This is a genomic window from Fictibacillus sp. FJAT-27399, from assembly GCF_001510655.1.
In the GTDB taxonomy this organism is placed as follows: Bacteria; Bacillota; Bacilli; order Bacillales; family Fictibacillaceae; genus Fictibacillus_C; species Fictibacillus_C marinisediminis.
The window spans coordinates 845,138-902,808 of the sequence record NZ_LMVC01000002.1 but is presented as its reverse complement, the minus strand read 5'-3'; the positions used below and the strand labels follow the sequence as shown (position 1 = coordinate 902,808).

Sequence of the window (57,671 nt, the reverse complement as noted above, 5' to 3'; positions counted from 1 at the left end):
CTGCCCGTTTCGCCAGGGAAGGCAAAAGAAGAACTGACGGCTGTGTTCCGGCCTTGAAATCGCGGGCTCTGCTGATTGGGCACAAGACGGACACAATAGCCAATGATGCTTTTTTGGTCATTATATAATGGCACTTGGGTTTCCTTGATCAGGCCAAATTGAATGGCCTCAGTGATTTTCATTCCAGCCAAATCCGTACATCTTCGGCGAAGGGCTTGGCCCATGGCTAAAATCTTACCGGAAGGGCTGCAGATCACCAGGTTGGGATGGGTTTCAATCATGTCCATGGACTGCTGGATGAGTTCCATCTCCATCTGGCAGGTCTGGATTCTCAGTTCCTGTTCAATGGCCTGTGAAATCGAAGCCACAACACCGAGCATATACGGATGAGCTGAATCTACCGGGCAGGAAACATCCAAAACACCGAGTATCCTGCCTTCAGGGTCACGCACAGGCACGGCAGAACAGCTCCATTGATGTGATGCGATGGAGTAGTGCTCTGTTCCGCTGACAAATACGGCCTCTTTGGTTTGAAGGGCCGTACCGATGGCATTGGTGCCCACTTCTTCTTCCGTCCATTTGACCCCTTCGATAAAATTGATTTTCGAGGCGTCAGCAATAATCTTCCGGCTGCCGGTGAGTGACAGAACATAGCCTTCGGAATCAATTAAAAGCGCCATCATTCCAAGCTCATGGATAGCCTCTTTCATTCGTGTGACATGGGGCTGGGCCGCTTCTAAAAAGAAGGAACTTTTCTTTTTATGATGGAGCAGCTCCTGCTGTGATAAAATATGGCGTCCCTTGGTCAGATAAGGATCCACTTTGACATCTTTGCACCTGTGCCAGGATTCCTGAATGCGCTTATTCAACCGGGATGGATCGAGAACTCCTTCATGTACAAACCGCTTCCAAGTGCTCAAATAACAGTTAGACGCAAGCATTTTGACCTCCTCTATCCTAATAAGAGTGCGGGAAACAAAGCTTGTCCAACAACCAAAATATTTTAGAATTTTCCGTGTGTTTTTCTTATTATATCGGAGATTTAAAACGCTTACAATCAGCATGAAAAGAGGGCACGTAAATGCCGTGCCCGTAAGCGGCGCTAATGATCTGAATTTTTCAGGAAAAAACGACACCGCCATCAATCATTATGGATTGGCCAGTCATGTAGTTAGAATCATCGGAAGCCAGATAAGAAACAAATTGTGCGACATCCTCCGGTTTTTCCGGACGGCCCAGGGCAATTCCCTCAGAAAACTGCCTGAACGCTTCCCCTCTTTTTAAATCCATATATTCTGCCATTCGTTCATCGATATGTTCCCACATTCGTGTTCCGACAATGCCGGGACAATAGGCGTTTACCGTAATCCCAAACTGTGCCAGTTCCTGGGCAGCCGCCTGTGTCAGCCCCCTGACCGCAAATTTGGTAGCTGAATACACACCAAGGAGGCTAAAGCCTTTATAACCGGCAATGCTGCAGGCACTAATAATTTTGCCGCTCTGCTGTTTTTTCATCTGCTCTGCAGCTGCCTGAATACCGTACAACACACCAAATACATTCACATTAAAAATGTGCTCCAAATCTTCTTTGGTTACCTCGAGCAGGGGCTTTACCTGGGCGATCCCTGCATTGGAAACCATTACATCCACACTGCCGAACGCTTCTTGAGCCTGTGATACGATACCGAAAACCTCGTCCCTATTGCTGACATCCGCTTGAACGGCCAGACCTTTTCTTCCAAGACGTTCGATTTCCTCTGCGACGCTTTCTGCTTTCCCCTTATCAACATCATTGATTACTACGTTAAACCCGTCACTTGCCAGCCGCAATGCAATGGCTCGCCCAATGCCCTGGCCGGATCCGGTGACGATGGCTGTTTTGGTTTCCTGCATCTATCTTCATCCCTTCCTTTTTAAATCAGGCATGGACCGCCTGACCGATTGTACTGGCAATGGCTTCTGAAATGGCTTCAGACAGAGTGGGATGGGCAGCGATGAAATCCTCAAGAGCGTCCACGGTTAACTCGCCGTGAAGCATGAGCGTTCCCTGCCCAATCAGTTCAGTCGCACGCGGACCGACAATGGAAATGCCGAGCACTTCATTGTACTCCGGATCAATCACTACTTTTACCTTTCCAAAAGGCTCATTGAGAATCAATGCTTTTCCGTTGGCTCCAAAAGAGAACTCCCCTGTTTTCACGTCCCCGTATTGTTCTTGTGCCTGCCTCTGTGTCAAGCCGACACTGGCGATTTCTGGAGATGTGTAAATACACCGGGGGACCGCTTTGTAATTCACTTGTTTGCGGGTGCCGCAGGCATTTAATGCAGCTACCGTCCCTTCATGAAAGGCCACATGGGCAAGCAGAATTCCTCCTGTCACATCGCCTGCAGCAAAAATGTGCGGCAAGTTCGTCCGCATGTACTCATTGACTTGAATTCCGCCTTTTTCAGTCACTATGCCAATATCGTCAAGGCCCAGGCCGGTTACACGAGGTATCCTTCCCACAGAAACCATAACTTTATCAGGTTTCATTTCAATCCGCTGTCCATCAGCTTCGTAAATGGCGGTCTTCGTATGTGCCTCAAGCATTTTTAATGAGGCAGACGTATGTACTTCTACACCGTCCCTTCTCAGCCTGTCCTCAAGCACAGCGGCAATGTCCCGGTCTTCGCCCGGCAGCAACTGATCTGCCATCTCAATCATCGTTACCTTCGTTCCAAACCGGCTGTAAATACTGGCAAACTCGCAGCCTATCACTCCTCCTCCAACAATGAGAAGCGTTTGCGGAATGGCTTTGAGCTCCATGGCCTGGCCGCTGTGAAAAACCCATTCTCCGTCAAACGGAGCAAACGGAAGCTCAGCTGGCTCCGACCCTGCGGCGATGATGCAAGAATCAAAATCTATGAATCGTTCAGAGCCGCTGTTTTCATCAACCCTCAACGTGTTCGCTGTAACAAACCTGGCTTTTCCATGAATCACGGTCACCTGGTTCTTTTTCATCAAATACTGAATGCCCGAGACAAGCTGATTTTTAATCGAGTTCTTGCGCTGTTGAACTTTGTCCCAGTTAATGACAGCTTCTGCAGAGGAGATCGAGACGCCAAATTCCTCTGCATGCTGAATTTTCTCCAGCACTTCCGCGGTTTCCAGAAGTGTTTTTGTGGGCATACAGCCTTTATTTAAGCAGGTGCCTCCCAAGGCTGTTTGATCCATCAGGATAACCTCTTTCCCCTGCTGTGCTGCGGTGATTGCAGCAACGTAACCAGCAGGCCCGCCTCCGATCACTGCGATTGTTTCCATCACGTCCACCTTCTTTCTATACAAGCATTGCAAACGGCTCTTCTAAATACTGTTTAATTGTCCTTAAAAAGGCGGCAGCCGGCGCTCCATCCACTATCCGGTGATCAAATGTCAGGCTCAGCGGCAGAATGCTGCAGCGTTCAAGCTGTTCTCCTTTATACACCGGCTGGTCTTCTGCTGCCCCTACGCCCAGAATTCCGCTTTCCGGAGGGTTCAGAATTGGCGTAAAATGCTCTACTCCATACGCTCCGAGGTTGGTTACCGTAAAGGTTGAGCCCTTCATCTCTTCATTGCTGAGCTTCCCTTCTCTTGCTTGATCTGCCGCGGTCCGGATGGCTGCGGACAATTGCGACAAAGAAAGTGATTCCGCATTTTTAATCACCGGAACAACGAGTCCATTTGCAAGTGCAACCGCCATGCCAAGATGGACGTTTTCACTTTCCTGAATGGAATTTTCAATGAAAGTGCTATTCATCACAGGGTGTTCTTGCAACGATAAAACAATCGCCCGGGCAATAAAATCATTCAACGTGAGTTTCGCTCCAAACCTGCGTTGTACAGATGGCGCGCTTTGAGCCTGGAGCGTTTTCAATTCGGTAATATCCACCTTCATGTTGATGGTCAGCTGGGCAGTGTTCAGAAGACTTCTTTGCATCCGTTCTGCAATGACCTTGCGTATGCCGGAAAGGGGCCTTGATGGCTGATCCGCCAAAGCTGGCGATTCGTTTTGTTTAAGAGCAGCCGGTTCTGGCTGGGACATTTGAGATTTTGTCTCCAGTGCCTTTTGCACATCTTCTTTTGTAATCCTTCCTCCCGGCCCTGTTCCCGTCAGGTTTTGGATGTCCAGATTGGCCTGGGCGGCCATTTTTCTGGCAACAGGCGAAATTCTGACCTTTTCACCAGCAGCAGGAGAATCTGTCTTTTCTTGCTCCTTTACCGTCAGGGTTTGCCTCTTTGGCTCTGCGGTGATACTGGCTGCTGCCTCTTCCCTGGCCTCGTTTTTTACGATCGTTTCATTCGGCTGCCCGATATAGGCGATCGGAGTTCCAGGCGGCACGCCCTGTCCCTCTTCTACCGCAATCTCCAGAAGGACTCCTTCTCCAGGCGACTCAATTTCCTTTTCTATTTTTTCAGAATTGATGCTGGCGATCAGTTCTCCTTTTTGTACCGAATCGCCTACTTTTTTGTTCCAGACGGAAACGGTTCCTTCTTTCATCGCCATACCGAGCTTTGGCATGATAACATTTATGGCCATGTTCGTTCCTCTCCCTTCCTTGATCGTTACACGCTGAGTGCGTTTTCTCCCAGTAATTCTGATACCACTGCCACCACTTTTTCCGCTGTCGGAAGGTAAAGGTCTTCCAGCGGAGGCGAAAATGGAACCGGTGTATGAGGAGCCGTGACACGCTTGATCGGAGCATCCAGTGAATCAAATCCTTTATCGGCAATGAGTGCCGCAATGTCTGTCGCCATGCTGCAGCGCGGATTCGCTTCATCAATGACCACCACGCGGTTTGTTTTGGCTACGGATCCGAGTATAGTGTTTTCATCAAGAGGCGATAGACTCCTTGGATCCACAACCTCAGCCTGTATTCCTTTTGATGCCAACTGATCAGCTGCTGTCAGCGCGACCTGAACCATTTTGCCGATCGCCACAATGGTAAGGTCGGTTCCTTCTCGTTTAATATCCGCCTCACCGAATGGAATGGTATAGTAATTTTCCGGCACGTCTCCTGTCATGTTATAAAGCGTCTTGTCTTCAAAAAAGATTACCGGATCATCATCTTCAATGGCCTTCAGGAGCAGTCCTTTGGCATCGTAAGGAGTGGAAGGAACCACCACTTTAATTCCGGGAATGGCCGTGAACAACGCATAGAGACTTTGGGAATGCTGGGCTGCTGCCCGAAAGCCGGCTCCGTGTGTCGTCCGTATGGTAATCGGTACTTTTGCTTTCCCACCAAACATGTAGCGAAACTTCGCCCCCTGATTGAGCACCTGATCCAGGCATGTGCCGATAAAGTCGTTAAACATCAGCTCGGCAATCGGACGAAGACCAGTGGATGCGGCAGCCATCGCTGCGCCGACATAGCCGGCCTCTGTAATCGGTGTATCCAGCACCCGCTCCCTTCCAAATTCCTGAACGAGCCCTTTGGTTACGCCAAGCACACCGCCCCAGGCCTCATCATCCTGTAGATGGTCCACTTGTGCACCGCCGGCAACGTCTTCTCCCAGAAGGAGTACATTTTCATCTTTTCTCATCGCGAGCTTCATCGCCTCATTAATTGCATCGGACATACTGATTGTTCTTCCCATTATCGTTGCCTCCTTTTTGTTTAATAGCTTACATACACATCATTCAATAAATCGGACGCATCCGGATATTCACTGTCTTCGCTGAATCTTACCGCTTCTTCAATTGCCAGATCAACGGCATTCTCCATTTCCACCAGCTCATTTTCAGCAAACAGGCCATTTTCCAGCACATGCTTTCTGAAATTAATAATCGCATCTTTTGTCTCTTTCTGTTCTTTCTTGTCCTGCTCCAGCTTGTATTTCTCTGCATCTCCTTCAAAGTGGCCATAATTGCGGTAGGTCACGCACTCAATTAATGTTGGCCCCTCGCCACGTCGCGCCCGTTCCACTGCTTCTTCTGCCGCTTTGTATACAGCCAGAACATCTTTTCCATCCACGGTAATACCAGGAATGCTGTAGCCTGCCGCACGGTCTGCGATGGTTTTGCAGCTGGAGGCATAGGAGAATGGTGTGGCTTCACCGTAGCCATTGTTTTCTGCGACAAACACGACCGGCAGTTTCCAGACAGCAGCTAAATTAATGCCCTCATGAAACGTTCCCTGGTTGTTGGCCCCGTCACCAAAAAAGCAAACGCTTACATTATTGGTCTTTTTATACTTGGCTGTCAGGGCTGCTCCGCAGGCTAATGGAAAGCCTCCGCCGACAATTCCATTGGCTCCAAGCATGCCCCTGTCAAAATCAGCAATATGCATGGATCCTCCCTTTCCTTTACAGAGCCCTGTTACTTTTCCAAAAATCTCAGCCATCATGCCGTTTAATCCGCATTCCTTGGCAATACAATGGCCGTGCCCCCGGTGCGTACTCGTAATGCTGTCACGGTCGGACAGGTGCGCACATACACCCACTGCCACCGCTTCCTCCCCGGCATAAAGGTGAACGAATCCAGGCAATTTCCCGAGCGAGAACAATTCATGCACCCTGTCTTCAAACTTGCGGATCTCCAGCATCTTCCGATAAATCCACTGCGCCTTGTCCCGTGTTAATGTTTCTTTGTTTTGACTTTGCGTCGTTTCCATACGTCAGCCTCCTGTCTTTCCTTGTTTTAAAACTGCACTTTACTAAGTAGCAAGATTCATGCCAACATAAAAAACCCCTCAGCAAAAGGCATTTGCAGATTCACAGACATAAAAAACGAGACAAAACGAGACGGTTGTCTCATTTTGTCTCGTCCTGTCCCATTGTCTTTTTAATAGGATACTCTCTTCAGGTATGAAGACACTTTTTATATCGACTCGTAAAAAAGCACTTCGAGAGCTCACGCCTTGTCAGTAAACAACGTATGACATAGTTACTACTTATGGGAACACCCTTGAATGCCATAGCCCCGCTCATTTTCAGCTTCCTTAAGCATATTAACAACTTCATCTATTTATTTTTTTAGTGTGGTATACCCCCTATTTTTTGAACATTGTCTATTAAGTTCCTAAGCTGTTGGACAATGATCAATTAAAAAATTTCGAAACGAAGCTCTAAGATGACCAAATATTTCTGGTTAATGTCCAATTCCTCCCGACCTTCGGTTTTTTAATTAAGATCTAGGTATGAAACAGGCATTCATACCTATTTCATACCTGTTTTCAGGGAATCTTAGGTAATGAGTTGAATCTTATGTTACTAATTCGGTAAAAGATAAGATGCTGCAGAACTAGCTGTTTTAAAATTTAAAACAAATCCAGGAAAGTATAATGGTGTTAACGTCCCTTTTCTAAAACGTCAACATGCAATGCCTCCCGTAAAGCTGAACGATGGACCATGAAGCTAAAACAAGCAGCCATCTCTTTTCACATTGCTCATTAAAAACACAGTGAGCGTTTTCACCTCATACAAGGGCATTCTTTTGCAGGCAGTCAGTTCTTTCGCTTAATAACAATGGGCAGGTATAGAAAGTGAATAGAAAATTCATTTTTTTTTTGATAAAATTACGGTACGTGAAATTATAGTCATTTAAAGGGGCATATTCCGAAAAACGATTTAGACCGTTTCTTCTATTCTTCCTATCATAAAAATTCCCCATTAAAAAGAATTTATGTCGAAAGATCGACACAAGTTCTAAAATGCCTATTGAATTGTCAGCACCCCTGTAATAGGAAGTCTTATTACATCCCTATTTAAGAAGTAACGATCTCATATTTCTATTTCGTTCTAATCTTTCCAATTCATCAACTAAATCATATTTTTTGAGAAGATGAAACATCTCATTTAAGGTGGGTTGTGAGTTATTCCTGTTTAAAAAATCATCAAATAACCCACAAATATCTTCTGGAAGTTCTTCCTTCCGTGCCTCGTATTTACGTTTGACATCATCTTTTGAGTGATCCATGTTACACTTGCTCATAACATCCCTCCTTTTCCTCAAAAGACTATTTCCACAACGTGAACTAAATAACCTTTTAAATGATAGAAAACAAAGATACCATCATATTAGCAGGTGCTACAACTAGCGGGAGTATTCGAGCCACTACCATTGATCGTTGTAGAAAAGCGGATACACGATGTGGTGAAAAGCTTATGTGGGAGAGATTGCATATAACCGTAATTTCTTTAATAATTCCTGATTACAACTTTCTGGCTCTGGAGTGGTTAAACGTTCCCCATACGTGAGTGGAAGAAAACAAATATCGTCGCAAGCAAGTTTGGTTAACATAGGAGGTCGATGTCTCATCAAATTAATTCAAAAAAAAGAGCATGAACCGAAACTGGGGTGATTGTTCAAAATGAACAAAAAAAAGGGAATTGTCGAAACAATAGGACAAAATAAGGGTTAATTTTTGTTAAAAACGTTACTATAATTGTACATAAAGTGTCTGATCGGTTAGAAAGGAATGGTACAGATGACTTTAGACAAGATGTCTAACAAATCTCTAATGAAGGCTTATGTTGAAGCTAAAAATCTAATGTTAGCCCCGGATTTTATTGACTTACTCGCTAAAGAATTAAAAAAAAGAAATATAAAAAGGGAATTACAAAGAATTTAACTGGATGTTTCGTCATCTCGTTCATTGGAGAGAATGTCTTTTAAGAAATCGATTTCTTTTGGGAGTAACTCCCTTTTAAGCTTTTCCTCAAAGTCCTTTATCAGTTCCCTTAAAACAATCTCTACGTTCATGATTTCCCTCTTTTCTCCTTATTTCCATAAATTTCATTTTGCTGTTGTTTTTTGGTACCACTATGTTTAACTACCGATTTTGAATCTTCTTGTACCTCTGATACCATCCAAATCGTTGTATCTATTACAACCATATTTTGTCATACATTCCACTGTGTTTATTGGCTCTTAACGATGGTATACTCTTCTTTGTATATTCTTTAGTACAAGCCAATATAAAAGCTTCTTGTGTAAAAATATAATTTTTTTGTGATACGTGGTGATTAAGTCCCTTCTTGAATATTGGGGGATACGCTTTTATTATAGATTTGTGTCTATTTAAATTTTATAAGAAGCGCTTTCATTCATCAATAACCTTCTTTAACTAGAATGGAAAATTCAGATTAAAGGGAGAAAGTTGAACATTCAACAATGTAATAAATGGCGTAAACTCTTGACATCAACTATCATCATCAAAAGCATAACCAGTCTCGTGTTGGACAGCTCAATTGTAAATGTCAAAGAAAATAGGTTAACACCGCCAATGCAAAACACTGGTTCCATCAAATTGTTTGATTGTGCTTAACGGGTAATTTGTAGATGGCACACATGCCCATTATTTGTGGGAGACAGATAATACTCTTAAAATTAGTTGATCCCATTGAAAAAGCTCCCTCTATTGGGAGCTTTGCTTTTATCTTGGTCTTTTAAATGTTGTTAGTTTAATTGCTCGTCATACATCTAATTCCCGACTGTCGTGAGCCTTACCTTACCACAGTAATTGTTTGGTCGCTCGATGCCAGTTGTGAAGAAGCTTTTCGGTATTTATAAATCCAGTTTAAAAATTTTTTGTTCAAAACAACGATTGTTATGTAGTAAATTTACATTTATTTAACACAAAAAATGGATATTTATTTATCCTTTTGTTGATGTTAATGATTATTGGGATAACATTCAGTCTGCTTCGCCATTGTAGACCTCCTCTTGTTATCCCTTTGCTCTTTTAAAAAAGGAGATCTAGTTTTGAATCGAAAATACGGAAAGGCTACCTATTTTTTTAGCAGCCTGATCTATTTATGTTTTGTTTAAGAGAAGTAAAACTTATACATTATTACCTACAATTAACGAGATGCTCCACCAAAACCTCCGGAAAGTTGCGATTGTGCTTGAGCAACAAGACGTTTTGTAATCTCACCACCTACTGAACCGTTAGCACGAGAAACTGTGTCAGCTCCAAGTTGCACACCAAATTCAGTTGCGATTTCATATTTCATTTGATCAAGTGCTTGTTGTGCACCTTGTACTAATACTTGATTACGATTACCACCACTACGATTTGCCATTATGTACTCACCTCCTTTTTTACATAACATCTCAATTTAAACTATTTTTTATGCAATAATTTCTAAAATGTTTCCTATTTTTATATTAAATGGTGCGGTAAGGGTTTACCTACAATTGCACTTTTCCCTGTTTTCTTTGTTTTTCGCAAAGTTTTGTAAACCGGTATCAGCTGCATACCAGGCAGGAAAAAGCAGGCGGCTCTGTGTCCAAGAAAATACCTACTGATTTTTAATTCCTAGTAAAATACGGCTTGACAAGCTTTGAATACTCTTATTCAAAATGGATATTATAAAAAAATGGAACAGGCCAAGGTGAATCTAAGGAAGTAATAAAGGATGGACTTTGAATTTAAAACAAGCATTTTTTAAGAGAGGAATATAAATGATGGCAAACAACTTATATCAAAGGGAAAACTTACGTCATCTTGCTAAGCTGGGCGAATTAGCCCCTGCACAACAGCAAGCGTACGAAAATTTTAGTAGAACCGTAATGCAAGAAGGCGTTCTTACAAAAAAGGATAAAGAAATTATTGCTGTCGCTGTGGCGCACGCAACTGAGTGTCCTTATTGTATTGATGTGCATACCCGTAATGCCAAAACATCGGGTGCATCCCTCGAAGAATTGGTAGAAGCAGTGTTTGTAACAGCTGCACTTGAAGCCGGAGGAGCAGTTACTCATAGCACTCATATGCAAAATGCCCTTGATCAAGATGCCAATGATACCCTCTATCGCCGATCCAATCTTAAAAAGTTAGCCAATTTGAAACAATTAATCCCTAATGGTTTTAGCGCATATTCCCGTTTCAGCACTGAAGCAACCAAAGAAGGAAAATTAAATGCAAAGTTAAAAGAATTAATAGCAGTTTCAATAGCCCATACCACAGAATGCCCGTACTGCATTGACGTTCATACAAAATCTGCCCAACGAGCAGGATCAACAAAAGAAGAGCTATCAGAAGCTATTTTAGTTGCAGCTGCTCTGTTGGCAGGTGGTGCTTATGCCCATATGGCCAACCTGATTGAAAGCTACGGGGAATAATTCGCATCACTCAATAAAAAAGAGGCATTTATAATTTTCAAAAACTGGTTATAACATAATTCTTCTTTGGGTGCTACACAGCAAAAAAATAGAAAACACCCCCAACGAATAAGAAAGGACATAGCACAAAGTGATAATGCCATGTCCCTAACTACTATAAACATTTAAACATTTGTTTAAAGTAGAAACACAAACATTTTCAAACCTTCTATAAAGGGATATATCGATCATTACAAGAACCAACTGAAGAACAAGTCTAGTATGATACCTTCGGGTAAAATTTATTAAGGTGTTTCATTCATCCTTTTATGGATCTCCATAAAAGGAAAGGAACCCTTGAATACAAGGGTTCTCCAGCTATTTTTTCTGTTAATAGACTTAAAATACCTGTACAAAACCTGAACGACTTGAGGATAATCGTTACCACTTGTTAGATAAAACGATTTTGCCTATTGCCTTCCCGGACTCCAGGTAATCGTCCGCTTTCGAGACTTCATCAAACGTAAAGCTGATGGAATCAACGAGCGGGCGAAGCTTCCCCTCCTCAACTACTTGGGCAACTCTTTTCAAAATCTCACCATGATGTTTTCGCCCTACCGCACTTAGAATGTTTAATTTCATAAAGGTGACATGCAGGGAAAGCCCCTTTGCATGCATTGGTGAAAGATTATGTGGTGAGCGGGCTGCAATGGCTGACCGTTCCATGCATCGCGGCGGCTTCAAAAGAACGATTGAGGTTTTCTCCCCCTACCGTGTCAAATACTTTTCAAACCCTTTTCCGTTTGAATAATTTGTGCTTTCATTCCAGCCGCAATGGCATCGATTGGTAATTCCACCATCCAAGGCTATTTGACTGTTCTATGGTAAATCACATTTTTCTCATGAACTTCATATCCAATTACAAATGTTATTTCAAGAATATTGCAACAAAAAAACTTGCAAGCACGGTCATATGACCGAGCCTGCAAGTCCTTTGAAAATATATCATGTTTTATTTTTTTTTGCTTTTTGAAAAGATTTCTTTTAAAATTCGGTTGTTTTCATCAAATCGTCTGGCTTTTTCCTCGATAAATCGCTTTCCAGCATTCAATGATCCGGAGGAGGAAAGCAGACGCGCGTCTGCTTTTTTTATGTCTCTTTTTGTATTTCACCCTTTTGCGTTACGAATCGTAAATTTTCAGCTGGCTATAACTCTTTCACTGTTTATACGCATCTATTTCCTTCGTCTGGTTGAAATAGTGGTTTCAAGTCGATCATGATATCCCTAACTCATCTGAATTTTGTTTAACACTCACAACTAAATCTATCTATCAGGGGTATTTTCGGAAAATTTGAATAATATATGTTGACTAATAGAGTACCGTTCTAATAAACTTAAATTAACTTTAAATTCGGAAGCGCTACCATAATAATAAGTTTATGCAGGTGTTCAAATTTTCATTACTCTCATCTATGCTTTATTGCTTTTACATACTTCCAATCGTAAAAAGTTACACAAAATTATAATAGGAGGTTTTAATTATGGGAAAGACTTATCCTAAATTCCGTGCTGCAGCTGTTCAAGCAGCCCCTGTATTTCTAGATTTAGATGCTACTGTTGAGAAAACATGTAAATTGATAGAAGAAGCTGCAAACAATGGAGCGACTCTAGTAGCTTTTCCTGAATCTTTTATTCCTGGTTACCCATGGTGGATCTGGTTAGGTGATCCCGGCGCATATGGTGCCCCATATTATGCAGAATTATATAAAAACGCAGTTGAGATTCCAGGCAAAGCGGTAAGCAAGATTAGTGAAGCTGCTAAAAATACTGGAACTTACGTTTGTGTTTCCGTAACTGAACTTGACGGAGGTTCTCTCTATCTCACCCAACTTTGGTTTGATCCGAATGGAAATTTGATGGGGAAACATCGTAAGCTGAAGCCAACAGGTGCTGAACGCTACATATGGGGCGAAGGTGATGGGAGCATGATGAAGGTTTTCGACACTGAAATTGGAAATTTAGGTGGACTCCAATGCTGGGAACATATGATTCCATTAAATATTGCTGCAATGAATTCATTAAATGAACAGGTTCATGTAGGATCATGGCCAGCCTTTAGCTGCAACATAGGTACCCTATTTACAGAAGGACCAAATGTGACGGCAAGTAAATATTACTCAGCAGCAGCGGGTTGCTTTACGTTAATGTCTACACAAATTATTACACAAGAAATGATTGATAAACTCTGTCAAAATGATTATCAAAGACAAATTATCCAGCAAGGTGGTGGATGTACACAAATCATCTCACCTGAGAGTACGGTAATCAGTAATATTGTTCCGAAAAATGAAGAGGGTTTTGCATATGCAGATATTGACCTTGAAATGATCGTTTATTGCAAATACGCAGTAGACCCGGCAGGTCATTATTCTGTTCCTGGTATACTAAGTCTTGATTTTAATCAAAACTACCAGCCAGCCGTTAGAAAATCTGGACAAAATATAGATTTAAGTATTTCGTACAATACCTTGCAGAAATCAGAAAGTACTGTATTAAATAAGTAGAAGAATATGGTTAGGAATAGTTAGATATCCGTCGACAACCCTCTCTCAATAGTTTCATTTTGAGAGGGGTTTTCTTATTTTTTATAATATAGATATTTATCATTAAAAATCAATGGATAAAATGCTAACAATCATAATGCACTGGTAATAACATTTAATACCTTCAACAAAGATATTTAGTTTGGTGAATAGGTCAAAATTAGCTAATTTGCTTTATAATCGAGTAGGAGGGGGTGACTAACCCCCGACTCCGGGTAGAAGGGCCAGCCTAAACCGGAGCCATCTTCTCACCACCTAAGAGTCTTTTATTACTGTCTATTATTAACCTTACGCTTCTAAATTCTAATTCTTCTTCCAAACGGTATGAATGTCAATGTTAGCATCTACAAAAAGATTATAAACCGGGCATCTGCGCTCCACCTCTTGTTTCAATTGTTGAACTCTCTCTTCGCTTTCCTCTGTTTGTAAATCCACTTGAAAACGAATTTTTTGAAAATGCGGTGATACTCCTTCTTCTCCCATGAGTCCGCGTGTATCTAAAATTCCGCTCGTTTTGAAGTCAATTCCAGTGAAAGTAAAGCCCATTTCTTGGGCTACTAACGGAATCATTACCCCATTGCAACCATTAAGAGCTGCAGCCACATATTCAATCGGATTTGGCGAGGTATCAGTACCTCCTAATTCTACAGGTTCGTCCATCGAAAAAGGGGAAAATTGTCGTACAGAATGATTGGTTTTAACGCCGGATTCCCACTTGCCGGTAGCGGATACTTTAACCAATGTTGAAGTTTGAGCCATTGTTTTTTCCTCCCTTAAACACCGCAATTTTATATGAATAATGCAAATTATATAAAAACAGCGACCTAGTGTAAAGGAATAGTTTGAATATTACTGAAATTAACTTAATTTTTGTACAGTAAGCGGAAGTGCAAATTGGAGTTTGCAATGTGGAACTAGGTTAATGGTGGCGCTTTGCGGAATTTCTTAAAACCATGGTATCGACTGGAATTTGAGGAACAATATAAAAGTCACTTTTTTGCCCGTTTGGGAGGTAATTGAAATCACTCAAGTCGCTCTAGTCTGGTAAGGCGGTATAGGCGTAACCAACATGTTCTACAAAAAAAACAGATTCAGGGCAAACTGAATAAGACCTATTGGCTAGGGGTAATTAATAAAGCCGACTTGTTTTATAACCGTTAGCATAGGCGCCGCTGTTGTGTCTTTAAAGAACGACTTAATGCTAGTTTTCTATACATCGCGAGTAAATAACTGTTAGTCCTAATCGCTTGTTTAATCCTCCATATCCTTCAAAACAGGAGCTGTTTCATCTTTAATCAAAACAGCTCCTCTGGTTTGCTATTCGATACGGTTTTTAGGAACTAGCCCTTTCGGAATATTAACCCTATTGATTTTTTTATTCTTAACAAACCTTTCTATCCTATTTAATCCTTCTTCTAATTGTTGAAGAGAATTAGCAAAAGAGATTCGGATGAAACCTTCTCCGAAAGGTGTAAATGCATCACCAGGCACCACCCCCACTCCCTCAGATCGAAGCAACTGCATGGCGAAATCAAACGATTTCATGTTCCACTTTTTAATAGAAGGAAAGAGGTAAAAGGCACCGTCTGGTTTAACGACATCAAACCCCATATTGAACAGCCGCTCATACATGTAATCTCTCCGCTTTTTGTATTCCTTTCTCATTTCCAATGGATCATTCGTTCCATTAGTTAACGCTTCAATGGCAGCGTATTGACTGATAGAACTAGCACAAACGGAATTATACATATGAACTTTCAACATTTCCTCCGCCAGGTACGAGGGTGCACAGACGTAGCCGATTCGCCAACCGGTCATGGAATGAGATTTGGATATACCGTTCACTACAATGGTTTTGGCACGTAAACTAGAATACGAAGCAATGGAATGATGGCTTCCGTCATAAACCAGTTCGCTGTAGATTTCATCTGAAATGACAAAAATTTCTTTATCGATAAGAAGCCGCGCGATCTTTTCGAGCTCTCCCTCACCTATTACTTTCCCTGTGGGGTTTGACGGATAGGTTAATACGATACAACGGGTTTTCTTTGTCACATGTTTTTCTATCATCTCTGCAGTCAGTAAAAATCCGTTTCTACTCGTATCTAGATAAACGGGTACGGCCCCACAAAGTTCGATTAACGGCTCATATCCTGGATAAGTCGGCGCTGGCAAGATAACTTCACAGCCTTCTTCTAGTATGGTACGGAAAGCCGTATCGATCGCCTCACTCGCTCCATTCGTTATAATGATCTCGTTTTCAGGGTTGTAGGCTAGCCTGTACTTATCATACATAATATTACTTACGGCTGTTCTCAGCTCAAGCAATCCGGCGTTCATTGTATAATCTGTTTTATTTTCGATAATGGCGGATATTCCTATGTTCTTAATATGGTCTGGTGTATGAAAGTCTGGCTGTCCAAGCGTTAAATTAATGGCTTCGGGGTAATCCACTAACATGTTCGAAAATTTTCGTATACCTGTGACCTCTAACTTTTTTACCCTTTTATTCACCAGATGTTTCATGCCGAACCTCCAACTTAACTCAGTGTAAAGAGGAAGCTTGATACCCTCTTATCCTGTTTTCAACGTTCTGGATATGTGTTTTCATCGCTCTACCCGCTTCCTCTGGATTTCCTTTTTGAAGGGCCTTTAAAATGGATACATGTTCTTCGTATGCCGTTTTGGAACCATACTCCAATGTCTTTGACAGTATTAGATACCGGCGATGGAGGTTATTGTTCAGTTGTTCAATAAATTGCTGGAGTTTTTGATTTGGATTCAGCTTCGCTAATGAAAGGTGAAATTCGGCATCCAGCTGAATAAATTGGTACAAATCGTTATCTTCAATGGCTTTTTTCTGTTCTTCCACCAATTCAACAAGCTCGCTCATCTTCTCCTCCGAGATTGGTATTCTAACAATCTGTTCAACATTGAAGGGCTCCAACAGCACACGCAGCTGCAGAAAGTTTTCGATATCATTGGGGGTGTACTCCGCCACTCGAGCGATCTTTCCGGAGCGCAAATCTACTAAACCTTCATATGATAGTTTTTCAATGGCTTTTTTTAGAGGAGTCCTGCTAATACCTAACATCGAAGCGATCGCTTCCTCGGGTAAATGTTCACCTGGAGAAAACCTCCCTTCGATGATGGCCTGCTTGATTTCACGATATGCCTTTTCTGCCAATGTTTCTGATTGAGTTAATTTTTTCAGCATATTGTCTCACTCCTGTCCTTCCCTGCTTATCGTCAGTCGACTTCAACACTTGTAATTACCCTGCACCTAGATAAACCTCTTTGATTTTCTCTAATTCGTTATCATTCATTTCTTGGGATTCATAAACCATTCTTCCCATATCCATGACATAAAGCCGATCAATTACATTTAAAGCTGCCACAGCATTTTGCTCCACCAATAATATCGTAGTCCCGTCTTGTGCAATTTTCTTTACCGCGTTAAATACGGATCTGACAATGATAGGAGCTAAGCCCATCGATGGTTCATCTAGGATCAACAAGGTGGGTTTTGTCACGAGTGCTCGCGCGATCGCCAGCATCTGCTGCTCTCCCCCGCTTAACGTTCCACCGAGTTGATTCCATCTTTCCTTAAGCTTAGGAAATAACTCTAAGGCATAATCCAGCTGTTCTTGTGGGTTGACTCTTTTTTTTACATTGTCTAACCCGACGTAAAGATTCTCAGCCACTGTCATCTTAGAGAAAATGTTCCTGCCCTGAGGAACATGGGCGATCCCAAGATTGAGGAGTTTAGATGGCGGGACTTGCGTTAAGTTTTTCCCCTGATAGTTTATCGTTCCGGCACGTGTTTTTATTAAATTGGAAATGGTTTTTAATAAGGTGGTTTTACCCACCCCATTAGCTCCTAAAATCCCCACGATTTCCCCTGAGTTTACATTCAAGCTAACACCCTGTAACACAGTAATGTCGCCATAACCGCTCCGTAATCCTTGGATCTCAAGCATGGTCTTCCCCTCCTAAATAAGCCCGAATGACCAACTCATCTTCAGAAATCTCCTTCGGTGTGCCATCTGCAATTTTTTGTCCGTGGTCGAGCACGATGATTCGATCAGCTAATGACATAATGACCTTCATATTGTGTTCAACGAGAACAACAGAGACCCCACGATTTCGAATGGAGAGAATAAGTTCGCATAATTGATCGGATTCTTGCGGACTAAATCCTGCGCCCGGTTCATCGAGCAAAAGAACCTTCGGGCGAGTCATAAGAGCCCTCGCAATCTCAACCCTTCTTCTCTCCTCCAAGGAAAGGGCACTTATTTCTTCCTGCGCTTTATGCCCAATCCCCAGCAGCTGCAGAAGTTCCATTGCTTTATTGGTGATTTGCTGTTCCGTTTTTCTCCATCGAACGGTCCTACCCAAAACGTCAAGTAATCCCCGTTTCGTATATAAATGTCCTCCGATTAATAAATTTTCGATCACTGTCAATTCGTTGAGAAGACGAATGGTTTGAAAACTGCGGCCGATCCCCATTTTCACCATTTGCCAGGCGTCCTTCTTGGAAACATATCCGTTATCTATTTGGATCTGCCCCGCAGATGGCCGCTGTAGGCCAGTCAATACATTCAACAATGTGGACTTTCCTGCTCCGTTGGGACCGATAATTCCTAGAATCTCACCCGCTTTTACGTCCACATCCACTTCTTTAACCGCCCAGAGTCCACCAAATTTTACAGATACCTGTTCAGCTTTGACTAAAATCTTGCTCATCCAATTCCCTCCTACGGTCCTTTAACTTTAGTTGGGACGCAATACCCCTTTTTCTCAATTTCTTACTGATAAAGGGATAGATTCCTTCTGGAAGGAAAACGATAACAGTTACAAGAATCGCTCCGTATATGATGAGGCGAAGTTCGTTTAAAGCCCTCAGAGATTCACTAAGAACGGTCAATACCCCTGCTCCCACTAATGGACCAAACAACGTACCTGGCCCCCCGAGAATGGCCGTCGTGATAATGGTAATGGATTGGTTTAAATCAAACGTTTCCGGACTGATAAACGTCATGAATCCCGCATAAAGACCGCCTGCTATCCCAGCAATCCCCCCACTTAAGGAAAACGCCATGAGTTTATAACCGTAAACATTGATCCCGCTCACTTGTGCAGATATTTCATCATGCCGAATACATTTCCACGCTCTCCCGATGGCTGAATTAACCACGAGATGAACCATTAACACAACCACCATTAAACAAAAAAGGGAAAACCCTAAAAAGTAGTTCTCATACTGTAATGAAATACCGAACAACTCCGGTGGAGCTATTCCTCTTATTCCGTTGGGTCCACCCGTTAACGATGTCCAGTTGTTAAAAATCACATTGACAATAATCCCAAAACCAAGTGTTGCTATCCCCAGGAAGTGCCCTTTAAGCTGCGTGGTAGGCAATCCTAGAATTAACCCGGTAAGACTTGTCAAAATGAAAGCAGCTAACAAGGCCAGCCAAAAGGACCAGTGCCATTGTGTGGTCAAAAGGCCGACCGTGTATGCACCTATGCCATAAAACCCAGCTTGTCCGAGTGAGACCTGACCTGTATAACCCACCAGAAGGTTCACACTTACCGCTAGCATGGCCGCAATGACTGCAAAAACCGCTACGCGCAAAATATAAAGGTTTTGCAAATACAGGCTAGATAGGATACAGATCATTCCTACAAGAATACACGTCCAAAACAGGATCCGGTTCCGATTCATACCTTCTCCCCCTGCACTTTGGTAAGAATCCCTTGAGGTTTTAAAATTAGGACTACAAATAAAACCGTAAACACGATGGCATCCTGAAAACCGGTCGAAATGTAGCCCCCGGCAAAGCTCTCAATCAGCCCTACAATAACTCCTCCGGCGATCGCACCTGATACATTTCCCATCCCTCCAAGAACCACTACCACGAATGCCTTTAAAGTAAGGGAAATTCCCATGGTGGGATACACATTATAAACAGGAGCAAGCAATGCGCCGGCGATACCCGTCAACGCCACTCCCAATATGAAGGTCATGAAGGATATTCGTTTCGTTGGGACCCCATAAAGTGTCGCTGTATCAGGATCAAGAGAAGCGGCTTGAACGGAACGCCCAAATTTTGTATGTTTTAACAATAGGAACGTGGCCAAACACAGAATAAAGCTAATAACCACAATTAACACCCGCTGCTGCGAAATAAAGATGCCTCCCAGGTTAAAACTTTCTCCAGATAAAGGGCTTTTTACGACCTGAGGGTTAGGAGAGAATAAATATTGAGCAAGATTGACCAGGAAAAGAGAAACCCCTAATGAACTAAGCATCATATTAATATGATTGCTTTGCCGCAGTGGATAAAACGCTAAAAGATGTACGAGCAGTCCTATGATTCCTGCCACTGCAAAACCGATGATTACGGCCAGCGGATAGGACACACCTTCTTGAACAAGGAAAAAAGCGCTGAATCCTCCAATCATCGCAAATTCCCCTTGTGCAAAATTGGCCAAGCCCATCACTCCATAAATCAATGTTAATCCCAAAGCAACCAGTGAATACAAGGCTCCTAAAACGAGCCCATTAACAAGAGTCTGCGCAAATTCAACCATCCTTGCCTCCTGTAAAAGTAATTTATTCTGGACGGAAAATAACCGTTTGTGCACCATCTTTGATTTGTGCCATCCAAACTTTTGTGGTGGCTTGTCCGTCTTCCTGGAACGAAATGCTTCCCATGACACCCTGATAATTACTGATGGAGTGAAGTGCGTCATTCACTTTTTTGTTATCTAATGTCTTTGCCTTTTTAACTCCTTCTGCATACAGGTTTACCGCATCATAAGTTGCCGCGGAATAATAAGCATCGGGTTTGTCACCAAATTTGGTTTTATAAGCATTTACAAACGTCTCAATCTTTTTGTCCCCTTTAATGGGCGTGAAATACTCGGTATGAATCATACCGTCTGCCGCTTTTCCGGCTAACTTAATAGGCGCCGCTCCACTAAAACCGCCAAAGCTATACCATTGTGTTTTCATACCCAAATCCTGGGCCTGTTTTAAAACAAGAGCACCTTCGGCGACAAGTCCACTGATGACAATCCCGTCTGGTTTCTTGCCCTTAATTTTTGTCAATTGGTCGTTAAATTCCTTTTGTCCAACGTTGTAATATTCAACGTTAACAATTTCCCCGCCACCTTTTTCAAAGAATCTTTTAAAATCTTCAGACAGCCCTCTTCCGTAATCTGTATTTTCAGCAATGATTGCAAGCTTCTTATGCGGCTGTTTCTTCAATATGTAGTCTACGAACATCTTGGCCTGCATGGAGTTGTTGGCTACGTTTCGGTAGACATTGGTATAGTCAGATTCTGTTATGGAGTTTGCAACCGCCACAGGGACAAAACTAGGAATGTCTTGTTTGGAGGTAATTCCGATATCCGTTAAGGTATCCGAACTCTTCAGGGTTCCAATCCATGCATTGATGCGATCCTCTGTCACTAACCGTTGGGTCACCTTTACGGATTCACTTGGATTGGCCTGATCATCCTGGATAATGAGCTTTATTTTTTTCCCAAAAATGCCGCCCTTCTTATTAATCTCATCCACTGCTAACTTGGCCCCATTTTCCATTTGTTTCCCGTACAATGCTCCGCCGCCAGAAAGCTGTGAAACGAAGCCAATTTTAATCTCCTCTTTTGAACCGGATGATTTACTCGATGATGCTTGATCCGCGCCTTTTGGTGGAGCACAGGCATTGAGTAAACTCAATACTAAGATTGCTGTTCCACACATTCCAACCTTTTTCAATCGCCATTTTTTCAAGTTCATTCCTCCTCATCCATTTTACGTTCTGTATACCAAATCCTGTATACAGAAAATTATATAGTGTGCTACTATGGGTGTAAACAGAATTTTCAGTATATTCACAAATTTACTTTTGCGTATCAATCCACTAAAGGAGGGCTGGGAATGATTCTTGCTGAGGAGCTAACCAAGATCCTTTCTTCTGATCAAGTCACACAGAACCTGACGATTCTTCAACAACATAGCCAAGATGAGTCCTTCCATGAACCTCATCTTCCGGATGTTGTCGTTTTCCCCAAAAGCTCTAACGACGTTAGCCGAATTCTATCGTTTGCAAATGAACACAGAATTCCTGTTGTTCCATTTGGAGCAGGGTCTGGACTGGAAGGGCACGCCATTCCCGTTCAGGGAGGAATCACCCTGGATTTTGCTTTAATGAATCGAATCTTAAAGATTTATCCTTCTGATTTTTGTGTGAAAGTACAACCGGGAGTGACCCGGTTGCAGTTAAATAAAGAACTGAAAAAATATGGCTTATTCTTTTCTGTAGACCCTGGAGCTGATGCAACCTTAGGAGGAATGGCTGCCACGAACGCGAGCGGTACAACGGCCGTACGCTATGGGATCATGCGTGACCAGGTACGAGATCTAGAGGTTGTTTTAGCGGATGGGCGTACAATTCATACTGGAGGCCAAGCTGCAAAATCATCGTCTGGTTACAATTTGAATGGGCTGTTTACGGGATCAGAGGGAACGTTAGGCGTATTTACGGAACTAACATTGAAAGTTTATGGTATTCCAGAATGTGTGATGGCGGCCAGAGCCGCCTTTCCTACTGTAAAACAAGCCCTAAATACTGCAACCTCCATATTAACTGCCGGCATTCCCATTGCTAAAATGGAATTGGTCGATTCACGCTCCATCTTACAGATGAATCGATTTCAAGAGACAGACTATCCAGTCATGCCCACTCTTTTCTTAGAATTTCATGGTAACGACAACGGATTAGAGCAGGAAACAGCGTTTACCAGACTTATAGCGGAAGAACAAGCATGTGTGGATTTTATTTACGAGTCAGACTCTAAAGAAAGAAAAAAACTGTGGGAGGCACGACATCACCTATCCTATGCATTTCGGCATGGATCTCCAGGGAAGCATATTGAAGGAACGGATGTCTGTGTGCCTCTCTCATGCCTTGCAGATTCCATTGAACATGCCAGAAAGAAAATGGAAGAGGCCGATATAGATGGTGCAGTTATTGGCCACATTGGCGATGGAAATTACCATACGCTTCTAGTCATCGATCCTGATGACCCCAATGATAGGAAGCAAGCACATGAGATCAACAAGGCTATCGTAGAATTTGCCTTACAACATGGAGGCACATGTACAGGGGAACACGGTGTAGGTCTAGGAAAAATAAGGTATCAGCGGGCAGAGCATGGAAATGCTCTTGATGTAATGATGGACCTAAAGAGATTACTAGATCCAAACCATATCTTAAATCCAGGAAAACTCTTTCCAATGAAATCCCCTTCTTCCATAAATATTAATTGAACAGAAGAGAGAGGTCATTGAGTTATTTTCTTGCTAAAACGAAATTTCATTACTCACAAAGCAGCTAGTACAACGTATCTTCCATATCATGCAATTGTTGATTTGCTTTTTTCATTATAAAACACATCTCTTTACTTAATGTGTAAAGAGATGTGTTTACCAGTACATTGCTTTTCATACATTTAAGATTCATTCATGAAGACAATTGAGACCTTATATATTAAGGAAAAAACACATGTGTATTTGCGCATGTGTTTTCACTTCCGTATTCGATTGTGCATATATTTATACCTGTTAAAGCGCATGTATTTACACAGTTAAAAACTAAAACGAATACCTTTGTAAAACATAAACACAATTTCAACCTGCCCTGATTTATCTCTTGTAACAATGAAAAAACAGATTTTTGATGATCAATAAACGCACCCGACCGTTGAAGAAAAACAGACACCATTCTTAAACTAACCTGCCCTTTAGCTCAATAAGAAAAGCTGCCTGAGATGGAAGCTAAGATCTTAAAGGAATTCACCAGTTATCTTAATAAAAATTAGAGCCTAATTTTAGGATTCTTATGTATTTAGGATATAAACACAGCTTTAGTAATGACATTAGAATCTCATTTTCGATACATCGCGCAGCGTACGTCGCAAGCTTCGTTCCCTTCCCTCTCGAATAGCTTTCTATTGCCTTGATCAGTCCGATGGTTCCGATTGAAATCAGATCTTCGGTATCTTCACCTGTATTTTCAAATTTCTTTACAATATGTGCAACCAAACGCAAGTTGTGTTCGATCAGTTTGCTTCTGGCCTCCTGATCTCCCTCGGCCATCAGCTTTAAGTATTCTTTCTCCTCATTTTCGGAGAGGGGTTGCGGAAACGCATTGTTTTTTACATACGAAACAAACAGCATTACCTCTTTGAAAAAGTACGCTAACACGGCTAGCAACCCGGACATACAGACACCTCCCGGCTTTTTTCGTTACTCTTATCTGTATGCCGGGTTGGGCTTGTTAGGTGTCTGTACCAAAGAGGAATGATTGCCACACTTAAAATATATAAAAGCTCAGTACCATATTAATCTGTACCCCTTGTAAAGGACATTGTAAAAAAAGCTAGGCTACTTTAAGAAGATGATCTCTGTATTGAACAGGGGTCATCTTTTTCATATTCCATTGGTATCTGTCGTAATTGTAATAGCGAATGGCATCTTTTACTTCTTGTTGGAGCTCTTTTAAGGTTTCACAGACCCCTTTCGGCAAAGCGAATCTTTTTTAATAGTTCGTTCTCTGCTTTCAACAAATTATTTTCGGCCTCTAGTCGAGCAAACTTATCTTCGACGGATAACTCTCCGTCCTTTGATCGGCCTGAATTGCCTGCCCTTGTATCACGGAGTCCCATAACACCTTGATTACGATAAGCCAATCGCCACCTGTTGGCCGCAGCCTTAATCCGTTCCATTCCAACAATCTCTATATCAAATCCACAATCTTCGAAGGTCTCTCTCGGAAACTTTCCCTGATTATTTTGAGTGATAAAGATCTCTTTAAATTCGTCTGTATAGGTAATTCCTTTGGTGCTTACTGACTTTACATAAGGCATCTTTTAGAATCAGACCTGATCAAGTCAGCTAAATCGATTGAAGATGGGATTCTTACTTATGTTGATGAAAAAGCCGTGGGTTCTCGCAATGCCGGCTTTTGTTTTGAAATGGTTGGCTTTAAACGAATCGGTCGTACAAAGAAAAAGAACCTTCTTATTTACCAACTAACTGAAGAATCTTTGACTACATATTTTGAATTACTGCACCAAGACCAGGAGCAAAAACAAAAGTTCTCTGCCCTTCTGGAGCATGCTGCTCAAACAGCGAAAGCCGGTGAGGTTTATGAGGCAATCGATATCTATGCTAATGCGCTAGCAATTGAAGAGCGTCCNCTCTGCCCTTCTGGAGCATGCTGCTCAAACAGCGAAAGCCGGTGAGGTTTATGAGGCAATCGATATCTATGCTAATGCGCTAGCAATTGAAGAGCGGCTGAAAGAAATGTATCGCAAATTCCCCTTGGTTAACGTACCTAAATTAGGAAATCTTCAATAGCTATGCTATACTGAGTTAAACCATTTAAACGAGCCTCACTTTACTTGTACCATTTACCTGCTCTTGCGTTGAGCGGGTTTTTTAATGTACTTTTTTAAACAAAAAAACAGATCCTTTTAAAAAGGACCTGTTTTTATATAATTTATTATGCTTTTTGAACGTTTGCAGCTTGAGGTCCACGAGCACCTTGCTCAACGTCAAAAGTAACTTTTTGACCTTCGTCTAATGATTTGAAACCTTCAGATTGGATAGCAGAGAAATGAACGAATACGTCCTCTCCACCTTCGCGTTCGATAAATCCGAAACCTTTTTCTGCATTAAACCATTTAACTGTACCTTGTTCCANGGATAGCAGAGAAATGAACGAATACGTCCTCTCCACCTTCGCGTTCGATAAATCCGAAACCTTTTTCTGCATTAAACCATTTAACTGTACCTTGTTCCATAATTATTTCCTCCTAATGCGTTAAACACACAAAATGTTACTATCCTTGCCCAAAGTGATCATCAAGATGAAAAATCGAATACTTAAACTTCTTTTACACCGAACAAAAATAATCCTTTTTTATTCTAACAGAAAATAGAAGTGAAAGCAAAATTTTAAGAAAATAAATAATATTTAAAACCAACGTGAAGTATGTCCTTTGTTTAACCTCTTCTCTAATTGAGACAGCAAAAGAAGAGAAGAGCCCTGGTATCTAAAACAGATGGAGCTTTCTTGATGTTTTAAATAAAAAAAATTGTTCCTTTACATCTGAGAGGGTTCTTCCTGTCCAACGCAAAAATTATATTCCCCTTCTTTTTCCTTTTTCATACATGAAGGTAGAGTAATTTACATACGTATTCATCAACTCCCTCAGTTTAATACGATTTTCTTGCGAATACTCGCTTATTCACAGGATTTCATCAGGCTTAGAAGCTGCACGAGCAAGAGGAAGAAAAGGAGGAAGACCACCAAAAGAAGTAAAAAGGGTGGAACTAGCTATCAGTTTGTATGATAGTAAGCGATATTCTATCAACCAAATTAAAGAAATGACAGGAGTTAGTCGAAGTACATTATATCGATACTTAGAAAAAAGATGACTTTTATAGAAGCTATATATAATAGATGAAACAGATCTTACCTGCCCTTTGAAGCATTATTACGTACCTGAAGTCTTAATTGTAGGCAAGGTCGTCCCTTGCCTACATTCTTCACATTATCCCCGTATCCAAAATATTATTTTAACTAGTTTGAATAGCTTTTTATTATGATTACTTGTTGTTTTTTTTATACATATTGTAACTCATGTTCGAGGATCCCCAATAATTCTTTATCTACATGGTCTATGAATAAATTAAATTCATGGGAAGTATTCTCTTGAAACCAACATATAAGGGCGCCATGCAGAATTATTAATTGACCAATTAATTTTCTTTAAATTAGCAATTTCTTCTTCCCAATTAACAATCCATGTGAAGGTTTTGGTACTCTCAGAGATAATTCTTTTATTTAAATATAATGCACTAGCATTTTGTAAAGCTCATGACCTACTACATATTTTAAAACATTACCTGGATTAGATGGCATCACTTCCATAAATACAAAGAAAAACCTTTCTAAAAAGCTAAGTATGTCATCATAATTATCCATGACGAGTTGGTTTCGTTAGGTTGCTGTCCAGTGTCAGATACTTTCCGTAAGGCGCTATCTGTAAGCGGGACTCCTGAAGATGCCTTCATTTGTAGATATCGTTTAATGGAAATTGTTCTATAACTAAATGTCTTTATTCTATTTGGTATTACACTTTAATGGATTAACCAAAATGGGAAAGAACTTCTCTTTGTACTCGTCAATAAGAGTAATGGTACTCATCTTATCAATGGCGTTTATTACATCTTTTACTAGTGTATTCATTCTGATATAGTTTCCCTCATCAGATATTGTAGGATGGTCAAAATGTTCTCTTAATATTATGCTGTTTAAGATGCACATACTATAGGAAATTGCCGCCTTTACTTCATGCAGTTCACCAGAAATAAAAACACCCGTATTGGCTAAATGAGCTTGATCTCCGCAATGTTCAAAGGTCTTCCCAGCTTGTTTAAACGCAAATCGAATAAAGGTTTCGTATTTTAATTTTTCTGTTGCTCCCATAGCGCAACCTCCTTTCATAGTCTATAAACTAAGTTAATAATTAAATAACTGATCTATACGATCTATACAGAGGCATTAATAATGCTTAATAAGACGATTTACAGCTTCCCAGAAAGATGTGAGTTAAATTTCGAATAGTTTTTTTTGAATCGATTTTCTTTGAACATTTTTACGTAACACCAGCAAGCTTAACAAAGGTCCTAAAGCTAAAATACTAAAAGCGAGGCCCCAACCAACTTTTTCATTAGGAGAGATATTTAATATATATCCAAATATACTGGGTGAGATTATAGTGACGCTATAGCCCAATACCTGTTGTATTCCCAATGCCAGTCCAACTGAGTTGGTTGCACTTAGCTCACTAATAGCTACTGAATAAATAGGCGAATCACCGACTACCGTTATACCGTAAATGATTCCTATCAGAATGGTTATTGGTAATAAGCTGCTCGAAAGCCAGCCAAAGCCCAATGAACAGAATAGACCAATGAAAAGCAAGGGTTTCAAAGCTGGTATTCTTCCTTTAATATCGGAAATTTGCCCCCCTAGCCATGTTCCAATAGCCCCTATCACAACGAAGATACCTGCCCAAAAATTCCCTAATTGCTGGGCTTGGATTATATCATATCCTCGGGATAAAGAGACATACACCATGAAGGGTCCTACCCAACCCCAAAAAGCATAAAGTTCCCACATATGTCCTGCATAAGCTAGATTCATTCTAACTAATTTCTTGTTCAAAAAAATAGGTTTAAATGATTTCCATTTCAACGATGTTACTGAAGTAGGTGGAGAAATAGGCGGATCGACACGGTACCTTAACATCATTGCCGCAGCCAAAAATGCACCGATAGAGGTAATTATGACAACAATCCTCCAGCCAAAAAACGAAATTAGAGGAGAAGAAATCAATAAGGAACCTCCCGATCCTACTACAAGGGCCCCCACATAGATGCCGAAAATTTTACCTCTCGTATGGGGGGGATAAAGGCCGGATAAATATTTCAAACCTGGAACATATATCCCACCTAGACCAATTCCGGCTATGAAACGGTAGAGCAAACCGCTCCAGAAACCATTTGCAAAAAGTCCAAACATTACTCCCCCTATTCCGGAAACGATTGCAGAAAGGATGAAGATTATACGGGGATTGTAGCGGTCTGATAAATGACCTAGAATAAGCACAGAAACCAAATAGCCACATTGAAACGAGGACAAAATAATCCCTGCATTTCCAGAAGTCAATCCCCACTCTTCTTTTACCGACGGCAGAATTGCTGAGTAATTGAACCAGATCAACATGGTCAACAATTGTGAAAAAGAAACCAACCATAATGGATATAACGATCTCTCTTGCACTAAGCTTCTCACCCCTTGTTCATCAATTAATATTCAAGAAGAAAAAAAGAGGGTATACCCCCTCTTTACTTCTGATTATGTGGTCCTTGTCCAAAAGCAAGCTAAAACAGCGCTAGAGATATGATAATCTCATCAAATAGACATGAACGGAATCGCTTTTTATTAATGGTACAAAGGACTTAACGCTTGCTCTGCTATATGGAGTTCTTAAATATCTCTTTCAGAAATACCCCTTACTCCTCCGATATAATGATAATAAACACATACATTCCTCTCTCTACTCACCCAACTAAATGAGAGGAGGAGACAGTAATATCAGATATACTTTTATTTAACTCTTACTCTTCAATTACTAAATTCGGAATTATTTCAATAGAATTCGCTATCGTTGCACGGTTTGGTGAGCTTCGAATGACCGTATCATGAATTTTCTCGAATTGTTCTTTTGTGCCGTTTCCTTTGACGATAATGCTATATTTTACATTCTTAAACCCAATCGGGGAGTCCGGATTGACTTCCAGAAAACCACGTAAATCAAGGCCCGCATCCAGGTGGATTTCAAGTTTTTCTAGGGTAATCCCCATGAAGGAAGCACCAACAGAATAGCCTACCATCATACATGCGCCCATTCCACCTAGTAGGTATTCTTGCGGTGTAGGCTGAGTATTCTCACCTAATAATTGTTGAGGTTCATCGATAATAAATGAGAAGTTGCGATCGAGTTTTTGATTGCCCAACTGGATTCCTTCAGTTGTTACCTTTGATTTGGTCCCTCCCTGCCATTCAAGTTTCACTTTATAATCAATCATTGCACTTTCAGGGAATTGTTTGACCTCTTCGATGAATCCTTTTAAAGCAGGGACATTAATACCATTTGGATATGTTTCAACACTTTTTGTCATTAAACTATTCCTCCTTATTTTTATCATTAAATCCTTCATTTGCCTTATCCACGAATGCTCGTAAACCATTTTCCCTAATTGTTTTTCCTACTTCGGCCACATTCTTTTCGGGATTGAGAAAGAACATAGAAATAGCTGCCTCCAAGTTGAAGTCGAGCGCATCTTTTATGTTCATCATTTCATAAATTTTATTGATTGTGACTTTAGTAATTTTCAAGGCGGATGTAGGAATTTTTGCCATTCGCTCACCAAGGTCAATCGCTTCATTTAGTAGCTTTTCTTGGGAAACGACTCGATTATAAATACCGATACGGTATCCCTCCTGTGCATCTACAGAATCACCTGTAAAAAGTAGCTCTTTTGCTTTTCTCATACCGACAATCCACGGCATCATCAAAGTAGGAGGGGCAGCCCCAAATCGGATTTCTGGCTCCCCTATTATCGCGTCGTTGGAGGCAATCGCCAAATCAGCAGCAAAGACCCAATCCGCCGCACCACCGAGTGCATAACCATCTACAGCCGCGATGACCGGTTTTTTTAAATCCCACATTTTAAGCGACACTCTAAGTAGGGACTCTAGATGTTCTCGCCACACTTCAGATGGTTCTTGGCCAATAGGTGAAGGCATACCAAATGCTTCTTTCAAATCAACACCCGCTGAAAAGTTGTTGTTTGAGCCCGTCAGTACAACTGCCTTTACATCCTTATCCCTTTCTGCATGGTCCAGGGCATCACATACATCATAAGTGAGCTGCTCATTAATAGCATTGAGCTGTTTAGGGCGATTTAGCGTAATTACAGCAACATTCCCTTTCACATCATACAAAACTGTTTCAAATCTTTTTCCAACCTCTGTTTGCATAAAAAATCCACCTTTCATATTAAAGTATTATTAAATCTTTCATATTTTAAATATTTGCAATATTCATGCCAAATTTATTTTTCACTTTTTCCACTGATTTTGCTTGATAATACGGTGCTGACTGAGTCACTTTTTGAGTCATAAGTCAATTGTTATTTGACTTACTTGACTTATTTTAAAAAAGGTTCAATAGCTAACTTTTTTATCGGGATGCCATATGGACAAGGGATATCACCAGCACCCCGGTATTTTTCTACCCCAAGTTTTTTCGCTTTTGCTGTGAAATCTTTTCGATTATGGGGATGATTTTGGAGTAGAGCCAGTTTAACAAAAAATAAGGGACCTTCACATTCATCCCTTTGATCATAGTCATAAATACCACACGATGATAGACAGGATAGGCAATCAGTGCATTTACTCAATATTTTAAACTCTTCTTTGATTTCCTCATTTGTTGCCAAATCAAAGTCAATTGGATAGATTTCGTTTTTTTTCATCGTCTCGGTAATAAACGCTCGCTCTACAATCAAATCTCTTACCACAGGAATCTTAAGTAGTGGCTCAATCCTCATTTGGTCTTTAACTTTAGTTAGACAGGCCATTCTTGAATTTCCATTAATGGTTACCGCACATAGCCCACAGCTTTTAAAACGGCACCCATAGCGGATAGCCAAGGTGCCGTCTTGTTCCTCACGAATACTTTCTAAAACTTCTAGTACTGTTGATTTTCCAGATACTGAATTCACTGAATAGGGAACAAAATCTTTCATCCCGTCTGAATCCCTTTTAATAAAAATTGTTATACCATCCATGTGTCATCCCTCCAGAACCTCAACCTGCCAATCATCTCTATTAAATCGGACTGTTATGTTTTTTCGTTCCCAGTGGGTTTGACTCACTGGATAATCGATACGATAATGACTTCCTCTAGACTCTTGTCGGTGTAGAGCGCTAAGGGTCACTGCCCTTGAGGCTAGAAGCAAAAATTGCAGCTCGATACTTTCTAGCAGAAGGAAATCTTCCCTCTTATGATATGGTTGCTTAGTCTTTTGAATGTTTTCTCCTATATCCTCAAGTTGTTGATAGGCGCGCTCTAGGCCTTCACGGTCACGTAAAATGCCAACATCACGCCACATAATTTTACCTATCTTCCGCTTTATCCTCGCAGGGGAGAGATCCTCATGATATGCTGGAAACAAATTATACATTTGCTGTTTTTGTTCTACTAAATCCGCATGGGAAAGTTTTTCGATTGAATATGCCTTCCTAGCTGCCTCTCTTCCAACCAATCTACCAAATACCAAGCCTTCGAATAGGGACAATGAACCCATCCGACCAGCTCCATGCAGCCCTCCTGCGTTCTCCCCTACGGCCATAAGTCCGGGAACCTTGGTACTTCCCGTTTTATCAATGGCAATCCCCCCCATCATATAATGTTGCGTAGGGGTTACTTCAAACGGCTCCAACCACTGAAATGATTTAGGTCCATATGCCATACGTAAAGGCTCTAGGGAACCAATTGACTTCCAGTTTTCCCAGGCCTGTTGTCCCTCTAAATGCTTCCGGTTTTCTGTTGGATCCAGCCATACACCACCATGGGAAGTTCCTCGACCCTGTTTTACTTCCAAAGCAATGATCCGGCTAACATGTTCCCTTGTTTTGTTGGGCAAGTCTGTAACAATCACTTCCCCCTTGTTATTTTTTAATACCCCATAAGGTCCGGCTGCCGAAGTATCTCCTAATTCTAAACCAACCATTCCGTTTGGATGGGACACACCAAATGGCATGAACTGCACTTGTTCCATATCGATCAGCTTAGCACCAGCTAATAAACCGAGCGCATATCCGTCACCTGTTGCACTGCGCATATTATCGGTATAGGGATTGTACATGATCCCAGCTCCCCCGCACGCTAATATGGTTTGTCCCGCGATGACGCCAATCCATTCCTTGCAACCCCAGTTATAGGCGATGAGGCCGCAGATTTTTTTATTAACCTTAATCCAATCACAAGCGATTGCCTCTTCAACAACATCAATTTTTTTTTCTAGTAGTTTATTTCTTAAAATATTGGCCAAAGAAAGACCACGGTGGTGGGAAATATACGTCCGTGGCATTGAATGTCCCCCAGGTTTTATTGTAATCTTTTCTCTGGGGTTTTCTTTCGATCGTAAGTAGAGGTGTCCCCAGCCCTCCATCAAAAAATGTATGTTCTCACTGTTCTCCAGTAATGCCTCAACCAAGGAGTCTTGATTAAGATATGCCCCCGCTTCTAGCATATCGCGATACAAATCGTCTCCATCCGATCCCCGATCAGCGATGATTCCTCCGGAGATACGAGTGTTTCCCCAACTCAATGGCTCCTTCGTAATGATACAGACCCGGGCTCCCTCATGGGCTGCGGCAATACTAGCCATCATTCCCGCAACACCACTCCCAATACATACCACATCATAATTTAAAATGCGCATGTCGATTATATTCCTAAGTAGCCTTGTCTGATCTCGTCACTGTTTAGTAACTTCTCAGACTGTCCAGAAGTCAAGATTTTCCCGTTACTCAACATGTATACTCTGTCGGCAATTTGCAAGGACTGCCTAACATTCTGTTCCACAAGTAGTACTGTCATTCCCATCTGCCGAAGATCCTGAATGGTTACAAAGATTTGCTTTACAAGGAGCGGCGCCAGGCCCAGAGTGGGCTCATCCAACATAATAAGCTTTGGCATAGTCATTAAACCTCTCGCGATGGCGCACATCTGCTGCTCTCCCCCAGACATAGTACCTGCAAGCTGTTTTTCTCTTTCCTTTAGCTTGGGAAATAATGTAAACACTTTCTCTAAATTTTCCTTTACATGGAGCCGGGCTTTCTTTGTATATGCACCCATTTCTAAATTTTCCCTAACTGAAAGAAAAGGAAATAGCTTCCGGCCTTCAGGCACTTGCACGAGCCCCATTTCCACACGTTCAAAGGCAGGAATATTACTGATCTTTTCCTCTTGAAAATAGATCTCCCCTTTCATTTTCTCAATGATCCCGGATATTGATTTAACTGTTGTCGATTTCCCAGCTGCATTAGCTCCCAATAGGGCAACGATTTCTCCAGACTTAACTTCTAGATTAACGTTTCTAACAGCTTGTAGATCCCCATAGAAGGCGTTAAGACTATCAACACGAAGCATGCTATTCCCTCCCTAGATAAGCGTCTATCACATCTTTATTTGTTGAAATTTCTTCCGGATTTCCTTCTGCCAACTTTTGCCCATAACACAGGACAACCACCCGTTCCGATAAGGACATAAGGGCATGCATGTTGTGCTCAATAATGACAATTGTCAATCCCTCTTTATGTAGGCCCTTTATTATTTGGATCATTTCTTCAGTTTCCTCATCGTTTAAGCCGCCCATTACTTCATCGAGCAAAACCAATTCTGGTTTTGTTGCAAGTGCCCGAGCCAATTCCAAGCGTTTTCGGTTGCCAATCGATAAAGAATTAGCAGGCATATCCAAAAACCTAGACAGCCCGGCTAAATCGACATAATACTTAGCCTTTTCCCGAGCCTTGATTACGTTATTTTCATAGGTTAGAAGACCCACCATTACATTTTCTAGTACTGACAGATGGCCGAATGGCTTGACAATCTGGAATGTCCTAGCAATGCCTCTCTGGCAGATAGCTGGCGGCTTGTGATTGGTAACTTGTTGATCCTTAAAGTAAACGTCACCCTCCGTGGGATTAAGAAAGCCAGTAATCATATTAAAAAGAGTAGTTTTCCCTGCGCCATTCGGTCCGATAATCCCAATCATTTCTCCTTGTTTAACGTCTAAATCTACATCTTTGATTGCCCAGTTCCCACCAAATCGCTTACCAATGCCTTTCAGTTGTAGATACGTTTTTGTTGTACTCACCCTTTCTCCTCCATTTCAATTTCAAATGTAATTTTTTCTTAAACAAATTATTCAAACTGTGGGCTATTCCGTTTGGCATATACAAAACTACTAGCACCAGGATCAACCCGTAAATGAACAAATGCAGACCAGAGATTTCTGTTGCGTACCCCCTTAGTAAAATGCCAATTGGCGTCAGAAGGATAGAACCAATAATCGGACCGGCAGCAGAGCCCATTCCTCCGACAATCGCAATCATAGCAATTTGAATGGATATTGAAAGTGATAGAACGTTTTCTGGTTCGATAAATAAAATATATTGCGCTAAAAAGGTTCCACAAACTCCCGTCAAAAAAGCGCTCAAGCATGTAGATGACATTTTCACCAATGTAATTTTAACCCCCAACGAACTGGCCGCATCTGAATCTTCCCGCATGGCAGTTAGGAAGTATCCCCATTTTGAGTTTTGAATATATGAGGAGATGGAATAAATGATCAGCAACAGAAGGAGGAAAAGATATGCATACGTCTTGGGATCATCAAAAATCATGCTAGTCCATCCGGATTCGAATGGAATTTGGAGACCCATAGATCCCTTGGTAACATCTCTGAGTTGAGTTGTAGAAATATGAATCAGTTCGGCAAACGAGATGGTAGCTAATGTATAAAAGGGACCTTTCAAACGAAAGCATAAGACACCGATAATAAATGCAAAAAGAGCAGAGGCTAATCCACCTATAAGAATACTAATCCATGGGGAAATTTGAAAATTCAGAAAAAGAAGTGTAGATGTATAGGCTCCAATTCCCAAGTATCCTGCATGACCCAATGAAAACATCCCTGCAAATCCCCCTGAAATATTCCAAGCACTAGCTATTGCCCCCCATATCAAAGTCATGATCACGATATCAATGTAATATGGATCATGCAAAAAAGGCAACGTCAGGAATATCGTAAACAGGAAAAAGTAAAATTTTGGGATCTTAGATATTAATAGCATATCTACAACTCCTCCGCTCCAATTTGTCCGAAAAACCCTTGCGGTCTAACAACCAATAATATGATAAATACACCGAAGTAAATAGCCTGTTTCCATCCAGGATCAAATACATAAGCACTCATCGTTTCAATAATACCAATCGACAACCCTCCCAATAAAGCGCCGGGAATGCTTCCTAATCCACCCATAACAACAACAACAAATGTCATTAAAACAAAGTTAAGACCAATTGTCGGAAATACTGGGTACATCGGCATTAATAAGGCCGCACATAAACCAGTTAGTGCTGTCCCAATAGCAAAGGTCAGCATATAAATTTTGTTAATGTTAACTCCCATTAAGGTTGCAGATTCTCGATTTTGTGCCGTAGAACGAATTGCTTTTCCGGTATAAGAGTGATGAAGAAAGTAATACAAAAGGGTATAGACTCCCATAGAGATAACAAATGCAATGATTTGAGGAACCCCGATCAGCAGTGAGCCCATGTGAAGCGATTTAGTTGAATAACTAGTGGGTACCTGCAAAAAATCCGCATTAAACAGCATTAGTGCAGAGCTCATTAGCATCTGACTCAATCCCACCGTGACAAAAATCTGGACTACTGCCGGTTTACCCACTACCTTTTTAATTAGAAAGAAATTTATAAGCCATCCAATCAGAAACATACACGGGGTAACTATGAATATAGCGACATAAGGATTCATGTTGAAAAAGGAATAGAGAAAAAACGTCATATACATTCCAACCATTACAAAATCGCCATGAGCAAAATTGACGATACGAATCACACCAAAAATTAATGTTAACCCGACTGCCATTAAAGCGTAAACGCCACCAAGAAGAACGCCATTAATCAACAACTGTACGAACAAGTAAAGCACCTCCTGTTTTAAAAGATGGAGGGCTTATGCCCCCCTAAAAAACTATTGGTGTAACGGAATCTTAATGGGCTGCGAATTTGAGAATTTATCTGGCCATACCAATTTAAATGATCCTTTTTGCCATTGCATTATGACAATTTTTGCCCGACTGTTCTGCCCTGGGTTTTTGGAATCCGGTCTATTGAACTTCACGCCGATTCCATTCGGAAGTTCACCTTCCGCAATGTCTACGTTCAGCAAGGCTTGGCGGATTCCTTCCGAATCGAGGGTTTTAGCTTTGGGCAGCGCCTCATGAAATAATACCCAAGCTGCGTTGAACGCACGCCAGGTCAATCCAGTGGGATCTGAGCCTTTTTGATTTTTCCATCGTTTTATAAACTCTTGCTGAAGTTTTTGAGCATTTTTTGAAAGCGATTTCGGATTAGGGTTAGATGGAGCTTCTGCTACAAAAATGCCATCTGAATCCTGTCCTAATTTTTGCGCAAAATCTGCTAATGCAAAACCAGCCGCTGTACCGATGATCGCCTTTGGCTTGAACTCCATTTGTTTGGATTGCTTGATGAACAGAATGGCATCATTGATGTAAGACGTTGCGATCACGATATCTGGATTCAGTTTCTTATATTTCAAAATGGTAGATGAAAGATCATTAGTTGTACTTTTGTAGCTATCTTTGGAAATAATTTGCATTCCATTCGCCTTCACCTTTTTTTCCACCACTTCGGCTACTGAGCTGCCAAAAGACGAGTCTTCATGCATAATAGCAACTTTTAGTTTTTTAGGATTTATTCCTAGTTTAACTGACAGAACCTGTTGGGCGAAATCCGCAGCGCCCTTTCCCATCATTGAAGCATTATCAGTGACACGCATAGTATATTTATAGCCCCGGGAGGTGATGCTATCTGCAACTGCATTTGCCTCCACATAAACCACTCTATTGCGTTCAGCAACCTGAGTAGAAGCCATTGACAGGCCACTTGCATACGTACCTAGAATGGCTTGTACTTTTTCCTTTTTGATTAAGCGGTTTGCCTCATTACTGGCTGCTGTAGCATCGGGAGCATCCACTTTAACCAATTTAATTTTCTTACCATTCACTCCGCCTTTGTCATTTACCATTTCTGCAACGATTTTTACCGCATCGTATGAATCATTGCCTAAAAGTGCCAACGATCCTGTTAGTGGAAACAATGCCCCAACACGAATGGAATCACCTTTAACCGTTGCACTGCTTTCATTAGAGCACCCACTTATCAAGGAAATTAGGAGCAATAAAATTACGAATACAATGAGCATTCTTTTCTTCAATTTAAATCCCCCTTATCCATTTTCATAGCATCACGATTGCTTACCCACGACTCCTTCCTTTCTGGTTCATACATGACCCTGTCAAGTAAAGATTCTACATTGCTTTCTTAAACAGTTTCCGTTAGCGTACCCCTCTTTTTAGTCGACAATGTGCTTCATCCGCAACTCTTCAATACTACCAATCTGTCGACAGCACAGCATCCTTTGTCTTATGCAGTACGAGTCCAGAGTCGATTTCAACCTCTGTATGGGTTCCTTGTTGATCACTTTCCTGCGATTCATTAATCTACCTCCTTCTTAATTAGGTAACAGCCTGTTCCATTTCCACTTGCTTTAATACCACCAGTCCGTCCACTGCGCGGCACCCTTTACCTTTAGGCAATACGAGTAAAGGGTTGATTTCAACCTCCTGAATCGTTTCTCTATGGTCAGATGCTAGGTGCGACAACTTTATTAATACGTCAATCAATGCATCAATATCTGCTTGTGGCTTTCCTCTGTATCCTGACAGAAGTTTGAATGCTTTGGTCTCCCTGATCATCTGCTCAGCCTCTATTTCGTTAATCGTCTCTAATCGCAGGCTGATATCCTTCAAAACTTCTACGAGTATGCCGCCGGATCCAACCATGACTATGGGACCAAACATCGGATCGATTTTTGCTCCTACTATCATTTCGATTCCTTCCGAAACCATTTCTTCCACCACGATACCGTTAACGTAGGCATCTGGATATTTTTCGTAAACTGAAACCATGATGTCTTTAAATGACTGTTCTACTTCTGCAGCTGATTTCAGATTTAGCTTGACACCACCGGCATCAGACTTATGAGGAATTTCAGCAGATTCTATTTTCATCACCACTGGATAACCAATTGACTCGGCGGCTTGTACAGCTTCCAGAGGCGAAGAAACAAGGATCTTCTCTGGGACGTCGATTCCATAATTCTTTAAAAACATTTGACTCTCCCGTTCCGTTAAAACTCCTTTGGTGCTATAAGGTAAGTCCTTTTTATCCATTTTAATTACTGGAATATTTTTCAGCTTTTCCGTTTGTTGTATCGTAGATGAATACCAAATTAAATTTCGGATGGCTTTAAACGCAGATCGAGCACCGACTAGAAGAGGAATACCTTTTTTAATCAGTTCCAATCCGACCTTTTCATCCGCTCCTCCTGCGTTCGGAGTAAAAAGCACGACCGGCTTGTTATAGGTTTTAGAGCATTCCTCAATACTCTTTACAATTACCTGTGTCGCTTTGTTATGGTTTAAGGCGTTTTCAGTTATATCCATTTGCGAGACCGCTATCACATCAACGTTTGGGTCCTCAGCCAGGGCATTTAGGCAAGCGTTGTACAGATTTAAGTCGAGCGCTGCATTACCTGTTGTATCAAGCGGATTCCCGATGCTTCCAAATTCCGGCATAATCGATTCTAACTTTTGATTAGTTTCCGGTTGGAAGTTAGGAAAATGTACACCAATTTCCTCACCTATATCAGCATATATACCCGCTTCCCCTCCTGAGGTAGTCGTAATGGCTACTCCCTTACCATTAGGAAACCTATTGTTGGAAAATAAAATAACGGTTTCAATTAATTCATCGACATCGCTTACACGTATGATCCCTTTTTGTTTAAAAAGTGTATCGATCACTTTGTCGCTACCCGTCATGCTTCCCGTGTGCGCAATGGCCGCGTGGGCTGCTTTTTCTGACTTCCCAACCTTAATAAGGATAATGGGCTTTTTGTTTTTAAAAGCAATATCTGCAGCTTTCACAAAATGGTTGGGGTCTTTGATCCCTTCAACAAAAGCCATAATTACATCTGTATTCGGATCATTCGCAAGATACTCAATGTAGTGACTTGTATTCACAACCGTTTCATTTCCGCTGGAAACAATGGTGCTGATGCCCACACCGCGTCGGCCCAATTCTCCTACTATTGCATGCATTAAACCACCGCTCTGGAAGATACCACCAACCCGTCCCCTCTTTAATCCATCCGGGAAGAAAAATCCATATGAAGAAAAATTATTGGCCGAACTGATTAAGCCAAGGCAATTGGGTCCACATACGGCAAAATTGTTTTCCTTAGAAAACTGGATCATTTCCCTCGTTTTTTCTATACCAGCGCCTTCCCCTTCTCCAAAGCCACTAGAGATAACAACAGCTCCTCTGGCTCCTTTTTCTTTAGCTTCCCGTAAAGTTCGCAAAACGTGTTCCCCTGGAATACTGACATATAGGGCATCAATGGTATCAGGTATTTCCTTGATGCTGGAATAACACTTTTCCCCATGAACCCTTTCATATTTGGCATTCACAAAATAAATCTTTCCCTTATAGCCAATATGCAACAAATTTTGATAAGCTAATGTGGCCCTATTGCTCTTCGGTGAAATTCCAATAATCGCCACCGATTCCGGTTTAAAAAGGGCGTCAAGATCCATCCCTATGCTCCTCCCTTTATCCCATAATTGACTTCCTTGATAACTCTTCCTTTTCAAGACTAGGTATTTTCACGCACCTTTCCATTTAGTTTCAATTTTCTATCTATTATTAATATTTGCAATATTCATGCCAAAATTTAATCTTCACATTTCACTATAATTTTGTGCATTGTTTTGATTTCTATTAAGTCAATTATGATTTACAAGTCATCCCGGGAATGACTTAATGTGACTTATCTCCTATTGAATGATTTCCTTTAAAAGCCTTTTTAATAGCTTGCCAGATTTATTCCTAGGTAGCTTGTCTACGAGTTCAAACACGGTTGGGCATTTAAACTTAGCCAAATATTTTCTCGTGTATGCTGCCAATTCATTCTGGCTAAGAAAGGATCCAGGCTTTATTACAAGATAAGCCTTAATAATTTCTCCTCGCTCCGAATCAGGCATCCCTACGACCGCTGAATCAATAATTAACGGATGGCGAGAGAGAACTTCTTCAACTTCATGAGGCACCACAACAAACCCTGCAGTTTGAATGATATCCTTCCGGCGGTCCACAATAAAAAAATTGCCGTTTATATCCTGATACGCCATATCTCCTGTATGAAACCATCCATTCTTCAGGCTCTCATTTTGCTTTAACTCATTTTTAAAATATCCCTGCATCACACTTTTGGAACGAATCGCAATTTCACCAATTTGACCTGGGGGCAATTCCAATCCAAATTCATCTAGAATTTGTACATCATTATTGGCAATCGGCTTACCGATAGAGCCAGGCTTTCGCACATCTCCGGGCTGTTCTATAATTACGCATGCTGTTGTTTCGGTTAGACCATAGGAATCAAGGAGTTTAATTCCGTACTTCGCTTCAAACTCTTTTTTTAAATGAATGGAAATATTCGATCCTCCGGTAATTGCATAGCGCAGCTGGCTTATATGTTTTTCTTTCGAGGGCCTATCAATTTGTTTCAAACGGTAATATGTGGTCGGAATGCTCATCATCACCGTGGGATTATGATTCTCCATCATCTCCAAAACGTTATTTACGGATTCTTCGTCGAGTAAAATAAGAGTGGATTGCCGCCAGATACTAAGGTGCATCGACATTACTTGACCATACACATAGACGATTGGGAGACCACACAAGATGCGATCCTCAGAGGTGAGATCCATCGCGTCATTTAACGGATGCATTTTCTGCACGATATTGCGATGGGAGATCATGACCCCTTTTGGCATGCCCATGGTACCTGAGGTATAAAAAATCACAGCGATATCATATTCGGTCACTTTTATGCAATCGTCGTCTGCTGGTTTATTTGGGCAATTACTAAGGAAATCGTCCATATTCAAAAAAGATCGACCAAGACCATCTAATGGTTTGTCCATATTATTAACAATGCAGTGTTCGATATGAGACTCCCTTTTCGTCAGGACCATTTCCACTTCGTCCAAATAAGAGCTGTCCGTGATTAAAATACTAGCTTCCGAGTCTTCAAAGATATACATCATTTCATGGCATTTTAACGAGCCATGTATCGGTACAACAATGGCGCCAATTTTTAAGATCCCGTAGTAAGCTACTATATGACGTACATTGTTGGGAAGCATTAAAGCGATTCGATCTCCCGGTTTAGCCTGACATCGTTGGATCAGTTGCTCAGCAAAACGATTCGACATGTCATGTAGCCATTGATAGGAAAACTGGCCTTCCTTTGTAATTAATGCAATTTTCTCGGGACATTGGATAGTGGCTTTTTCTAGCCAAGAATGAATGATATGCAATGATTACACCACCTTTATTAGATATACATTTTATTAATTGCAAGATTTATGCCAATTCCTTTGATTTTCCTTGGGAAGCGTTTTCGTAAGTTTAGCAGTTTTTCTCTTTATACCTACGCAACTTTCTGGAAAACGTGGATTGACTCATTCCTAAAGCTTTAGCAGCCTTATATGTGCTCATATATTTTTTATATGCTGTAAATATTTTTTCAGCCTCAACCTCTTCGACGTATTCTGTTAATGTATTTTCATTGGTGGACAACAAGGAAGAAACTTTTTGAATGTATTCCGGTAAATCTAACACTGTGATTGTTTCATTCGCAGAGGTAATTACTATACGTTCGATAATATTTTGCAATTCTCTAACATTTCCTGGCCATGAATATTTGACAAGTTTATCCAATGCGTCGGGTGCTAATGTTTTTTCTATACCGTATTGTTTTTGATTCAATTGTAAAAAGTGTTTGATTAAAGACAGAATATCTTCTTTTCTATTGCGTAGTGGAGGAAGTTTGATGGGGATAACATTTAATCGGTAATACAAATCTTCTCTGAAGGTTCCGATGTGGATCATCTCTTCTAGGTTCTTATTGGTTGCAGCAATTACTCTCGCATTAACATGAATAGGTTTAGAGCTTCCAACTCTAGTAATGTATTTTCCTTGTAAAAAGTGTAACAACTTAACTTGCAAAATTTTTGGTAATTCTCCAATTTCATCTAAAAAGATTGTTCCCTTGTCAGCATTTTCAATAAGACCTTTTCTTCCTTCCTTCTTTGCCCCTGTAAAAGCCCCAGGCTCATATCCGAACAATTCAGATTCCAGCAGTGTTTCAGAGATAGCTCCGCAATTCACTTCAATATAAGGACCATGTGCCCGCGAACAATTTTCATGAATGTATCTGGCCAATATATTTTTCCCAACACCGGATTCTCCCAAGATCAAGACCGTTGAATCAAACTTGGCAACCCTTAATCCCATGTCAAAAGAACTACGAATACTTGAACTTCTTAAAACAATCGAACTACCACTTACATGAATTACTTCCTGTAACTTAGTTTCATATTCATGCTTCATTTTCTCCGCTTCTTCGATCTTCAATTTAAGAGTCATCAATTCAGTCATATCACGTAAGTTACAGACTACTCTAACAATTTTGTTTTCTTCATTCATAACTGGTGTTGCCGTAACCAAAATCTCCCTCTTAAATTGGAATACTTCCGTCATCGATATTCTCATTCCTGTCCTTAATGCTCGCCTTGCTGCATCTGGAGATAAAACATTCAAATCTTCTAGTTCCTCGATATTTTTTCCTAACATCTGCTCTTGTGGAAAACCATAGAATCGAGAACAGGCCGGGTTTACACGAAGAACAATGCCATTACCGTCAATAACATACATAGGGTCATAAGAAAACTCAAAAACAGTTTCAAGCTCTTTATTTATGACATCTTCCATTGAATTGTGCAAAGTATTGCAAAGTCTTTCACTCATCATCTTCACCTCTCCCATGTGTTATGTTGTTTTAAAATGGTTAACCGCTAAAACCACTGAGTTTTTCCAAACTTAAACTTTTTATAATAGAATCGAATCTGTATCCCCGCTAGTTTTTGTTAAAATGTCAATTAATTACACCTGTTTACACTTTTCAACAAACTTTTCCTTAAAATTCTGTTAATAAGTTGTAACTCCTTCTAGATAAAGATGGGTGTTAGCTTAAAAACCTATTTTATTTTTTATGAAAATTCAAAATAATTTCTCTAACGCTGATAAAATAAACAAGAATATTATTGAAAATTCCCCACTAAAAATGGACAAATATCTCCCGAATTTGAGATGTTTGTCCATTTTTAGATTTTTGTTTTCTGTTATTTTGTAATATATGGAGTTTGGGATAAATACCAAATAAGATTAAGTGAGAAGGATAATGAAAAATTAAATAAAATTTTCATCATTCATCCCGAAAAATACTTTTATTTTATGGGAGATGCAGTAGACAATCTCTCCATTTTGTCTATCGCTTTTAAATTTACCAAGGGATGTCGGTCTCTCCATTCATAATGAAAAAAGGAATCAACATGCTCTTCAGTTATGTCTTCCAATGCTGAAGGATTCCATTTCGGAGCGCGATCTTTATCGATAAGTACCGAACGAACCCCCTCATAGAAGTCGTTAGATTTAATAAAATTCATCGCTAAACTCATTTCCATTTCAAAACATTCAAGAAGGTTTTTTTCTTTTCCTTCTTGAATTTGGCACAGCGTTACTTTTAATGATGTCGGTGATATAGAAAGTATTGTTTTCAGTGTCTTTTCCGCCCATTGGTCCCCCTTCTCTGCTTCTTTTTTAAGAGACGATACAATTTCTTCGATCGTATCAAACTGGAAATGAGCATCAATCTTTTCCTGCTGTAATAACAAAGATGATGGAGGAGTTGAGGATGTACAATGTTGTTTAAGAAGGTGATCGAGCTCCTGCTTTGCTGAATCGAGTGTCCAAGCACGATTTTCCATTTCCTGTTTTATCGTCTGCCACTTTACGCTTTCTAAATAATAATCAGCTGCATCAATATAGATAACATCCCCAGCATTTAAAATTGCAGAAGTTAAGGAAAGATAACACCCGGTATATCCTGGCATTTTATTCAAAAAAAAGCTTGCCCCAACATCAGGGAAAAAGCCAATATTCATTTCAGGCATTGCCCATTTTGTCGTTTCCGTTACGATACGATGTGATGCTCCGATGGAAATCCCGACACCTCCACCCATGACTATGTTGTCCATATAGATAACGATAGGCTTAGGATAATGATGAATTTCATAGTCCATTATATACTCGGTGGAAAAGAACTGTTCGGCATATGGTTCAACTTCATTTTCTTTTAAATTGAAAAATGCTCGCATATCTCCACCCGCACATAAACCTTTTTTTCCTTCTCCATAAATACAAATCAAAGCAATTTGGTTGTCATTCTTCCACTCTTTTAGTTTGCTATAAATAGCATCTACCATTTCTACATTTAACGAGTTTAATGCACTTGGACGATTAAGTTTTATCCACCCGATACCATTTATAGTTTCGGTTACAACGCTAGGTTGGTTCAATGTAATCACCGCCTAAACTCTGTTCTAAGGGATTCTCATTTTTGATTAATAACGTGCTGTTAACATTTTCTTCCTTGTGTAAAATTCAACTCCATCCTTTCCGTTTGCATGAAGGTCGCCATAAAAAGAGTTTTTATAGCCTGAGAATGGAAAAAAGGCCATTGGTGCGGGTACACCAAGGTTTACCCCTAACATGCCAGCATCGATTTCTTCTCGGAATTGTCGAATTGCTTTTGCACTATCCGTATAAATACATGCACCATTTGCAAACTCAGAACTATTGGTAATCTCAATTGCTTCATCAAGGTCTTTGGCACGGACAATCGATAACACTGGTGCAAAGATTTCATCCTTCCAAATTTTCATACCTGGTTTAACATGGTCAAAAAGCGTCGGTCCAACAAAATAGCCTTTTTGATCCACGAAATCTTGTCGTCCGTCTCGAACTAGACAAGCTCCATCTTCTTCACCAATTCTAATGTAGTTTTCCGTACGCTCTTTATGCGTATCACGAATGACTGGACCAAGGAAAACGTCTTTTTCCATGCCGTTCCCGATTATAATTTCATCTGCTGCTTTTTTAAGGCGATCCACTAGTTCGTTTGCAACGTCGCCAACGGTAACTACAACTGAACAAGCCATGCAGCGTTCACCAGCTGAACCGAACGCTGCACCAATAATATTTTGTACCGAATTGTCTAGATCTGCATCGGGCATAACTATCGAATGGTTTTTAGCGCCGGCGAGCGCCTGCACCCGTTTTCCGTTTGCTGCAGCTGTTTTATAAATGTATTCCGCAACAGGTTGCGAACCTACAAACGATACGGCTTTTACATCTTTGTTTTCCAGTATACCGTTTACAACATCATGCGCCCCATGAACGATATTTAATACTCCATCAGGAAGGCCGGCTTCTTTAAACAATTCTGCAAGACGATTCGCAAGGATTGGTGTACGCTCCGAAGGCTTTAATACAAATGTATTGCCACAGGCAATTGCAAGTGGAAACATCCAGCATGGCACCATCATCGGAAAGTTAAACGGTGTAATTCCTCCGATAACACCTAAAGGATACCGATACATGCCTGATTCAACACCTGTTGCGATATCGGGTAACTGATTACCCATCATAAGAGTCGGAGCTCCCGCAGCAAATTCTACACATTCAATTCCACGTTGTACTTCCCCGTATGCTTCTTCATAGCTTTTTCCATTTTCCATTGTTATTATCTCAGCTAGCTCTTCCCAATGTTCTACAAGCTGCTGCTGATAGGAGAACAATATCCTTGCTCGTCGCGGAACCGCTGTTTTGCTCCATTTTATGTAGGATTCATTTGCAACGGTAACTGCATAGTCAAGATCTTCACGTGAAGAAATTGGTACAATGGCAATATTTTCACCTGTTGCTGGATTTGGAACTGATTCAAATTTGTCAGTTTTGGCATCCTCCCACTTGCCACCGATAAAGTTTTTTAAAGTCATCAAACCTGTTGTCATTACCATTATTTAAAAACTCCTTTCTATAGTAGATTTATTGTGTACTCATATTTAGTTCAACGTTAAAGTTATAGTCATAACACATTTCATAAAGATTGATAATTTCTTCATGAGTTGGTACCACTGGATTATTGGCAGGGCTGCCACTTGAAATCGCATCGTGCGCCATTTTTGAAAGCACTCTTTTAAACCTTTTTTGATCAAGTCCGTATGTTTTCATGTTTGGAATATTTAATTCAAGGCAAAGTTTTTTTATCTCATGAATAACACAATCTGCAAGCTCTTTAGTTGTTTTGTCTTTGGATTCTGGTATAATTTGTCGCCCAATAACGGCAAGCCGTTCTAACGTATGATCCTTTGTAAATTCAAGCACTACTGGAAGAAGCATTGCATTTGAAATACCGTGAGGCACATGAAAGAGCGCTCCGATTGGACGTGACATACCATGCACGAGTGCCACCGATGCATTAGAGAATGCCGCACCTGCAAGCATTGAACCCAGCGCCAATTTATCTCTTGCTTCCATATCTTGACCATCATTGTATGCGCGGCGAAGATACAGCATAATTTTTTCAATTGCCGAAAGTGCAAGCGTATCGGTGACAGGGTGTGCTTTTTTCGAAATAAACGCTTCAATTGCATGGCTAAGTGCATCAATACCTGTTGCTGCAGTTACATTTCTCGGACAAGTAAGCGTAAGGTTTGGATCAACAATCGCAACTTCCGGTAAAAGTTCAGAACTAGCGATCATCATTTTCACATCTGTTTTTGTATCAGTAATTACAGTCACCTTCGTCACTTCTGAGCCGGTACCGGCCGTAGTGGGTGCGGCAATTAACGGAAGAGGCTTTTTTTCAAACTTCTTTTGAGTCCCGAAATAATCGGCGACCGTTCCCCCGTTTGTCATTAATACAGCAACAGCTTTTGCGGTATCGATGCAACTTCCCCCACCGATTGCGACAATCACGTCACATCCTTCATCTGAACACACCTTCATGGCGTCTTTCACATGAATATCGGTCGGTTCTGTATCGACCCCTAAGTATTTCGAATATAAAATGTTTGCTGTTTGGAAAAGACATTCACAATCCTCGACAATTCCGACTTTTTCCATAATTGGATCACTAATTATTAATGCCTTTTTACCAAGTATTTTTGTTTGTTTTCCAACTTCTTGAAAAGCCCCTTTTCCATATATTACTCTACTTGGCATTAAAAGCTCGTAAACAGAATCTTCCACATGCACATCTCCCTTGAATTTGTCGTGTGTGGCATCAACCTTAATGTAACTACTCACCCATGTGATTTATTTATCTTGAAACCGTGCCTTCCGCTTTTCCATGAATGCATTTACCCCTTCTTTCATATCTTCTGTACTAAAAAGATTTGCCCAGAGGTCTGATTCAATTTCTAACCCTTCTTCAAGCGTTACTTCTAAGCCTTTGTTCACTGACTCAATTGTGGCTGAAATAGACAGTTGGCTTTTGTTAAGAGCAATTGCTTCAGCAAGCCGTTTGGCTTCATACATTAACTCAGAAAGCGGTACGGATTTGTTTACAAGTCCAATACGTTCTGCTTCTTTCCCATCAATAAATTGACCGGTCAGAATTAATTCAAGTGCTTTAGCCTTATTCGTCAGACGCGGCAGACGCTGTGTTCCACCAAAGCCAGGAATTAATCCTAAGTTTAGTTCAGGTTGTCCAAGTTTCGCTTCATCTGCTGCGATACGTAAGTGGCAGCTCATCGCAAGCTCTAATCCACCACCAAGGCATGCACCGTTGATTACTGCTATCACAGGTTTTGAAAGCTGTTCTATTTTATTTAATACAGTCTGTGCTTTAACGGATAAAGTCCTGCCTTTTTCTTTATCGTCAAAAGCGGTTGTAAATTCTTTAATATCAGCCCCCGCTACAAAGAACTTTCCTTCACCTGTAACCACGATTGCCTTTACTTCCGGTTCCATGACTAAGTAATCGAAGCATTGCGATAAGCCCATAACCGTTGCTGAACTTATTGTATTTGCGGGCGGATTGTTGATTGCAATATAAGCGACTCTGTTCTCTATATTTACACTAACATTCGTAAATTCTTTTAAATTTACCATTTCCATCATATTCACTCCATTTCTATTTTCATCAACAAAATCTGCTATTTAATACAACGTTTACAGATTTAGATTTTTCAATTACAAAATTCATTCCTCCAATCAAAATATTTTATGAATAATTTGAAAATTTAATTAAATTATATTTCAGATTTTCTGTCCGGTCAATATAATTTTGACCGGACATTATATTTTTTTTATAATAGTGATAATGATTAATTCCCCGAGGATTATTCTAACTGGTCATTTTTTGTTGTATAACAATCATACGAAGAAGGAATGGTGATTTTCTATGAGTAGAAGAGCTGAGGAGCGACGAAAACAAATATTACGAGCTGCATTTACAGCTGTTTCCGATAAAGGCTTCGACAGCGTAACACTGCAGGATATCGCAGATTATGCTGATGTTAGCAAGGGAGTGACAAGCTACTATTTCGACAATAAAAAAGATGTATTTTGTCACCTACTTGAATGGGTAACCGCAAAAATCTTTCAAAATGAATACTCAGCGATTAGCAAAGAACAAACAGCACTTGAAAAGCTACGCGCGTATATCGATGCAGTCTTTGTAAATCCAAATGATAACCGAAAATTTTACCGGGTCTACTTAGAATTTCTAGCCCAAGCAAATCACAATGCAGAATTCAGAAAAATTAATGACCAGTTTTATGAAAACTGCTGGTCAATTGGACGCGAAATTATTGAAATTGGACAAAAAGAAGGTATCTTTGCAAAAGTGGATATTAATACAGCATCCTACATGATTCGAGCATTAATCGACGGCTCACTTATTCAATGGTTAATGCGAAATAATGATGATCTGCACGAATTCTACCGTGAAAATTGTTTTCAAACAGTTACTAGTTACTTAACGAATAAAAGTTTTGAAAGTGATCAGCCACTTCAAATAAATATCTAATGCAAAAATGACTCATCTACAAAACCACGCGCATATTTGTTGTTTATAGGTGCTTTGGTTTCCCTAATTAATGATTATGAGCATTTAAATATTGTTCGGATGACATTACTACAATAAAGTAGTAGTGTTTTTCTTCGTTTAGCAGAATACATATAGTTAAAAAATCTTTAAGTGCCCCTAAGTCGGGCAGCCCGAACTTCAGATTCTCTATTTGAGGGAACTTGGAACAACTAATTAACAGTAAACATAGCTACCCGGATGATAATTAACTAGTGCCTTTAAGTGATTGCGTCGGTAGCAAACAGAAAGACATGGGCAACTCACTTGCCATTTATTGCTTAGCTGCTGGTCTATCCACATTTATCGGCCCCGTTGCATTTTAATTACTACTATCTATCAATTTTTTTTATGTTTGTCAGCTATAAATAGCCTAACCATGGCCACCACGTTAATGCTAACACGTAAGTTAAAACGGTGGTAATGATTGTTAAACATATTCCTGGTTTAATGAAATCTCGTTGAGTAACCCACCCGGTTTGTTGGACCATTACATTAGGAATCGTTTCTACTACAAACAGAAAACCGAATAAGCATGTTATTCCGGCGGTAAATCCTAATAAGAGAGGTGATGATGATTGTCCTGCATGCTGCGCTAAAGAAATCACCACAGGGACGGTAGCAATCACAGCCGTTGAAACATTTGAGGTTACTTTATGTATCAATTGTGTTAGGATGGCCACAGTTAATACAGATAAAGCCGGTTGTGAAAAAAGATACAGGGTATAGTCATTTTCTAACCACTGGGAAATATGTTTAATCGCACCCGTTTCAAAAAGGGCACGTCCCAAAGAAAGGGTTACCGCTAGCAGGATTAACGGACCAAATTTAATGTCAAGAAGTTTTTCCCAGTTCGCGATTTTGATACCTGGCGTAGCCATTAGTATCACCCCGATAAAAGTGGGGATCACTGGGGGCCAACCGGTGATATCTTCCATAGCCCACATCACAAAAACAAGCGTTAAAATCAATAAAGTTCTTTTTTCTTGAGCTGTAATTGGTCCGAGTTCAACTATCAACCTTTTCATCTCTTTCTTGAGCCCCTTCGGGACTTTCTCCTCCTTTGGGAAAGTACGATTAAGCACCCACCAAGAGACCGGTATTAAAATCAACCACAGGGGAAGGCTCAGGATCAGCCAATCCATATAAGTGATATGTTGTTTCAAATAGTAATTAATAAGATCTACGGTGACTACGTTTCCTATGGCAGCAGGAAGAATCCCCGTTCCGCTAACATTGCACCCTATTGCTGCGCCCAACATAAACTTTTTTCCTTGTACATCACCTTTTTCTATGCCCAAAATTGAAAAAACTGAGAATACGATTGGCAATAGCATAGTCGTTCTTACAGCTGCAGCAGGAATAAAAATAGCCATGATTTGTGGAATTAAGATAATTCCAGCTAATATACCTCCACGTTTTTCACCAAACCAGTATAAAAGTTGAAAAGCCATTCGCTTGCCAAGTGAAGTTTGTTCTAACCCACAGGCCAGCATCATTCCAGCTAAAATTAGAAAAATGGCTGGGGAAGCAAATCCCGACAAAACCAGGTCCATGGAAACCGCGCCAGATACAGGAAGCAAGATCAAAATTAAAATGGCTGTCATTGAAAAAGGTATGGGTTCTAGAACCCAAAGAGCGATAGCCCCTGTACTTATAGCCAGAGTCGCCCTAGGTTCATAGTCTACATTTGCAGGCAATTGTGTGTAGACTAGGATCGATAACAAAATGGGCACAACCATAAAAATCGGACTTTTTAGTACAACCAGCCATCGGCCTCTTTTAAGTGGAACTTCCAAATCTTCTTGTCGAATATCGACGTTTGCCATAGCTCTCTCCCCACTTCAGATAAATAATTCATTAACAATACCTATTAACTCGAAGCATGCCGTTATACTCCATGCCGTTGATCGACGCACTCATGGTGAAAAACAATGCCGACAATCCCTCTCGCCCAAAATTAAGCAAGAGTCCATGTCGGCAGATGTGAATGTTATAATGAATTCGTTTTTTTCATTAGTTGATGATCTCCATCAACTTCATCAGGTTGATTATCTTCTGTTTCCATAGCTGGATTGAATTCATTTTCAGATTTGGAAATGACCAGCGATGCCACCCCGTTACCAATCAAATTGGTTACACCACGAGCTTCGGCTAAGAAACGGTCTACACCAAGAAGGATGGCAAGACCTTCTATGGGTACCATTGGAAAAGCAGTGAGTGTGGCACCAAGTGTGATGAAGCCTCCACCTGTTACGGCAGCTGCCCCCTTGGATGTTAGCATCATCACACCCAATAAAGTTAATTGTTGCCATAAACTTAAATCTATTCCGTATGCTTGTCCGATAAAAAGAGCTGCTAAAGTTAAGTAAATAGCAGTCCCATCGAGATTAAATGCATAACCAGTAGGAGTTACAAATCCAACCACCGATTTGGAACAACCGTACTTCTCCAATTTCTTCATTAAATCAGGCAATACTGGCTCTGAAGAACAAGTACTAAACGTTAAGAAAATTTCTTCTTTTATATATGCAAGAAACTTAAAGATATTAACTCCATATAATTTTAAGATCAAACCTAATACACCAATAATAAAGAGAAACATACATGCATAGACACTTACAATGAGTTTTCCCATTGCGAATAAAGTGCCTGTACAAAATTCTCCAATGGTGTTTGCCATTGGCCCAAATGCAGCGAATGGAGAAAACTTCATGATGATATGAACGACCTTAAAAAATACATGCATTAATTTGTCAAATAAAGTGATGACAGGTTTAGCTGTATCTTTCTTGGGTGCCAATGCCAGTCCAAACAAAACAGAAATGAATAGTACAGGCAACATTTCTCCGCTAGCGAACGCCCCGATCAGATTATCTGGAATAAGTCCAACTATAAAATCAATAAAACCATGTTCCGACTCTTTTGCTTCCTTGGTAAAACTTGACACATCCACTTTTCCGCCAGAATGTATATCAACGTCTGCACCGGGTTTCTCAAGATTCTTCCACTGTCTTATAGGAAGCAATTCGTCATTTTTTGTAACCGTTTTCAAAATCCGTATTGAGTAAGATATACTACACCAAAGTGCTGAGAATATGCCATGTGGACCACAAGGTTAGTCCAATCAAGAGAAGTAACAGCACGTTTTCCCACCATTTATTAGCAAACTGACCTAACAGTTCTTTACGGTTTGTTAAAACCATCAATCCTATCGCAACTGCAGGTAATAGTACAATTTGGAACGCATTGACTATAATTGTTAGATATACAAACCCTGGCATGGATGGAAGTGCCCAAATGACAGGTAAAACAACCGTCACGAGAAGTGTGAGTTTGTATATTGGATCTTTTGTATACTCACGGTTATATTTCTTTCCTCTTTCAGGGAAGGTAGTATGAATCGCGTCTACAAAAAGAGTGCCAAAACCAAGGGCATAAACGATAACCGTTTTAAAGCAAGCTCCCAAAACGCCGAGATAAAAAAGAATACCGCCAAGCATGCCTAATGTTAATGTAAGCATTTGGGCCATATCTGAGACGCTTTCAATTGTTAAACCTTTTGGATAGAGAATTTCAGCACCAAGAGTCCATACCGCTAGATCGATAATAATGATCATGACTACTCCAAACAAAAGATCATAGCGTTGCAGTTTCAGATACTGTGGACCCTGCCAACCCTTTTCCTTAAATAGATAAGGATAAATCAAGTTTGACATGGAACCGGCAACTGCACCGATTAACGAAAACACAAAAACCAAAGTATCAACGCCACCTACATTTTTAGGGACACTAAATGCAATCGTTCCTTTTGCTATAGCTGGCAGATCTGGCCCCACCCATATGGCACTTCCTACCAAACTGACAACCATTAAAACGAGAACGCCTTTAATGGTAATCTCTACGAAATTATAAATTCCATTGATAACTAAAAGGATAGCAGCTATGACAACAATGCTCGACCACATAAATGTCGTACCAATGTTGGTGAGATACAGAAGCGCTTCCCCTGCCCCTTTAACTAGATATGCTGCATAAAAGTGTGCCAGCAAAAGGCTGGCTATACCGAAAAACAGAGGCAAATATTTATACAATCGATAATACCCTTGAATAATGGTTTCCTCATGAACATTGGTTAGTGCGTATTTGGAAATGACATTTACCAGGATATATCTTAAAACCAAAGCGATAATCATACCCCACATCAGGTTATATCCATAGTGGGCACCAGAAACTGACATATCAACCAAGTCACCTGCACCCAGCCAACTTAGAACCATTACGATTCCTGGACCAAACGAAATCATGTATTCCCGGAAGCTGGATGGAATGCTTGATAAAGGTTGTTGCTCGGGCTTGCGAACCTTTTGAACTGGAATTGACATTGGAACTTACACTCCCTAAATTGAATTTTCACATATAAATCACTACTTCTTGTCGTTCCATCAAGTAATTGATCTAGATGCAAGATTTCTTTTTTAGGGTATATCACCTCCTCAGGGCAATCCTTTGAATTATGCTAAATCATTAGTTATCTTCTCTGAAGTTTTCGGAAAGGATCGAGGTTAACACTTTCTTAGCAGTTGTAAGGTGCTTATGCAACACCTGAACAGCTCCTTCTGTGTTACCTTTTTTCAAACACTGGACGATATCCCAATGCTCACTTTCCGATTTTCCCGCCCATTTGTCATTTGTTAAAGAATACATTTGATAACGGACAATTGTATCTTGAAGTGTATCAACAAACTGCTCTAAGTAACGATTGTTCAGACTTGAGATAAGTGTAGAGTGAAACTCAGAATTTCTTTGGGCGAATTCCACAGAGTCGCTATCCTGATGCTGAGCAGCATTTTCTAAGCATTTCTCCAGCTGCCGGATAATCGAATGATTTTCCGAGGTAATATTCCGTAAAGCATCTGTTTCTACCATTAATCGAATTTGATATATTTCTTCGATGTCCTGTATCCTAGGGATGGAGACAATGATCCTCCGTCCGGGCATTATCGTCACCAAATTGTCTGTTTCTAACATTCTTAGCGCCTCACGTACTGGTGTTCGGCTGACTGACAATTTAGTTGCAACTTTATTTTCGATTAATAACTGACCAGGTTTTAATGAACCATTTAAAATTGACTTTTTTAGAGTTTGGTAAACAGCTTCACGTAATGGTACATACGGCGGGAATTTTCCCGGTGAATCTATATTAAGATCATCTTCAAATATTAATGGTTCCTTACTAATCTCCATATTGTTCCTCCAGTTTTTCAAAGATGTAAAATAATTTTGTCACTGCTTAACTCGGGATCCAAGAAAGACTCCCTGTTTCTCGAGAATACCTTGGAGCTTCGCAACATCTAATTTAGGCATCGTCACATTGTCTTTTGCTCCAAGGGCTGCTGCAACGCCGGCACTTTCCCCCATAACCAAACAAGGTGCCATATTGCGCGTTGCACCGTGTGCAAAAGAAGTGGCTGAAATGCAACGTCCAGCTACGATGATATTCTCCAGACCTTTTGGAATCATAGCACGGTAGGGAATATCAAAGGCCCCGTCGTCTCCTATCTCATAGAAGTGTGCTTGGCCAGTATCAGGATCGTGAATATCAACAGGAAAACAAATTTGACCTATAGTATCTTCAAATTTTCTTCCAACTGAAACATCTTCATCAGTAATTTCATAGAGCCCTTCAATTCTTCTAGTTTCCCGTACACCTGCAAATGAGGATGGAACAAAAGATGCATTTTCGAACCCTGGCACATGGTCTTTTAGAAATTGACTAATTTTATAGATTTGTTTTGTTAATTTTACGGTGGCACTTGATAACGAAATAGGGTCCGTACCGTCAACTCCCACTACTGCGGATGTGTTTACATTGATGTTATTCGGCCAAACAGTATTAAAAAATACTTTATGATCTTCATTCGGGAAAATATTGTTCTCACGAATAATGTCATTCCACTGACTGAATGCTCCATTAAAATAGACGGGAATAGGCTCCGGATAATCACTGCGAGTGGCCATTGCTGGCGTTGAGATGGCGATCGCATCGGCTATTTGCTGATTGTTCGTACCAAAACAACGAAGCACCATGGAGACGGGCTGCATTTTTCCAGTTTTTCGATCGCCTTTCGTGTAATTTGCTCCTGCGGATACTGCAACGTCTGCATCACCACTAGCATCAATATAGGTTTTTGCTCTAAGGGTTTTTATCCCTCCCTTTACAGCTACCTGAACACCAGTAATATTTCCTCCATCAACTTCGGTTCCAACCACATTTACCCCTAATAAAACCATTACTCCTGCTTCATCCAATAATTCGGTGGATAACGTCCGAAAAAGTTCTCCGTCAACTGGAGTCACAGAATGAACAAAGCTGCCGTATGGAATATGGCCGACAGCCCCTCCCATTGTTATGAGCCGATCAACCATTTCCTGAGCTATTCCAAATACGACCTGACGTCCATTTTTTGTGATGTAATTATGAAGACAAAGACCGGTAGTGGCATTTCCCCCAATAAACGGCTTGGACTCTAGCAGAATCGTTTTTGCTCCATTTCGCGCTGCAGCTGTGGCTGCAGCTACGCCGGTCACACCCCCACCAACAACTAGAACATCGCAATCTAACATAATTTGTTTTCCTCTCCTTCTTTTAATAATGTATACCGGTATACCGGTATAATACTGAATTTTCAGTAAAATGTAAACACCTATTTTTCCATGGTATGAAAAAAGATATGAAAATTGCATTGATGAAGACATTAATAATAAGGTGGAAAGTAATTAGGTATAATTAAACTTGGTCAAATTTCTAATCGGTTCAATAAGTAACCCCGGGGTTGCCCCGGGGTTTGATATTTTCCGCTATTGGTTTCATTATTAAATCTGAACTTTAATAGAATCTACTATTTTAGCAACTGCAACAACCGAATTACGAAGTGTGCCAATATTAGTAACCGTACACTCAATGATATCTCCATCTTTTAAAAATTCCGCCCCAAGCGGTGCACCAGTTAAAATGACATCACCAGGAAAGAGTGTCATTACACTTGATAGGTATGAAACCATTTTTTGTATCGGTATAATCATTAATTCCGTGGAACTGTTTTGTTTTTCAACATCGTTCAGTTTGGATGACACTTTAACGGTAAATGGATCCAGCTCAGTTTCAATCACAGGGCCTAACGGAGTAAAGGTGTCAAAAGATTTACCAACGGTCCAGTGGCCGTCTTGATGAAAATATTGGGGGGCGGTTACATCGTTTCCGACAGTATAGCCGAATACATAATCTAACACCTCTTCTTCCCGAACATTTTTTGCCTCTTTTCCGATGACAACCGCAAGCTCTGATTCGAACTTTACTTGATCAATATTGCCAGGTATGATGATTTCTTCTTCAGGACCAATAACAGAAGAGGTTGGTTTGAAGAAAAATACCGGAATTTCAGGCAGCTCCCGGGGCAGTTCGTCAACCTTTGAAACGTAGTTGGCTCCGATTCCAATGATTTGGTTCGGCTCAAGCGGTGAAAGAAATTTTACTTCCGTATTGGAAAAAGTTTTTCCTGTATATTCCCATTCACCAAATATATCCCCCTGAATTTCCCTTATGGTATTATTGTCCGTGATAACCCCTTTGGATACTGAAGAATGAACAGTAAATCGTGTAAATTTCATCCTAATACTCCTCTCAGCTATTAATATGTTGTTCGATGTTCATTTTCCGGGCAACTCCCGTGGTAATAGCGGTATCTGCAACTGCATTTGCTACTGCTTCTACTACTCTCTTATCAAAGGCATGAGGAATCACGTAATCATATGTAAGCTCTTCAGATGTAATTAAGTTTGCAATGGCGAAAACAGCCGACAGCTTCATTTCTTCATTGATTTCAGACGCGAACACTTGTAAAGCACCTTTAAAAATACCTGGGAACGCAAGAACATTATTTACTTGGTTCGGTAGATCTGAACGGCCGGTCCCCACTACTGCCGCACCGGCTCCCTTTGCAACTTCAGGCATAATCTCTGGTATGGGGTTAGCCATAGCAAAAATAATAGCGTCTTTACCCATGGACTCTACCATTTCCGGCGAAACGGCATCAGCAACGGAAACCCCAATAAACACGTCTGCTCCTTTAATAACGTCTTTCAATGTCCCTTCTATGTTATTTCGGTTGGTGAGTACAGAAATCCACTCTTTAATAGAATTCATTCCATAACGGCGTCCTTCATAAATAGCACCCTTGGAGTCACAAAGAATGAGGTCTTTGACACCCATATTAATTAGCAGCTTCGTAACGGCAATACCGGCCGCCCCCGCACCATTTACAACA

The 57,671-nt window shown here is 40.7% G+C and carries 50 protein-coding genes and 5 pseudogenes (2 of these 55 running past the window's edge); 6 read left to right on the top strand and 49 right to left on the bottom strand.

Going from position 1 to position 57,671, the window contains the following annotated elements:
* From AR335_RS09500 to AR335_RS09470, 7 genes are all read right to left on the bottom strand, one after another.
* Positions 1–941, bottom strand: the 5' portion of a protein-coding gene (locus tag AR335_RS09500; RefSeq protein ID WP_062234782.1) for a sigma-54-dependent Fis family transcriptional regulator. Its footprint begins 910 nt before the window's first position; the window shows 941 of its 1,851 coding nt (coding positions 1–941); the start codon lies at positions 939–941; the stop codon falls past the left edge of the window.
* A 178-nt stretch (positions 942–1,119) separates the two neighbouring features.
* The gene (locus tag AR335_RS09495; protein WP_062234777.1) at positions 1,120–1,893 is read right to left on the bottom strand and encodes an acetoin reductase; all 774 of its coding nucleotides are present in this window, start codon (positions 1,891–1,893) and stop codon (positions 1,120–1,122) included.
* Between the two features lie 25 nt (positions 1,894–1,918).
* A complete protein-coding gene (gene lpdA / locus AR335_RS09490; RefSeq protein ID WP_062234772.1) occupies positions 1,919–3,301 on the bottom strand; it encodes a dihydrolipoyl dehydrogenase in 1,383 nt (460 codons plus the stop codon).
* A gap of 16 nt (positions 3,302–3,317) precedes the next feature.
* A complete protein-coding gene (locus AR335_RS09485; protein WP_062234767.1) occupies positions 3,318–4,556 on the bottom strand; it encodes a dihydrolipoamide acetyltransferase family protein in 1,239 nt (412 codons plus the stop codon).
* Positions 4,557–4,582: 26 nt separating this feature from the next.
* Positions 4,583–5,614 carry an alpha-ketoacid dehydrogenase subunit beta gene (locus tag AR335_RS09480; protein ID WP_062234765.1) on the bottom strand — a complete coding sequence of 344 codons (1,032 nt, stop codon included), beginning with the start codon at positions 5,612–5,614 and terminating at the stop codon, positions 4,583–4,585.
* A gap of 20 nt (positions 5,615–5,634) precedes the next feature.
* Positions 5,635–6,630 carry a thiamine pyrophosphate-dependent dehydrogenase E1 component subunit alpha gene (locus AR335_RS09475; RefSeq protein ID WP_062234762.1) on the bottom strand — a complete coding sequence of 332 codons (996 nt, stop codon included), beginning with the start codon at positions 6,628–6,630 and terminating at the stop codon, positions 5,635–5,637.
* 1,088 nt (positions 6,631–7,718) lie between these two features.
* A complete protein-coding gene (locus AR335_RS09470; protein WP_062234759.1) occupies positions 7,719–7,949 on the bottom strand; it encodes a hypothetical protein in 231 nt (76 codons plus the stop codon).
* A gap of 487 nt (positions 7,950–8,436) precedes the next feature.
* Between AR335_RS09470 and sda the strand changes: the two genes are divergently transcribed.
* On the top strand, positions 8,437–8,589 hold the full coding sequence (gene sda, locus AR335_RS25495; protein WP_082683430.1) for a sporulation histidine kinase inhibitor Sda: 153 nt from the start codon (positions 8,437–8,439) through the stop codon (positions 8,587–8,589).
* On the opposite strand, the gene AR335_RS25160 is transcribed toward sda, so the two are convergent.
* The 3 genes and pseudogenes from AR335_RS25160 to AR335_RS23910 all read right to left on the bottom strand — a co-directional run.
* On the bottom strand, positions 8,586–8,720 hold the full coding sequence (locus AR335_RS25160) for a hypothetical protein (protein WP_255357565.1): 135 nt from the start codon (positions 8,718–8,720) through the stop codon (positions 8,586–8,588). The two genes, sda and AR335_RS25160, sit on opposite strands and share 4 nt — an antisense overlap.
* Positions 8,721–9,820: 1,100 nt before the next feature.
* Positions 9,821–10,042, bottom strand: coding sequence for an alpha/beta-type small acid-soluble spore protein (locus AR335_RS09465; RefSeq protein WP_062234757.1), 222 nt, complete (start codon positions 10,040–10,042; stop codon positions 9,821–9,823).
* A gap of 105 nt (positions 10,043–10,147) precedes the next feature.
* Positions 10,148–10,249, bottom strand: a pseudogene (locus AR335_RS23910) (hypothetical protein); the annotation flags it as partial.
* Between the two features lie 175 nt (positions 10,250–10,424).
* Between AR335_RS23910 and AR335_RS09460 the strand changes: the two are divergent.
* Positions 10,425–11,081: a carboxymuconolactone decarboxylase family protein gene (locus tag AR335_RS09460; RefSeq protein ID WP_234293242.1), complete on the top strand. Its 657-nt coding sequence runs from the start codon at positions 10,425–10,427 to the stop codon at positions 11,079–11,081.
* A 420-nt stretch (positions 11,082–11,501) separates the two neighbouring features.
* Here AR335_RS09460 and AR335_RS09455 read toward each other — a convergent pair.
* A pseudogene (locus AR335_RS09455) lies at positions 11,502–11,870 on the bottom strand (zinc-binding dehydrogenase); the annotation flags it as partial.
* Positions 11,871–12,602: 732 nt separating this feature from the next.
* On the opposite strand from AR335_RS09455, the gene AR335_RS09450 reads away from it, so the two are divergent.
* Positions 12,603–13,625 (top strand): carbon-nitrogen hydrolase family protein, encoded by a 1,023-nt coding sequence (locus AR335_RS09450; protein ID WP_062234751.1) that lies wholly within the window; start codon positions 12,603–12,605, stop codon positions 13,623–13,625.
* 342 nt (positions 13,626–13,967) lie between these two features.
* Here the strand turns inward: AR335_RS09450 and AR335_RS09445 are convergent, their stop codons facing one another.
* From AR335_RS09445 to AR335_RS09410, 8 genes are all read right to left on the bottom strand, one after another.
* A complete protein-coding gene (locus AR335_RS09445; protein WP_062234748.1) occupies positions 13,968–14,423 on the bottom strand; it encodes an OsmC family protein in 456 nt (151 codons plus the stop codon).
* 558 nt (positions 14,424–14,981) lie between these two features.
* Positions 14,982–16,190: an aminotransferase A gene (locus tag AR335_RS09440; RefSeq protein WP_062234745.1), complete on the bottom strand. Its 1,209-nt coding sequence runs from the start codon at positions 16,188–16,190 to the stop codon at positions 14,982–14,984.
* A gap of 19 nt (positions 16,191–16,209) precedes the next feature.
* A complete protein-coding gene (locus AR335_RS09435; protein WP_062234743.1) occupies positions 16,210–16,881 on the bottom strand; it encodes a GntR family transcriptional regulator in 672 nt (223 codons plus the stop codon).
* Between the two features lie 55 nt (positions 16,882–16,936).
* The gene (locus AR335_RS09430; protein ID WP_062234740.1) at positions 16,937–17,644 is read right to left on the bottom strand and encodes an ABC transporter ATP-binding protein; all 708 of its coding nucleotides are present in this window, start codon (positions 17,642–17,644) and stop codon (positions 16,937–16,939) included.
* On the bottom strand, positions 17,637–18,410 hold the full coding sequence (locus AR335_RS09425; RefSeq protein ID WP_062234737.1) for an ABC transporter ATP-binding protein: 774 nt from the start codon (positions 18,408–18,410) through the stop codon (positions 17,637–17,639). Before AR335_RS09425 ends, AR335_RS09430 begins: the two co-directional genes overlap by 8 nt.
* Positions 18,385–19,392, bottom strand: a complete 1,008-nt coding sequence (locus tag AR335_RS09420) for a branched-chain amino acid ABC transporter permease (RefSeq protein WP_062234734.1) — start codon at positions 19,390–19,392, stop codon at positions 18,385–18,387. The genes AR335_RS09425 and AR335_RS09420 overlap by 26 nt, the downstream gene beginning before the upstream one ends.
* Positions 19,389–20,261 carry a branched-chain amino acid ABC transporter permease gene (locus AR335_RS09415; RefSeq protein WP_062234730.1) on the bottom strand — a complete coding sequence of 291 codons (873 nt, stop codon included), beginning with the start codon at positions 20,259–20,261 and terminating at the stop codon, positions 19,389–19,391. The genes AR335_RS09420 and AR335_RS09415 overlap by 4 nt, the downstream gene beginning before the upstream one ends.
* Positions 20,262–20,283: 22 nt before the next feature.
* Complete coding sequence (locus AR335_RS09410) at positions 20,284–21,468, bottom strand: ABC transporter substrate-binding protein (protein WP_062234727.1); 1,185 nt, start codon at positions 21,466–21,468, stop codon at positions 20,284–20,286.
* Between the two features lie 147 nt (positions 21,469–21,615).
* Here AR335_RS09410 and AR335_RS09405 point away from each other — a divergent pair, with 147 nt between their 5' ends.
* A complete protein-coding gene (locus tag AR335_RS09405; protein ID WP_062234723.1) occupies positions 21,616–23,007 on the top strand; it encodes an FAD-binding oxidoreductase in 1,392 nt (463 codons plus the stop codon).
* Between the two features lie 591 nt (positions 23,008–23,598).
* On the opposite strand, the pseudogene AR335_RS09400 reads toward AR335_RS09405, so the two are convergent.
* From AR335_RS09400 to AR335_RS23100, 5 genes and pseudogenes are all read right to left on the bottom strand, one after another.
* Positions 23,599–23,961, bottom strand: a pseudogene (locus AR335_RS09400) (sigma-70 family RNA polymerase sigma factor); the annotation flags it as partial.
* A 157-nt stretch (positions 23,962–24,118) separates the two neighbouring features.
* Positions 24,119–24,265, bottom strand: coding sequence for an IS3 family transposase (locus tag AR335_RS25490; RefSeq protein ID WP_082683426.1), 147 nt, complete (start codon positions 24,263–24,265; stop codon positions 24,119–24,121).
* Between the two features lie 7 nt (positions 24,266–24,272).
* Positions 24,273–24,605: pseudogene (locus AR335_RS24920) on the bottom strand (HTH domain-containing protein); the annotation flags it as partial.
* Positions 24,606–25,243: 638 nt separating this feature from the next.
* A pseudogene (locus AR335_RS09385) lies at positions 25,244–25,443 on the bottom strand (cold-shock protein); the annotation flags it as partial.
* 1 nt (position 25,444) lies between these two features.
* Positions 25,445–25,544: cold-shock protein (locus tag AR335_RS23100; protein ID WP_234293280.1), on the bottom strand; the 100-nt coding region annotated here is incomplete at its 3' end.
* Positions 25,545–25,944: 400 nt separating this feature from the next.
* On the opposite strand from AR335_RS23100, the gene AR335_RS25155 reads away from it, so the two are divergent.
* The gene (locus AR335_RS25155) at positions 25,945–26,181 is read left to right on the top strand and encodes a helix-turn-helix domain-containing protein (RefSeq protein ID WP_082683424.1); all 237 of its coding nucleotides are present in this window, start codon (positions 25,945–25,947) and stop codon (positions 26,179–26,181) included.
* Positions 26,182–26,869: 688 nt separating this feature from the next.
* Here AR335_RS25155 and AR335_RS09380 read toward each other — a convergent pair.
* The 18 genes from AR335_RS09380 to AR335_RS09295 all read right to left on the bottom strand — a co-directional run bounded on the left by AR335_RS09380 (position 26,870) and on the right by AR335_RS09295 (position 48,374).
* The gene (locus AR335_RS09380; protein WP_062234714.1) at positions 26,870–27,235 is read right to left on the bottom strand and encodes a hypothetical protein; all 366 of its coding nucleotides are present in this window, start codon (positions 27,233–27,235) and stop codon (positions 26,870–26,872) included.
* A gap of 123 nt (positions 27,236–27,358) precedes the next feature.
* Positions 27,359–28,594: an MFS transporter gene (locus AR335_RS09375; protein ID WP_082683423.1), complete on the bottom strand. Its 1,236-nt coding sequence runs from the start codon at positions 28,592–28,594 to the stop codon at positions 27,359–27,361.
* Between the two features lie 338 nt (positions 28,595–28,932).
* A complete protein-coding gene (locus tag AR335_RS09370; protein WP_062234709.1) occupies positions 28,933–29,496 on the bottom strand; it encodes an OsmC family protein in 564 nt (187 codons plus the stop codon).
* A 4-nt stretch (positions 29,497–29,500) separates the two neighbouring features.
* On the bottom strand, positions 29,501–30,358 hold the full coding sequence (locus AR335_RS09365) for an enoyl-CoA hydratase/isomerase family protein (RefSeq protein ID WP_062234706.1): 858 nt from the start codon (positions 30,356–30,358) through the stop codon (positions 29,501–29,503).
* Between the two features lie 170 nt (positions 30,359–30,528).
* Positions 30,529–31,170 carry a 2Fe-2S iron-sulfur cluster-binding protein gene (locus tag AR335_RS09360; protein ID WP_062234703.1) on the bottom strand — a complete coding sequence of 214 codons (642 nt, stop codon included), beginning with the start codon at positions 31,168–31,170 and terminating at the stop codon, positions 30,529–30,531.
* Positions 31,171–31,173: 3 nt separating this feature from the next.
* Positions 31,174–32,829 (bottom strand): FAD-dependent oxidoreductase, encoded by a 1,656-nt coding sequence (locus tag AR335_RS09355; RefSeq protein ID WP_062234700.1) that lies wholly within the window; start codon positions 32,827–32,829, stop codon positions 31,174–31,176.
* 5 nt (positions 32,830–32,834) lie between these two features.
* Positions 32,835–33,539: an ABC transporter ATP-binding protein gene (locus AR335_RS09350; protein WP_062234697.1), complete on the bottom strand. Its 705-nt coding sequence runs from the start codon at positions 33,537–33,539 to the stop codon at positions 32,835–32,837.
* Between the two features lies 1 nt (position 33,540).
* Entirely contained in the window at positions 33,541–34,266 is a 726-nt protein-coding gene (locus tag AR335_RS09345; protein ID WP_062234693.1) for an ABC transporter ATP-binding protein, read from the bottom strand.
* A complete protein-coding gene (locus AR335_RS09340; protein WP_062234690.1) occupies positions 34,223–35,245 on the bottom strand; it encodes a branched-chain amino acid ABC transporter permease in 1,023 nt (340 codons plus the stop codon). The genes AR335_RS09345 and AR335_RS09340 overlap by 44 nt, the downstream gene beginning before the upstream one ends.
* A gap of 2 nt (positions 35,246–35,247) precedes the next feature.
* Positions 35,248–36,117: a branched-chain amino acid ABC transporter permease gene (locus AR335_RS09335; protein ID WP_199805074.1), complete on the bottom strand. Its 870-nt coding sequence runs from the start codon at positions 36,115–36,117 to the stop codon at positions 35,248–35,250.
* Positions 36,118–36,168: 51 nt separating this feature from the next.
* A complete protein-coding gene (locus AR335_RS09330; RefSeq protein WP_062234683.1) occupies positions 36,169–37,434 on the bottom strand; it encodes an ABC transporter substrate-binding protein in 1,266 nt (421 codons plus the stop codon).
* A 301-nt stretch (positions 37,435–37,735) separates the two neighbouring features.
* The gene (locus AR335_RS09325; protein WP_062234680.1) at positions 37,736–39,877 is read right to left on the bottom strand and encodes an acetate--CoA ligase family protein; all 2,142 of its coding nucleotides are present in this window, start codon (positions 39,875–39,877) and stop codon (positions 37,736–37,738) included.
* Between the two features lie 240 nt (positions 39,878–40,117).
* Complete coding sequence (locus tag AR335_RS09320) at positions 40,118–41,665, bottom strand: class I adenylate-forming enzyme family protein (RefSeq protein ID WP_062234677.1); 1,548 nt, start codon at positions 41,663–41,665, stop codon at positions 40,118–40,120.
* Between the two features lie 91 nt (positions 41,666–41,756).
* Complete coding sequence (locus AR335_RS09315; protein ID WP_062234674.1) at positions 41,757–43,160, bottom strand: sigma-54 interaction domain-containing protein; 1,404 nt, start codon at positions 43,158–43,160, stop codon at positions 41,757–41,759.
* A 476-nt stretch (positions 43,161–43,636) separates the two neighbouring features.
* The gene (locus AR335_RS09310) at positions 43,637–44,767 is read right to left on the bottom strand and encodes an enoyl-CoA hydratase/isomerase family protein (RefSeq protein ID WP_082683419.1); all 1,131 of its coding nucleotides are present in this window, start codon (positions 44,765–44,767) and stop codon (positions 43,637–43,639) included.
* Between the two features lie 45 nt (positions 44,768–44,812).
* The gene (locus AR335_RS09305; protein ID WP_062234671.1) at positions 44,813–46,270 is read right to left on the bottom strand and encodes a CoA-acylating methylmalonate-semialdehyde dehydrogenase; all 1,458 of its coding nucleotides are present in this window, start codon (positions 46,268–46,270) and stop codon (positions 44,813–44,815) included.
* Positions 46,271–46,298: 28 nt separating this feature from the next.
* Positions 46,299–47,477, bottom strand: a complete 1,179-nt coding sequence (locus AR335_RS09300) for an iron-containing alcohol dehydrogenase (RefSeq protein WP_062236996.1) — start codon at positions 47,475–47,477, stop codon at positions 46,299–46,301.
* Between the two features lie 93 nt (positions 47,478–47,570).
* Positions 47,571–48,374 carry an enoyl-CoA hydratase gene (locus AR335_RS09295; protein WP_234293239.1) on the bottom strand — a complete coding sequence of 268 codons (804 nt, stop codon included), beginning with the start codon at positions 48,372–48,374 and terminating at the stop codon, positions 47,571–47,573.
* A gap of 286 nt (positions 48,375–48,660) precedes the next feature.
* On the opposite strand from AR335_RS09295, the gene AR335_RS09290 reads away from it, so the two are divergent.
* On the top strand, positions 48,661–49,287 hold the full coding sequence (locus AR335_RS09290) for a TetR/AcrR family transcriptional regulator (protein WP_062234668.1): 627 nt from the start codon (positions 48,661–48,663) through the stop codon (positions 49,285–49,287).
* A 419-nt stretch (positions 49,288–49,706) separates the two neighbouring features.
* Here AR335_RS09290 and AR335_RS09285 read toward each other — a convergent pair whose 3' ends face one another.
* The 7 genes from AR335_RS09285 to AR335_RS09255 all read right to left on the bottom strand — a co-directional run.
* A complete protein-coding gene (locus AR335_RS09285) occupies positions 49,707–51,173 on the bottom strand; it encodes an SLC13 family permease (protein ID WP_062234665.1) in 1,467 nt (488 codons plus the stop codon).
* A 164-nt stretch (positions 51,174–51,337) separates the two neighbouring features.
* The gene (locus AR335_RS09280; protein ID WP_062234662.1) at positions 51,338–52,399 is read right to left on the bottom strand and encodes a cation:dicarboxylate symporter family transporter; all 1,062 of its coding nucleotides are present in this window, start codon (positions 52,397–52,399) and stop codon (positions 51,338–51,340) included.
* 22 nt (positions 52,400–52,421) lie between these two features.
* Complete coding sequence (locus AR335_RS09275; protein WP_062234658.1) at positions 52,422–53,729, bottom strand: Nramp family divalent metal transporter; 1,308 nt, start codon at positions 53,727–53,729, stop codon at positions 52,422–52,424.
* 142 nt (positions 53,730–53,871) lie between these two features.
* Entirely contained in the window at positions 53,872–54,591 is a 720-nt protein-coding gene (locus tag AR335_RS09270; protein WP_062234654.1) for a GntR family transcriptional regulator, read from the bottom strand.
* A 39-nt stretch (positions 54,592–54,630) separates the two neighbouring features.
* Entirely contained in the window at positions 54,631–55,971 is a 1,341-nt protein-coding gene (locus AR335_RS09265; RefSeq protein WP_062234652.1) for an FAD-dependent oxidoreductase, read from the bottom strand.
* Positions 55,972–56,220: 249 nt separating this feature from the next.
* Entirely contained in the window at positions 56,221–57,015 is a 795-nt protein-coding gene (locus AR335_RS09260) for a fumarylacetoacetate hydrolase family protein (protein WP_062234649.1), read from the bottom strand.
* Between the two features lie 13 nt (positions 57,016–57,028).
* On the bottom strand, positions 57,029–57,671 hold the 3' portion of the coding sequence (locus AR335_RS09255; RefSeq protein WP_062234646.1) for an NAD(P)-dependent malic enzyme. The gene runs 563 nt beyond the window's last position; 643 of the gene's 1,206 nt are visible here — the last part of the coding sequence; its start codon lies beyond the right edge, outside the window; its stop codon occupies positions 57,029–57,031.

Coding starts and splice junctions, on each gene's coding strand:
- AR335_RS09495 (WP_062234777.1), bottom strand. CDS start 1,893: ATGCAGGAAACCAAAACAGCCATCGTCACCGGATCCGGCCAGGGCATT.
- lpdA (WP_062234772.1), bottom strand. CDS start 3,301: ATGGAAACAATCGCAGTGATCGGAGGCGGGCCTGCTGGTTACGTTGCT.
- AR335_RS09485 (WP_062234767.1), bottom strand. CDS start 4,556: ATGGCCATAAATGTTATCATGCCAAAGCTCGGTATGGCGATGAAAGAA.
- AR335_RS09480 (WP_062234765.1), bottom strand. CDS start 5,614: ATGGGAAGAACAATCAGTATGTCCGATGCAATTAATGAGGCGATGAAG.
- AR335_RS09475 (WP_062234762.1), bottom strand. CDS start 6,630: ATGGAAACGACGCAAAGTCAAAACAAAGAAACATTAACACGGGACAAG.
- AR335_RS09470 (WP_062234759.1), bottom strand. CDS start 7,949: ATGAGCAAGTGTAACATGGATCACTCAAAAGATGATGTCAAACGTAAA.
- sda (WP_082683430.1), top strand. CDS start 8,437: ATGGTACAGATGACTTTAGACAAGATGTCTAACAAATCTCTAATGAAG.
- AR335_RS25160 (WP_255357565.1), bottom strand. CDS start 8,720: ATGAACGTAGAGATTGTTTTAAGGGAACTGATAAAGGACTTTGAGGAA.
- AR335_RS09465 (WP_062234757.1), bottom strand. CDS start 10,042: ATGGCAAATCGTAGTGGTGGTAATCGTAATCAAGTATTAGTACAAGGT.
- AR335_RS09460 (WP_234293242.1), top strand. CDS start 10,425: ATGATGGCAAACAACTTATATCAAAGGGAAAACTTACGTCATCTTGCT.
- AR335_RS09450 (WP_062234751.1), top strand. CDS start 12,603: ATGGGAAAGACTTATCCTAAATTCCGTGCTGCAGCTGTTCAAGCAGCC.
- AR335_RS09445 (WP_062234748.1), bottom strand. CDS start 14,423: ATGGCTCAAACTTCAACATTGGTTAAAGTATCCGCTACCGGCAAGTGG.
- AR335_RS09440 (WP_062234745.1), bottom strand. CDS start 16,190: ATGAAACATCTGGTGAATAAAAGGGTAAAAAAGTTAGAGGTCACAGGT.
- AR335_RS09435 (WP_062234743.1), bottom strand. CDS start 16,881: ATGCTGAAAAAATTAACTCAATCAGAAACATTGGCAGAAAAGGCATAT.
- AR335_RS09430 (WP_062234740.1), bottom strand. CDS start 17,644: ATGCTTGAGATCCAAGGATTACGGAGCGGTTATGGCGACATTACTGTG.
- AR335_RS09425 (WP_062234737.1), bottom strand. CDS start 18,410: ATGAGCAAGATTTTAGTCAAAGCTGAACAGGTATCTGTAAAATTTGGT.
- AR335_RS09420 (WP_062234734.1), bottom strand. CDS start 19,392: ATGAATCGGAACCGGATCCTGTTTTGGACGTGTATTCTTGTAGGAATG.
- AR335_RS09415 (WP_062234730.1), bottom strand. CDS start 20,261: ATGGTTGAATTTGCGCAGACTCTTGTTAATGGGCTCGTTTTAGGAGCC.
- AR335_RS09405 (WP_062234723.1), top strand. CDS start 21,616: ATGATTCTTGCTGAGGAGCTAACCAAGATCCTTTCTTCTGATCAAGTC.
- AR335_RS09380 (WP_062234714.1), bottom strand. CDS start 27,235: ATGGGAGCAACAGAAAAATTAAAATACGAAACCTTTATTCGATTTGCG.
- AR335_RS09370 (WP_062234709.1), bottom strand. CDS start 29,496: ATGACAAAAAGTGTTGAAACATATCCAAATGGTATTAATGTCCCTGCT.
- AR335_RS09365 (WP_062234706.1), bottom strand. CDS start 30,358: ATGCAAACAGAGGTTGGAAAAAGATTTGAAACAGTTTTGTATGATGTG.
- AR335_RS09360 (WP_062234703.1), bottom strand. CDS start 31,170: ATGGATGGTATAACAATTTTTATTAAAAGGGATTCAGACGGGATGAAA.
- AR335_RS09355 (WP_062234700.1), bottom strand. CDS start 32,829: ATGCGCATTTTAAATTATGATGTGGTATGTATTGGGAGTGGTGTTGCG.
- AR335_RS09350 (WP_062234697.1), bottom strand. CDS start 33,539: ATGCTTCGTGTTGATAGTCTTAACGCCTTCTATGGGGATCTACAAGCT.
- AR335_RS09340 (WP_062234690.1), bottom strand. CDS start 35,245: ATGCTATTAATATCTAAGATCCCAAAATTTTACTTTTTCCTGTTTACG.
- AR335_RS09325 (WP_062234680.1), bottom strand. CDS start 39,877: ATGGATCTTGACGCCCTTTTTAAACCGGAATCGGTGGCGATTATTGGA.
- AR335_RS09315 (WP_062234674.1), bottom strand. CDS start 43,160: ATGATGAGTGAAAGACTTTGCAATACTTTGCACAATTCAATGGAAGAT.
- AR335_RS09305 (WP_062234671.1), bottom strand. CDS start 46,270: ATGGTAATGACAACAGGTTTGATGACTTTAAAAAACTTTATCGGTGGC.
- AR335_RS09300 (WP_062236996.1), bottom strand. CDS start 47,477: ATGCCAAGTAGAGTAATATATGGAAAAGGGGCTTTTCAAGAAGTTGGA.
- AR335_RS09295 (WP_234293239.1), bottom strand. CDS start 48,374: ATGGAAATGGTAAATTTAAAAGAATTTACGAATGTTAGTGTAAATATA.
- AR335_RS09290 (WP_062234668.1), top strand. CDS start 48,661: ATGAGTAGAAGAGCTGAGGAGCGACGAAAACAAATATTACGAGCTGCA.
- AR335_RS09285 (WP_062234665.1), bottom strand. CDS start 51,173: ATGGCAAACGTCGATATTCGACAAGAAGATTTGGAAGTTCCACTTAAA.
- AR335_RS09275 (WP_062234658.1), bottom strand. CDS start 53,729: ATGTCAATTCCAGTTCAAAAGGTTCGCAAGCCCGAGCAACAACCTTTA.
- AR335_RS09270 (WP_062234654.1), bottom strand. CDS start 54,591: ATGGAGATTAGTAAGGAACCATTAATATTTGAAGATGATCTTAATATA.
- AR335_RS09265 (WP_062234652.1), bottom strand. CDS start 55,971: ATGTTAGATTGCGATGTTCTAGTTGTTGGTGGGGGTGTGACCGGCGTA.
- AR335_RS09260 (WP_062234649.1), bottom strand. CDS start 57,015: ATGAAATTTACACGATTTACTGTTCATTCTTCAGTATCCAAAGGGGTT.